Raw genomic sequence first — 56,596 nt, 5'->3', positions numbered from 1 at the left:
AGGCCGTAAGCATTCTTGCTTGCGGCCTTTCTTTTATTTATAGCCTAACATTAAAAATAGTAAAAGGAAGAAGAACCAGTTAACGGAAAAAACTACTGAATTAGACCTAAATAACTATCTGCTTTTATTGACGGGATTGTGTGGAGCCTGTATGATGGTAGAGTCGGTTTACGACCGCACCAAAAGGGGGAAAGAGAGTAGTGCGAGGAAAACAATTACAGCGCCTGTACTGAAGAAATCGGACGGACCAGTCATCTTTAGTAGACGAGGAGAAGGAGTATCGAGATTTCGGCGGATACCTTCCGGCCGTGAAGCCCGGTCGTTATGTCCATTCTTAAAACAGTCGAGTGATCGATTGGACAACAAGGTGGATGGGCTCAAGCAGAAGTGTTTGAAAACTTAGCAAACACTCTATTTGGATTTTAGAAAAACGGAGGAATTAGACTATGTGTGGAATTGTTGGATATATCGGAGAAAATGATTCAAAGGAAATTTTATTGAAAGGCTTGGAGCGCTTGGAATACCGCGGTTACGATTCAGCAGGAATTGCTGTCCGCAACGGCAACGGCGTAACGGTCTTTAAAGAAAAAGGACGCATTGCAGATTTGCGCGGCGTTGTGGAAGAAGAAGTAATGGGCACCACAGGAATCGGCCATACACGCTGGGCAACACACGGCAAGCCGAACCGCGCCAATGCTCACCCGCATCAGAATACATCGGACCGTTTCACGATCGTCCATAACGGCGTAATTGAAAACTACCACCACATCCAACGCGATTACTTGGCAGGAGTGGAAATGGAGTCGGATACGGATACAGAAATCATCGTTCAGCTGATCGGTAAATTTGTGGAAGAAGGCCAAACAACACAGGAAGCTTTCAGCAAAGCTCTTACCTTACTGAAGGGTTCATACGCGATCGCGTTATTGGATGCAGAAGAAGAGCAAACGATTTTTGTTGCGAAAAACAAAAGCCCGTTGCTAGTTGGACTTGGCGAAGATTTCAACGTCATCGCATCAGATGCAATGGCTATGCTTCAATTGACTGACCAGTTTGTTGAATTGATGGATAAGGAAATCGTCATCGTCCGCAAAGACAGCGTGGAAATTTTGACGTTGGAAGGCGAAACTGTAAGCCGTCTGCCTTTCACTGCTGAAATCGACATGAGCGATATCGAAAAAGGGACATACCCGCATTACATGCTGAAAGAAATCGACGAGCAGCCAGCGGTTGTCCGTAAAATTGTTCAAGCTTACCAGGACGAAAACGGCAAATTGACCATCCAACCGGAAATTCTGGAAGCGATGCAAGCTGCAGACCGCATCCACATCATTGCGGCTGGAACAAGCTATCATGCAGGATTGATCGGCAAAGAATACATCGAAAAACTAGCGGGAATTCCGGTTGAAGTGCATGTTTCAAGTGAATTTGGCTATAACATGCCATTGCTGTCGGAAAACCCATTGTTCATCTTTATCTCCCAATCAGGGGAAACAGCGGACAGCCGCCAAGTATTGGTGAAAATCAAAGAGATGGGCCATGCTTCATTGACAATCACGAACGTTGCAGGATCTACGTTGTCACGCGAGTCTGACCATACCTTATTGTTGTATGCAGGCCCTGAAATTGCAGTAGCTTCAACAAAAGCTTACACTGCACAATTGGCAGTATTGTCTATTTTGGGTGCAGTAACAGCAGAAGCACGCGGCATCGACATTGGCTTTGACCTGGTTCAGGAACTGGGAATCGTTGCGAATGCGATCCAGGCACAAGTGGATTCGAAAGAAGAAATGGAACAGATTGCTGCAGACTACTTGTCTACAACACGCAATTGCTTCTTTATCGGACGCGTTATGGATTATTTCGTTGGACTTGAAGGTTCATTGAAATTGAAAGAGATTTCATACATCCAGGCTGAAGGCTTTGCCGGAGGCGAGTTGAAGCACGGAACGATCGCTTTGATTGAAGAAGGCACACCGGTTATCGCGCTTGCGACACAAGAAGCGGTTAACTTGAACATCCGCGGAAACGTCAAAGAAGTAGCGGCACGCGGCGCACACACTTGCATCATTTCAATGGAAGGCTTGCAGGAAGAAGGCGACAGCCTGGTTCTTCCGAAAGTCAACGAATTGCTGTCACCGCTTGTATCGGTTATCCCGATGCAATTGATCAGCTATTACGCAGCGCTTCACCGCGATTGCGACGTGGATAAGCCACGTAACTTGGCGAAATCAGTAACAGTTGAATAAATAAAGTTTTAGATGAACTATGCAGCACCCCTTCAGATTTGGAGGGGTGCTTTGTTGTTTGCTTGGAATTCTTTTCTGCTGGAGCAGTCAATATGATTTCAATATACTGCTTTATATAAACGGACAAAGAATTTACAAAGAATAGGCTTGTATTTTCTAACCCAAACCCTGCCAAATGGTATAATTAATTCAACATAAAGAAAAAGGTGTGAAATAGATGTCGTCGTTTAATGATTTTTCCCAATACATAAGTGAAAACGCTGAAACGTTATCAGCGGAAGTGGTTGAATCAGTTGTCCAGGAGATGAAGCTGGACATTCCTGAGTGGGAAAAAGAACAGGCTACCCAGATGTACGTGGAGCTGCTTGGATTCTTTGGTAAATTCCTTCGAGAAGACCGTTTTGAAGTTCCAGAATCGTTGATCGAGTGGAGCAAAAAGAATGCCGAAATGCAGGTGGCTTCGGGAGGCAAGATCTCGGAAATCGTCGTTCGTTATCCGGCGACACGGCAGGTCTTTTCAGAGCTCTTCACGCGGCTTAGCCTGAAGTTCGGATTGACGGTCGTGGAAAATGCCAAGGCAACCAGAGACATCAATGCTATCTTGGATGTTAGTTTAAATGAAACCTTCTATGCTTTTGAGCGGCTTTCTGAACGCTATCAGGCGGAAACCCAGATGGAACTGCTTAATTTGTCTGCGCCCATCGTTCCGGTTCTTGAAGATGTAGTGGTGTTGCCGCTGATCGGTGTGATGGACAGCTACCGGATTGCTCATATTATGGACAATGTCATTCCAAGAATCGCGGAGAAGAATGTCCAACACGTCATTACGGACTTTTCGGGAGTCTTGACCATCGATGACCAAATTGCACAATCACTTCAGCAAATCGGCAGTACGCTGCAGTTGATGGGGATCCATGTCATCATTGCGGGATTGCGTCCGGACCTTGTCCAGACCATCGTCCACAGCGGAATCGATATGCTGGATACGGACGCCTATGCAACAGTCAAGCAGGCGCTGGAAAGTGTTAAATAACTGAATTGGACAAAGGCGCATCCCCCGTTTATCCGGTGGGATGCGCCTTTGTTTTCATTGGATGGATTTTGCAGCGGGCTGATAAAACTCTTTGATTTTTTCAGGCGGCAACGGCGGGTTAAAGTAATATCCTTGTGCCTGATTGCAGCCTTGTTGTTTTAGGAATTGCAGTTGTTCTGCAGATTCGACACCTTCAGCTATGACATTCAGCTGCAGGTTGTGCGCCATTTGGATGATGGTATCGACAAGTGCCGCGTCTTTTGGATCCGTAGTGAGGTTGCGGGTGAAACACTGGTCGATTTTAAGGGTATCAATCGGAAACAGCTTCAAATAGCGGAGCGATGAATAGCCGGTGCCGAAATCATCAATGGACAGATGAATGCCCATCGCCTTGAGTTTCCCCATTGTTGAGATAGCACTGGGGGAGTCTTGGATAATGCTTTCAGTCAGTTCGAGCTCCAGATACTGGGGAGCGAGTCCCGATTCCGACAGGGCGGCCTGAACGGTTTCGGTCAAGTTGCTTTGTGAGAACTGGCGGGAAGAGATATTGACAGCAACCCGAAACTGCGGCAATCCAGCCTTCTGCCAGGCCATGTTTTGCAGGCAAGCCTGCCGCAGAACAAATTCACCAATCTGGATGATGCTGCCGGTTTCTTCTGCGATGGGAATAAATTCAGCAGGCGAGACGTTCCCCCATTTGGGATGTGTCCAGCGAAGCAAAGCCTCCAGCCCCACGGTCTTTTCAGTTTTTAAATCGATTTGTGGCTGATAATGAAGAGAAAATTCACCGCGTTCCAAGCCTTTTTTCAAATCCATGGCCAGTTTGGATTTTCTGGAAACCAATTGATTGGTTTCTTCTGAGAAAAATTGAAAATTATTTTTGCCATGATCTTTTGCTGAGTATAATGCAATATCTGCATTTTTTATTAACGTCTCTACGTCGTTGCCATCAGAAGGGAATCTGCTGATGCCGATGGATGGCGTGATAAATAATTCTTCCTGCTGGAAATGGAAAGGTTCTTCAAATAACTCCAAGATCGCTTGTGCATGAGCAGCTGCTTCTGCACCATCGGTATTCGGCAATAATAGGATGAATTCATCTCCACCCAAACGGGAAATGGTGTCATTTTTTCGTGCGATGCTTTGGAAACGCTCAGATGTTTTAATCAATAATTGATCTCCAGCAGAATGGCCATAGGTGTCGTTGACTATTTTGAAATGGTCCAAATCAATATACAGGAGGGAGAAACTTTGCTTATTTCCATCCGCCTGGTCTAAAGCAGCTTGTATTTGGTCAATGAAAAGACGGCGATTTGCCAAGCCGGTCAAGGAATCCCGGTAAACGAGAGTGTTGATCTTGGCTTCCGTATCTTTCCGTTCGGTGATGTCGCGGATGATGCTGCTGAAAAATATACACTTATCTGTTTTCCAGGTTCCGAGAGACATTTCAATCGGAAACTCACTGCCGTCTTTGCGGCGGCCAATCAATTCAACCCGTGTGCCGATTACATGGGGGACAGCAGTGTCCAGGTAACGCTTTAATCCTTTCCGGTGTGCCTCCCGTAAAGGCTTGGGAATGATGATTTCTAAATTAGAACCCAACGCTTCGTCTTTGCTGTAATGGAATATCGCTTCGGCGCCTGAGTTCCACTGCAGAATAATGCCTTGGTGGTCCGCTACGATAATGGCGTCAGTAGTGGATTCGAAAATCGATTCGAACTTCTTTTCCGATTCAGCGGAATTCGCTTTCAGCTGGAGCTTTTGGCGCTTCCGTGAACAGAAGAAAAGCAAGGTCGCCAACAACAGGGAAACGGAAAGAATAATCGGCAGAAAAACAGGAGAAAGCTTATCTGTGATTGAAATAATGTCCATAGAGTATACATCACTCTCTTTTCTTTAAATGGATTGGGCTGGAATCATACGGCTTGCGTAGAAATGGCAATGCCTATCTGTATTGTTTACATATCATAGCACAAGAATTACTTCCAATAAACGTAAGTAAAATAAAACTTTGGAACGAGTTGAAGCCCGAAAGCCATTAATTTTTCAAATGTTATGTTAAAATAGGAAGTACGTAATTTTATTTCTTCCAACAGTTTTGTATGGGCGAATAAAATTCCGCTATTTTTTTGTCTTTTGTGAATCGAGTTTAAGCTTCCCCTTTTCCAACCTCAGAACGACTTCCTTATATCCACCCACGTACGCGAACGGGAATAGGCCAAGCCTAGACACATTCCCAAAGGACAATGAAAATTGAATAGGAAAGGAATTGATTAAATGAGATCTGAGATTACTGCAGATCAAGAGTTAGTTAAAAAGAAACAAAGCTACGGAGACGAATCAACAGGCGACTATACGTTTGACCGTGTACCGCGGGAAGAACGCAAAATGGGTTGGCTGAGCATCACCAACATCACATTCGGCATCGCGACCGCCATCTTCTACTTCCAGATGGGAAGCGTCATGGCGCTGCAATTTGGAGCCGCCAATGCCATCATTTCTGCCATCTACGCGATCCTCGTCGCAGGCATCCTCGGAACCATTATCGTTTACCTATCGGCCAAGTCCGGTATGAACGTCAATTTATTATCCCGCGGAGGGTTCGGTTACATCGGAGCCTCATTAACCTCCTTAATCTACGCATCGAACTTTATTATGTATTGCGCTTTTGAAGGCATGATCCTGGTCGCTGCAGTCCATGCTTATTTCCCCGCCGTCCCCATGTGGCTTCTAATTATCGGATTCGGTTCAGTGGTCATTCCATTAAACTGGTTCGGCATTAAACAATTGGACAAATTACAAAAATGGTCATTGCCGGTGTTTGCGATTTTCCTGGTTGCGGCAATTTATGTAGCTTTCAACACCACATCGAAATTTGACGGAAATTTCTGGACCTATATGCCTGAAGGCGTGCAAATCGGTGGAACCGCGTTGCTGTTGTGCATCGGGATGCAGCACGGCATCATGGGACTCACTGCGTTGATCGCTTCCGATTACGCACGTTTCCTGAAACCGAAAGATTTGAAAATCGGATCGGTCGCCATCGGCTTTATTCCGCAGATTTTCTGTTTTGGCGTTATGGGCGGACTCGGCATCTGGTTCGGTGTGACACTTGGCGAATCCAACCCGGGTGTCTATATCGTCGTCCTGCTTGGGCTTGGCGGTGTGCTGTTTACGATGCTGACGCAAATCCGCATCAACATCACCAATATCTACAGCAGCTCGCTGTCCCTGTCGAGCTTTTTTGAGAACATGTTCGGCTTTACACCGGGTCGCCGTTTCTGGGTCGTCGTGGCAGGCGTGATCGCAATCGTCTTGATGCTTGGCGGCATCGTCGATCACTTGGATGTCGCGATGACATTCCAAGGGGTAGCACTGATGAGTTGGGCATCGATTCTTGTGACGGACGCTTTGGTCGTCAAGAAATGGCTGAAAATCGGTCCGGGCTATTACGAATCCAGGCAGCGGAACCTGCATAAATGGAACCCGGTCGGCGTCGTGTCCTTGCTGGTGCCGACTGCACTTGGAACCATCGCAGCGCTCGGTTATATGGGCACATTCCTGCAAAGCACAGCTGCGTTTTTCGCGCTGATCCTGGCATCGATTTTGACTGTCGCTCTGGCAGTAGCTACAAAAGGGCGTTATTACGTGAAACGACAAGCGCACGATATTCCGAAAGAAGATTATATTGCCTGAGTAAAAATTCTGCGTTACACTGGTGGCAATAAAACGTATGGTTGTCTATTCCTATTCAGAAAGGATGATCGAGTTGACGACTTCTACTGTGGTGTTATCTATGGCACGCCGATTCAATGCCAGCGACAAAGCCGTATACGAAGCTTGGACGGATCCGCAACTGATGAAGAAATGGCTGTTTACGACAGAAGACACCAACCAGGTAACCCAAAATTCCTTGCGCGCGGGCGGAAGCTGGGAAATCGTCGACCGCCGGGAAGGCACCGATTACCGGGCGGTCGGCGAATACCTCGAACTGAAGCCGCCGCATAAGCTGATGTTCTCTTTCAAGATGCCGCAGTTCAACGACCTGGAAGACCGCATTACAGTATGGATTTCCATGGTGCAGGACAGTTGTGAAATGGCGTTCGTCCAGGAAATCACGGTGCTGCATGAAGAAGGCTGGACGGAAGAAGACATTAAAAAAGCCGGCGAAGACTATAGCAGTCAAAGCCAAGAAGGCTGGAGCCTGATGTTTGAGAATTTGAGGCAGCTGGTGGAAACACCTGAATAGGAAAAACCGCAATCTCCCGAAACCGGAGAGATTGCGGTTTTTTTGAATTCAAAATGAAGTAATAAAAATATGGGTAATATTGCATAATTGTATTTAAAAGGATATGATCGACAAGAAATAAAAAAACGTTAAAAAATAATGCAAGAGTGACAATGATAATGAGTTTATAGTAAGTTGAACCGCTGGAAAAGGCAAACCCACTTTAGCATATCGGAGGAAGTCCATGACCCAAATAACGGATTTGGAATTTAAAGTTCAAGAGCTGGTTACGTTGTTGGAAGCATCGAAGCAATTGAACTCGAATATTGAAATGGAAGAAGTGCTTGAAAACATCCTGCTGCAGATGGTACAGGTTGTGGGAGCAGAAGCAGGGACCTTGTGGGTGCTGGACAAGAAACGGCAACAGATCAAGGCGTCCGCGGCTTACGGACCGTCTGCGTCGGACATCCTCAACATCGAACTGGAACTGGATGAAGGCATTGTGGGAAAAGTAATCCGGACGGGTGAAGCCCAGCTGGTCGAACATGTAGCATCCAATCCCGACTGGACAGACCGTGTGGATCATTCAAGCGGATTCGTGACCAAGTCAATGATCACCGTTCCATTAACGGTCAAAGGAAATGTCCTTGGCGCTTTGCAGCTGCTGAATAAAAAAGACATCGCCTTTTTCTCTGAACAGGACATCCGCCTCGCCGTTGCACTCGCCAACCAATCTGCATTGGCACTCCACAACAGCCAGATGTACGACGAACTGCAGCGCATGCTGCTGAGCATGATCCGCACATTAGCGAAAGTGCTGGACGCGCGTGACCCGTATACCGCCGGACATTCGGAGCGCGTAGCAAAATACTCGCTGTGGATCGCTCAAAAGCTCGAGTTCGATGCGCATACGTGCGAAGAATTGTATAAAGCGGCGCTGCTTCACGACATCGGAAAGATTGGCATCGCAGACGACATCCTCCGGAAGCCCGACCGGCTGACGACTGAAGAGTATGAGGCAATTAAACAGCATACCGTAATCGGAGCGGACATCCTATCCAATATGGAGCCGAAAGAAGCGGTGGCACATGCCATGGAAACAGCGCTGTCCCATCATGAACGGCTGGACGGCACCGGTTACCCGCATGGCTTGGCAGGAGATGACATTCCCTTATTTGCGCGGATTGTCGGTGTGGCCGATGCCTTCGACGCTATGACGACGGCGCGTTCCTATAGTGAAGGCTTATCTTTCCGCTTGGGTGCAGAAGAACTGATCCGCTGCAGAGGCACGCTGTTCGACAGCGAAGCCGTAGATGCCTTTACGGCGATTCTTGCCGACTGTGATTATAAATTGGAACGTTATGAGAAATAGGAAAGAGGCTGTCGGCTATGAGCCAGTTTGATTACTTATTGATCGCCCATTTGATCGGCGATTTTCTGCTGCAGACCGGCTGGATGGCGAAACACAAAGCCAGCAAATGGCTGCCCCTATTAACACATGTCTCTATTTATACGACAGTCATTGCGCTGTTCGGCCATTTCTCAGGAGGCTTGTCCTTTATGGCGGTGGCCATCGTTTTTATCGGCCATATCATTCTGGACCGGAAAACCTTTGTCTTGTTTTGGGTGGAGCGGGTCCAGATGGCTAAAGGGCCGGAGAAGGTTTGGCTGTCGATTATGGCTGACCAGATTTTCCATATTATTTTGCTGGCTCTTGCCGTAGCGATTTCTTAGGAGTGAAGACCATGAAGCCCAAAACTTATGTGCTTGAAAAAGAATATGCAGTAGACCGGCAAACTGCTTGGCAGCTGCTCGCAGACAATAACCGCATGAACCTCTACATCGGTTTGTTTCCGGTAAGCTTCAGCCCGGCAAAACAAGACGGCGCGGAAGTGTTTTACCGGGAAGCCCATGCCAAAGTGCTGGGGCTTGTGCCAATTTCGTGGCAGGAGTTTCCCTTTCAGTGGCAGGAAAACGACAGCTATACCGTTGAACGCCGTTACCTCACTGGGCCTCTCAAGCATTACACGTTGAAAGTGGAGCTGTTCGACAATGGCAACAAAGGGACGCGGGTCAAGTTGACGGCTGATTTCGTACCGCTTAATCCTTTAGGTTACGCTGCCATTTGGGCGACCGGCCTGCCGGCTATCAAAAAGATCATGCGCTATTTGGATGATTATTTGGCGTCGGATGCAAAAAACGTTTTGGAAGCGCCGCAAAAACCGGCAACCGTCAAAATCAATCTGCTGGAACTCGATCGGCTGTCGGCTCTTCTCGCCAAGTCGCCTGTCGCTGGCAGCTATGTCGAACGGCTTCACCAGTATTTAGCCGGGAAAGGCGACCACGACGTCGCGCAAATCGAACCGATTCAACTGGCAAAGCTGTGGAACGCCGATTTGGATGATACCTTGCGCGTACTGCTCTATGCCACAAAAGCGGGCTTGCTGAACTTGAGCTGGAACGTCATCTGTCCGAATTGCCGGGTGTCGAAAGTCGAGCACAGTTCGCTGTCACAGCTGGAGCAGGAGTTTCATTGTGACTTGTGCGGCGTCAATTATGATGCCAATTTCGATCAATTTGTCGAGCTGAACTTCTCGGTTCATCCAAGCATCCGCCAGGCTTATGCCGAAGTGTATTGCATCGGAGGCCCGATGATCACGCCGCATGTTAAAGCGCAGCAGGTCATTCAACAAGGCAGAACGGCGCGGTTTGTGATTCCGGAAGGTAAAGATGCACTGCGTTTTCGGGTGCTGCAAGCGAATGACAGAGTAACTATAGATGAAAATGCGGAAACGGGTTCGCTGGATTATTCCGATGCGGGATGGTCGCAGGATTCGGTATCGGCTTCAGGTGAAGTCTCCATCACAAACTCAAGTTCACTGGATATTGTCGTCGCCTTGGAGCATGCCGATTGGAACAAACAAGCCGTGACAGCCGCCAAAGTGACGGCGATGCAGGAGTTCAGGGACCTGTTTTCTTCTGAAGTGCTGTCGCCCGGCCAAAAAATCGGCATCGACCATGTGACGATCCTCTTTACGGATCTAAAAGGCTCAACTTTGCTGTATGAAACGATGGGCGACTCGAACGCTTACGGCCAGGTACGCAATCATTTTGATTTTTTGACCGGGCACATCGTGCGAAATTCAGGCAGCGTCGTGAAAACAATCGGCGACGCGGTCATGGCGATATTCAATAAACCCGAAGACGGGTTGAAGGCAGCGTTGGCGATTCAGAAAAACCTGGCAGCGTTCAATGACACCGCCAATGAAGACCTAGTGCTGCGCATCGGCTTGTACAGCGGAGCGGCCATCGCTGTCAATTCCAACGACCGGCTCGATTATTTCGGCCGAACCGTCAACCTTGCTGCGCGTATTCAAGGGCAAGGTGAAGGCAATGACATCGTCATCAGCCGTGAAGTATTGGCGCAGCCGATGTCAGCGGAATTACTTGCGTCTGCTGAAGTGGAGCTGGAGGAGTTTTCGGCTGCCTTGAAAGGGATTGACGGGGCGGTGGAGTTGGTGAGAGTTCGATTAAGAGAAGAATTGTTGATTAAAGAGCAGGCGGGTTGATTGGTTGCCAATAGCTGGAGTTATTTAAAAATAGTTTGTTAATAAATGCCTGTTGAGATATCTTTATCTTAAGAGGCATTTTTTTGTTATGGAAAGGGAGTTGGACATGAAAGTTCAAACAGAACAATTCGGTGAAGTGGAACTGGCGGAAGAACGCGTCATCACGTTTGATAGAGGGATTCCAGGATTTGATGAATATAAGAAATATGTCTTGCTGCCGGCGGATGCAGAAGGCGAATCGCCATTCTTTTTCCTGCAGTCGGTGGATACGGTGGAAGTCAACTTCTTCCTGGTTGATCCGTTTACGTTTTTCCAGGATTACGATATCAAGTTGGAAGAGCAGATGGTGGAGCGGCTGCAGTTGGAAGACCCGTTAGACGCCATCGTGTTGACGACAGTGACAGTCAAAGGCGACATCAGCAGCGCGACGACGAACTTGAAAGCGCCGCTAGTCATTAATAATAAAAAACAAATGGGCATGCAGGTTGTCTTGAATAACAAAGACTACCAGATCAAGCAGGCTTTATTCCAGAGCGGCGACACTGCTGCAAGGCAGGTGTAGAGAGTGTTAGTACTGGGACGGAAAAAAGGCGAAACGATCATCATCAACGACGACATTGAAATCACGGTCACCTCTATAGAAGGCGACATGGTGCGCCTCGGCATCAACGCACCGAAGCAAGTAACTATCCACCGGAAAGAAGTGTACCTGGAGATTCAGGAAGAGAATAAGCAAGCAACTTCGAATGTCATCAACTTGAGTGATTTTTTGAGCATGAAAAAGAAATAGAGCGGAAGCCTGCAGATTTCGCAGGCTTTTTCTATACGCGTCGCGCCACGGTGGCAGACTCAATTGTTCCTCAAATTGTGGCTGCCGCGGGGGCGCAAAAAATATTCTAAAATCTTTTTCAAAAAACGCTAAACATTTATTAAACCCCTCCGATATAACTACTGTAAGGCAGTTCAAAAGGATTTGGGCGCTTGCAAAAAAACAAAAAAACATTACATGGAGGTAATACACAATGATTATCAATCACAATATCGCAGCACTTAACACTCACCGCCAAATGGGCTCGGCTCAAAGCGCACAAATGGAAAATATGGGGAAATTGTCTTCAGGACTTCGCATTAACAGCGCAAAAGATGATGCAGCTGGACTTTCGATTTCTGAAAAAATGCGCGGACAGATTCGTGGGTTAGAGCAAGGATCTCGTAACGCTCAAGATGCAATTTCAATGATCCAAACTGCAGAAGGTGCTTTAAGCGAAACACACGACATCCTTCAACGTATGCGTGAGCTTACTGTACAAGCCGGGAATGACTCTTATGACGCTGACGATCGTACTGTAATTCAAGTCGAAATTGACGATCTAGCTGGAGAAATCACTCGCATTTCTGAAACTACTCAATTTAATAGTCAAAACTTGTTAGATGCAAGCGGTGGAGCTGGCGAAAACGGTACATTCTCTTTCCAAATTGGGGCAAATAACGCTCAACAGTTAACTGTTGACTTTGCAGCGATGGATGCGACTACTTTAGTGGTAGATACTCTCGATGTCAGTACTTCAGCTCTTGCTACTGCATCTCTTGACACTCTTGATGCTGCAATCAAATCAGTTTCAGATGAACGTTCTCAATTAGGCTCTAAACAAAATCGTTTTGAACATACGATCAATAACTTGAACACATCAGCCGAAAACCTAACAGCTGCGGAATCAAGAATCCGCGACGTTGATTATGCCGAAGCCGCGTAAGCGAGCAGAGGTACAGTCGTCCTGGCCGGTAACAGCCAGAGATTACGACCGGGTGAATTGCTGGAAACCCCTTATAGCTTTTATTGCCACAACGCAGCTGGAAACGGCAAACGTGACGGTTCGAAAAAATAAAAGATTGGGCAATCAGCAGCCAAGCTCCTGTCTCGAAAGAGTGGAGAAGGTTCAACGACTAGGATAGACCATCTAAGGCGAAAGCTATGGTGATGAAATCCGTAGGTGACACAGTGGCCATCACCACTGAGCGATCCGAAGTGCCCGGCCCCTACTAACACTAGAGGGTGAAGATATAGTCTAGTCATTTATGAAAGTAAATGTTCGCACGATGGCGAAAGAAATGATGGAACAAACAAAGAACTCGATTCTTGCACAAGCATCACAAGCAATGCTAGCTCAATCCAATCAAATGACTCAATCAGTTTTACAACTGTTGAGATAATTGATTCTAGGGCGTCTAACCGGGTAACGGGTTAGAGTATAACTGGGTGAATTGCTGGAACTTCCTAAAGCCCCATCAACCACAACGTAACTGGAAACGGTCGGCGTGACGGTTTGAAAATGATGAGGATGGACCAATGGATAATCAGCAGCCAAGCTCCTGTGAGGAAACTCTGGGGAAGGTTCAACGACTAGGATAGACCGTCTAAGGCGAAAGCTATGGCGATGAAATCCGTAGGGTGGCAAGCGCCATTCGAAGTGCCCAGCCCCTCTAAATAGAGGGTGAAGATATAGTCTATTCTATGATCGAAAGACATAGCGGCAAAGCAGGCCAACCAAGCACCACAGCAAGTACTACAATTGCTGCGTTAATCTTAAAAATGAGAAGGAGCCTAATTTTAGGCTCCTTTTTTCATAAGGAGGCAATCTAATGGATATCGCCGCATTATCAATGGCATAAAGCCAGATGAACGTCCGGACTGAAGCGAACGTATCGATTATGAAGAAGACAATAGATCAGGCAGAAACAAACGGTCGAGATGTTGTGAAGATGCTGGAGCAGTCTGTTCAGCCTCATATTGGAAGTTCTCTTGATATAAAAATCTAAAAAGGAAAAAGATCTCATACTTTGAGATCTTTTTTTAATCCGGCAATATATACTCACTGTTATTCTTTCGCAGCTCAGCCCATTTATAGACAACGGACCAGTACGGCCGGTTCAAGTGAGCTGCAATTTCTTTATCGGTTCGGCCTTCTCTTTTCATTTTGCATAATACCTCGCATTCTTCCTCGGTATAATTTTTCTTTCGATCAGACGAACTGACAATTACTTCGTATCCTGGATAAGATTCTTGATATCTCTTAACTTCCTGCGAAAAACGGAATTCCCAATCTGTTTTGTGATACATAGAAGGGCAATCTCTAGATACTTCGCCAACTATTTTCAGGAACTTCATTGTTTCACAGACTTTTGTTGTTTTTAATATATAACCAAACCCATCTGATCTCTTACTGGTGTTAACTTCTACTGAAAATTGAGTGTGGATATGCAATTTTAGTTTGCATAGGTCTTCTAAAGAAAGACATTGCAAGTAAAGATGGATATGCGGCGTTAAATAAATAGTTTTTTTCAAGTGATTCTTACTAACCGATATAGACAGCGAACCGTCATCTAAAAATAAAGTTGTCAGAAACAATGGGGACTTGCACAGTTTCAGCATTTCTAGAGAAACAATTTTATCGCCGTTTGAATTATAAAAATGATTAAACATTTGTGTTAAAAGAGGCAAGGAGGGAGAGACTAGGAAAGAACAAGATTTATTAAAATAAAAAGTGGGCGGTAGTAGATTCAATTTCCAAATACGGTAATCTAATTGTTGGATACTGAAATGCTCCCTATAGCTATTATTTTTTCGACGAGATCCTGGATACCTCTTAGTGATTTCTCCATCTCCTAATATACTAGCGATTAAGACATTTTGTTCGTCTGATGTTAGAACATGTAAGTCCATAGTGACCCTCCTTTAATTAAGAACATATGTTCTTTTTTAATATACTATGAAGTAGTTGTAATTGTCTAATTACTGTCGCATTAATTTAATTCAAGTTTAAAAATAAACTTTCTCTCCCACAATTATCCTATTCTTTTTTCCTTCGTTATCTTGTAAACTAAACAAGATTAACTCAAGCAAGGGGTGTGAGAACCGATTGACCAGTCCGATTTCTAACAATTTTCTTTTATATAATACGATCGCTTCGATGGCGAAGTCGATGCCTGCTTTAGGCCAGACCGACAGTGGCGCTAGTTCTGTGGGCAGTTCGACAAGCCCAAGCACATTTTTCGCCATGCTGATGAGCGCGATGATGGAAAGCATGGAACAAGCGAATACTGGAACGACACCGCAAATGGGAATTCAGGCTGCTATGCCATCTTTAACTACGCCGTTAACGGCACCACTAACAAATTCCTATAATCCGGCGATCACGATTCCGCCGATCGATAAGAAAGAAGTGCCGACCGCTGCGACGGATACGAGCGATTTGAAGTTTAAGCCGACGCAATTTATCAAGCTGGACAATACATTAGAAGGTAAATTGAGCGGAACGGCTGCACACTTTATCAACGCCGGGAAAAAGTATGACCTGGATCCGAATTTATTGTCGGCCATCGCCATCCATGAAACCGGCAATGGTTCATCACGTGCGGTCAATGATAAGAATAATGTCGCCGGCATGATGGGCAAGAACGGCCTGCGGAGCTATGCTTCCGTGGAAGACAGCATTTTCGACATGGCCCGCAACCTGCGCCAGAATTATTTGAATGAAGGCAAAGACACCATCGCGAAGATCGGGGCGAAGTATGCGCCGGTTGGAGCCGCTAACGATCCAACCGGGTTAAATAACCACTGGACAAAAGGCGTCAGTAATCATTACTCCAAACTCACATAAGATGAGGCAGGCTCTTTACGGGCTTGTCTTATTTTTTTTGATTTATTGCTAAAAAAATCTGCTTTTCTGCCGATAACTAATATAGAGAACCATTTAGCGAGTTTAACCAATTAGGAGAGTGTCCATTATGGAAGTAACCAATACATCAATACCGCATTTTCCGAAAGTCACTGAGGCGGATCCGGTAGTCTCGAAGGAGACAGCTGCTGCTGGGAAAAACAACGGCGAAAATGCAGAAAAACCTATTACGAAGGAAGCACTCATAGATAAAGTGGACAGTATGAACAAATTTTTAGAGCCAACATCGACAAACGTGAAATTTCAGCTGCATGAAGAGCTGGAAGTTTATTACGTGCAAGTCATTGATTCCAAAACTGACGAAGTTTTAAGGGAGATTCCCAATAGGAAGTTTTTGGATATGTATGCTTCATTAGAGGATTTAGCAGGCTTGATGGTGGACGAGAAACGATAAGAAGGGAGGGAAAACCCAATGCGCGTTGGCGGATTAGCATCAGGCATGGATACCGACTCAATCGTCAAAGATATGATGAAGATCCAAAAGATGCCTTTAGATAAATTAATGCAGCAAAAAGTATTTACGGAATGGCAGCAAGAAGCGATCCGCGATACGAACCTGTCCATGACGAACCTGCGGACAAGCGCGAGTAACTTACGTCTGCAATCGTCATTCAACTCTTATAGCGCCACGTCGCCGACACCAAACAGCTTCACGGTTGCGACAACAGCGAATGCGATGAGCGGTTCTTACAAGGTGCAAGTGACAAGTGTCGCGAGTGCAGCGAAGTTGAACTCAGCTAACCCCGTTACAAATTCAGCAGGTACTGCGGCAAAATCAACAGATCAAATCGGTGTAGCCGGAAAAATCACCATAGGCACTATCAGTATTGACGTAGCGAGCACCGATACATTTGCGGACGTAGCAAAAAATCTACAGGACAAGACAGCAGCTTCAGTTCCAGCGTTACGGGCAAGCTTTGACAACACGACATCCCGATTTTTCATAGCGACAAAAGGGATGGGCAGTGAACAGGCTTTTACAATGGAGTTCAAGAATGCAGACGGAACAGCAGCAAGTGCCGAATTGGCTAACAAGATAATGAATAACAGCGGTGCTACTTCAGCAACGGCAATCGGCGCAGCAGACGGCGAAATCATGTTTGATAATATCAAAATCGAAGGATTAAAAACCAATCAGACAACAGTTAATGGAGTAACAGTCAACCTCCTGCAGGCAGGCGCTGAAGCAACCATCAACGTCCAGTCCAACCCGGAAAAGCCACTGGCCATGATCAAGGACTTCGTCGACAAATACAACGAAACCATCGAGAACCTGCAGAAGCAGCTGGTCGAAAAGCGCTACCCGGATTTCCAACCTTTGTCTGACGAACAGAAAAAGGACATGACGGAAAAGGAAATCGAGTTATGGGAAGACAAAGCACGGAGTGGTTTATTGCGCAATGACCCAGTATTGAAATCCGCCATGCAGGACTTGCGGAGAGCTTTTATGGACAGTGTAACCGGTCTTGCGGAAGGCAATATCAATCATTTATCGCAAATTGGCATCAACACCGGATCGTATACAGAAGGTGGTAAATTATTCATTGATGAAAAGAAATTGAGCGAAGCGCTTACCAATAAACCCGATGAAGTAATGGCGCTTTTCACCACACGTGATGCAGCGGGGAATGGTGTCGGTGCAAGAGTCTATGACACATTGAACAACATCGTCAAAAATCTCAGCGAAAAAGCCGGCAGTTCTTCAAGCTCGGTCGATAACAGTACATTGTCCAAAAAGATCAAACAGATGAACGATGAAATCAGCCGCTGGCAGGACCGTCTGACACGTGTTGAGGACCGCTACTGGAAGCAGTTCACTGCAATGGAGAAGGCGTTAAGCCAAATGAACTCACAAAGCGCCTGGATGCAGCAGAACCTGTTTGGAGGTGCGTAATGAACAGCGCGAAATCGATCATGCATGCATTTCTGAAACAGACACAGGAACTTTATGAAAGAGCGCAAACTATCCATTCCCGCATGGAAGCCAATGAAGAAGGAACAGTCGAAGCTCTTGAAACCTTATTCTTCCGGCGGCAGGAAACCATTAAGCAATTGGAGACGTTTATGAGGCAAAAGAACTTTCGGTGGACCACAGAAGAACACTTTATCATCGAGCAAGTAAAAGAAAGCGACCACCAGCTTCAACAACTGCTCAATGACCTTCATTTTGCCTTTCTGACCCAGATCAAACGCATTGCCCAAACAAAAGAAGTATCGAAAAAATACAACGGTGCCTATCAGACGATGGCGACCGGCGGTTCATTCATAGACAAGCGGAATTAGAAGCAAGGGGGAATTATTTACATGGCAACGATCAATCCTTACCAGACTTACCAGCAAAACTCAGTACTGACAGCATCACCGCAGGAACTGACGTTAATGCTTTATAACGGCAGCCTGAAATTCATGAAGCTTGCAAAGCGCGCGATGGCAGAAAAGAAATTCGAAGAAAAAAACACCAACATCATCAAAGCGCAAAACATTGTCCAAGAACTCCGCATCACTTTGGATTTGGAGATCGAAATGTCGGCCGCTCTTGCTCAAATGTACGAATACATGTACACCCGCTTGATGGATGCCAATATGAAAAACGACATAACAGCTTTGGAAGAAGTGGAAACACTCATGACAGACATGCGCAACACCTGGAAACAGGCGATGGCATTGGCGAAGAAAAATTAATTATAAATATAAAGTGATACAAATAAACTTTTTTCGTTAAAGATATGGAGCAAAACAGCTGAGAAGAGCGTACTGCTCCTGCATCGCTTCGCTGCTTCGTCGCAAAGACGTAGCCTCGCAAGCTTCGACTACTGTCTTTCCTGCGGCTTAGCGACTCGACCGATACACCGCAGGGAGCGAAGCGGACGAGGAGGATTGGGCGGGAGCCCGCTGGCAGACGGCACCGCGCCGTCCTGTCGCGCCGGCTGCATGACCCACATCCTGTGGGCCCGAAAGCAAAGCTGTTTTGCGGAATGTCATTCAAAACAATAAAACAACACAGGTAAATGAAATGAGGTATGAACGTGGATAAGACATCATGGATAGGGGTCATCATGGGATTTGCTGTGCTGATTGGCGGAATGATCCTGAAGGGGTCAAGCCCAATCGCATTATATAATCCAGCGGCGCTGGTAATCATTTTTGCTGGAACCATCGCCTGTATCCTCGTTGCCTTCCCGATGGACGAAGTGAAGAAAATCCCCAGTTTGTTCAAAGTGATTTTCAGAAACGAGAAAACGGTCTCCATCAAAGAAATGATTCCCATGTTCACGGGATGGGCGATGTTGGCGAGAAAACAAGGTTTGCTGGCATTGGAAGAAAAAGCGGAAGAAGTGGAAGATCCGTTTTTGCAGCGTGGACTGAAAATGGTCGTCGATGGCCAATCACAGGAACATATTCGTGATTTGATGGAAGAAGAAATTGCCGCCATGGAAGATCGCCATGAATTGGGTGCGAAAATCTTTGCGCAAGCTGGAACCTATGCACCGACGCTCGGTGTACTGGGTGCCGTGATTGGACTCGTTGCCGCACTGGGCCACTTGGACGACGTGGCGCTGCTCGGAAAATCGATTTCCGCAGCCTTTATCGCTACCTTGTTCGGGATTTTCTCGGGCTATGTATTATGGCATCCATTTGCCAACAAGCTGAAGCGGAAATCGGAACAGGAAGCCAAAATGAAAATGATTATGCTCGAAGGCTTACTGGCTGTCCAAGAAGGTTTGCCTGTCCGGACAGTGGAAGAAAAGTTATTGACTTATTTGCCGGCGAAAGACCGTGTGCTCGACTCTGAAGAAGGAAGCGGTGTTCCACTTGAAGCGCAAAAAGAAGCATGAAGAACACGTTGATGAAGCCTGGCTATTGCCTTATGCGGATATCTTAACGTTATTGTTGGCGTTATTTATCGTCCTCTTTGCAGCGAGCGAAGTAGATTCAAAGAAATTCCAGGCGATTTCCAGTTCGTTCAATAGCGAATTGCAGGGCGGCACCGGAATCCTGGATCAGGAAGCGCCGGTCGAAAGCTTAGATCCATCGACGACCGCTAAGTTGAACGAGGATCTGCCATCGGGTGAAAGCGAAGAAGAAATTCTGGCTGCTAAAGACCAGCAGGAATTAGAGGATTTTCAAACAAAGATTGAAGCATATATCGATGAAAAAGGGCTATCCCCTCGTCTGCAAACCGAAATGACTGTAAAAGGCTTGATGATCACCATCAGAGAAGGGGTTTTATTCGAATCGGGCAGTGCTGACATCATCGGCGGTTCACAGACCATTGCGGATGAAATTTCGAATCTATTGGTTTCCGATCCGCCCCGGATGATTTTCATTGAAGGGCATACCGACAATATTCCGGCAGGAACAAAAGAATATCCAACGAATTGGGAATTGAGTTCTGCACGCGCTATTAATTTCATGAAAATCCTGTTGGAGAACGACAAGTTAGATCCGGAAAAATTCAGTGCGACAGGTTACAGTGAATACCATCCGATTGCCACAAACGATACACCAGAAGGGCGTACGGAAAACCGCCGTGTCGAAGTGTTGATCTCACCTTACGAAAAAGAAACCGAAGAATAAGAGGTGCACCATGGGGAAATTGGGGAAATTAGAGAAAATAATCGCCATTGTCATTATCGCGACTATTGTCGGCGGAGGCGCCGCATTTTATGTGGGGCAAAAAGATGCTGAAGCGGAAGTGGACAAGCCGCTCAGCGCTGAAGAAGTGGAAAAATTGAGCGTTGCCACCGATATCATTACAACCAACTTGGCATCTCCCGGAAGTTATGGTGTGGTCCAATTCAATATTTTGTTAAGTGATAAAGACACAAAAAAAGAAGCGGAAAAACGGACCGCTGAAGTGCGTGCTGCGGTTATCGCAACAGTTGCAAGCTTCGAGAAAGACGAACTGATCGGTGAAAATGGGATTGAAACGCTCGAAACCGCGGTTGCCGCCCGTTTAGCTGAAGTTATTCAAAAAGGCACCGTCGACAGGGTTTTGGTGACAGAATTTAAAGTACAATAATTATGAAAGAAAATAAATTAAAATTAGCGCTAAACTTTTCGACCAACCTGCCGATATAAATCTATAAGAGAAGATCAGGTGAATGATATGGGAGCAAATCAGCTGGATAATTGCCGGATTTGCGGTACATTATACCTTAAAGACCACACGGATTACTGTTTGGACTGCTACAAGGATATCGAGCAGGAATTCAAGACAGTGAACGAATTTTTAAAGATCGAAAGCAATCGCTTTGCGAATATTCGAGAAACCAGCCAATCCACAACTGTATCTGTTAAGCGGATTACCGATTTTATTCGCGATGGACGCATCTACGCGGATGACTTCCCGAATTTAGGTTATCCGTGCAAACATTGTGGTACAGAGATTAAGAAACAGATTCTATGCGATGACTGTTACACTGAGTTTGCGGCGGAGATCGATGCGACATTGAAAAACGATGAGTTTTTGCAAGCTACCGGCAGAAAACGGGAAAGACCGAAGATCAATGCGCAATACTGGCAAGCACGTAAATAAAAAACTTAAACTAAAGGGCGGTGAAGGAATGAATATTGATAAAACGAATGCTTCTTCCTTTATTCAATCTTATCAAAAAATGCAGGTGACTCCGGCAGCTAAGACGAAGCCGCTGCAAAAAGAGGACGAATTGCAGATTTCAAACCAGGCTAAGGCTATGTTTGAAAAAAACGCCAGCGTCGATATTGAAAGACAGGAAAAAATCAAGCTGCTAAAAGCGCAAGTCCAATCCGGTGAATACGAAGTCAACAGCGACAAAGTAGCCGAACAAGTTTTTAAATTCTGGTTTGATAAGTAAGTGAAAAGGGAGGGTATCGGATGCTGAATTTAGTAGTAAATACGCTGGATGAATTGATCAGTCTACAAAAGCAGCTTATCCGTTATGCCGAGCGCAAGCAGACGGTGTTGATCGAACGAAAAGTCGATGAACTGACCGAGCTTGTGAAAGAAGAAGCGAAGCTGGTCAAACAGCTTAGCCAATTGGAAGACGAACGGCAACTGCTTGTGGCCGACGTATTGGAAGAGCATCCGGGTCTGACATTCAGCCAGTTTGCAGAACAGATTCCAGATGAACATGTAAGACAAGAGCTGCATTTACAATTGAAAACTTTACAAATGCTTTTAACAGAGCTTCAGGCGAAAAACAGAAGTAATGAAAAAATCCTGGAAGACTCGATGAGCTTTGTTCAACATATGATTACCCAAGTAACAAAATCGAAGCAACAGCAATTCAACTACCAATCGCCGGCAGGGCAGCAAAAACCACAAACAACCAATCAAGGCTTTTTCGATACAAGAGCCTGAAGGTTGCAGGAAAGCAGGGAAAACAATGGTTTCATCATTTCACGGTTTGGAATTAGGGAAACGCGGATTGTCCGTTGGGCAGGCAAGCATTTCGACGACTGGCCAGAACATCGCCAACGTCAATACGAAAGGCTACTCACGCCAGCAGGTGAATTCAAGCGCTTCGCCATCTTTGGATGTTTGGACCAGCCAAGGTGCGAATACTGGCCAACTTGGAACCGGCGTCAACCTCGATTCGATCACCCGTGTAAGAGACCGTTTTTTGGACCAGCAGTCCCGGGATCATTCAGAAACTCTCGGCCAGTGGCAGGCAAAGCAGACGACATTGGACCGGTTGGAAACCATCGTCAACGAACCGAGCGACAGCGGTTTGAATAACGCGATGGACGGACTGAAAAATGCGTGGCAGGATTTGGCCAATGAGCCGGACAGCCTGTCTGCACAGGCAGTAGTGAAAGAACGTACGCAAGGCTTTATCGAAGTGGCCCAGTCGATGAACAAGTCGATGGACAATTTGAACAGTGAACTGGTGCAGCAGTCACAGCAGACTGTTGAAGAAGCGAATGCCTATTTAAAACAGATAGCAGATTTAAATAAAAGCATCGTCCGCGACGGCAACCAGTCAAATGACTTAAAGGACAAACGGGATGCGCTGGTGGAAGAACTTTCGACTTTGATGTCCATCAAAGTGGATGAAAAATCGAACGGCAGCTATTCCATCAGCCTTGCTTCCAACAATCAGTCCTTGGTCAATGGTGAAGAAGTTTCTGAAATCGACTACAAAACCGGCGCTGGGGAAAACGAAATATATGGCGGTAAACTAGCAGGTCTAAGCGAGTCGATGGCCATCGCGAAAAACTACCAAACAGACCTGAACAACGTGGTTGCTGATTTTGCGTCAGCCAACAGCATGTCCGCAACAGGCGGGAAGGATCAGGCTTTATTCATCGGCAATGCGGCAGAATTCAAGCTCTCGGAGTTGAAAGTCAATTACGCAGCTGATCCTTTAAAGCAGCCGGCGGTAACAGAAAAAACATCCGAAGGAGCGCAAAGTAATTTCCGCAAACTGGTCAGCCAGCTTGGTGCGCAAAGCCAGGCGGCGGTCAACTCCGTAAGCAATCACGGAGCAGCCCTTCAAGCGACAGAAAACCGCAGGCAGTCTGTGACCGGCGTTTCCCTTGATGAGGAAATGGCCAATTTGATCAAATTTCAGCATTCGTACAATGCGGCAGCACGGTTAGTATCAATGACAGATCAGATGCTGGATACCATCATCAACCGTATGGCCGCTCGTTAAGCAGAGGGGGAAGCAAAATGAGAGTGACACAGCAGATGCTCAACCAAAATTCGATTCGCAACATGAATCAGAACTTGAGCCGCTTTGAAAAAATCAATAATCAGGTGTCGACAGGAAAATTGCTTCACCGGCCATCGGATGATCCAAATGGAGTCAGCCAGGCAATGAACTTGAAAAGTTCACTTGCTGCCAATGCACAATTTGAACGCAATAGCAGCGAAGCGAAATTGTGGATGGATGAAACCGACCAGAATATCGGTTCCATGGTGGATGTTGTGCAACGGGTTCGCGAGCTCGCTGTACAAGGCAATAACGGCACTTTATCTGAACATGACCGTACAGTGATTTCTAAAGAAGTGGAAGAATTGACCGAGCAGATGCGCCATTTGGCGAATGCCAAGGTCAACGGAAAGTCGTTGTTCAACGGACAGAAAACAAGCGAAATTCCTTTCCCTGAAAAAGGAAACTTTACTTTTGACAGCAACGGACTTGCTGCAAAAATGGTTAACATTGGGGAGGGCATCAGCATCCAATCAAGTTTCTTGCCAGATGATTTGTTTGGAACAGCAACAGACGGCAATAACCTCTTTAAAACATTGGAAAGCATGAATGCTTCTTTAGAGGCTGGAACTTCCATTGATTTGGAGAAAATCGATAAAGGAATGGAGCGGTTGTTGACAGCCGCTGCTGAAAACGGCGCTCGCCAAAATCGTGTGGAAGCCGTGGGAAATCGGATGCTCGACAGCAACCTGCAATTGAAAACAATGCTGTCAAATGTTGAAGACATCGACTACGCGGAAGCAATCATTAAGTTGACCAGCGAAGAAAGCGTCTACCAGGCGAGTCTTGCTGCTACTTCGAAAATAATTCAACCGAGCTTGATGGATTTCTTAAGATAACTTAAAAACGATAAAAAGAGCAGGCACCCCGCGGGGTGCCTGCTCTTTTTGCATTATCCTTTAATCGAATTGACCAAGCCCATCATATCATCTGCGTAGGAAATGGCTCTTCCTTGTGATTGAAACAATCGCTGCGTTGCAATCAATTCGGTCATTTCATCGCTGAGTTCCACATTGGATGCTTCGAGCGCACCTTGCTTAATACGGATGGAACTGTCATTTTGTTGGGACAAGTTGATCAGCTGCAAATTGCCGTTAGCGATTTGCTCAGCTTCGGTGCCGGCCAGGCGGTAAAGATTGCCGCCTACTTTTTCAAGTGAATTCGTCCGGTTTACTTGGGCGATGCCCATTTGGATTTCTACCGGTTGTTTGGGATCGTTATAGAAAATTTCCAAAGCACCATTTCCATTCAACTGAAGGGTTTCGTAATCGGCATCAAAAACAATTGGCTGGTTGTTGGCCCCAAGAACAGCTTCTCCGTTGGCAGTGACCAAACTTACTTGATTGGAATTTAAAATCGGTTGAACTTGGAAAGAACCGTCTTTTGTATAAGATACTCCATCTTCGGAAGAAACCCGGAAATAAGCGTTTTCTCCTTGGATCATGAAATCAAGCGGCCGGTCGGTTTGACGGACAGAACCTTGTTCGTTGCGTACGGCTGTTTGTGAAAGAATCGCACCTGCCCCGATGCGCAAACCATAAGGTGTATTCCGTCCGACTTCATGTTGCTGGCCGACTTGTTTTTCGATGGATTGCACCAGTGCGTCTGAAAAACTGGCTTCCTGGCGCTTATAGCCATTGGTGTTGACGTTGGCAATATTATTGCCGATCAAATCGATTTTCTTTTGCAGCTCACTCATTGTATTGCTGGCTGTGTTCATTTGGATATTCAACTTGATAATTTCCTCCTTACACGCGTCCTATTTCATTGACGGCTTTTTCCATGCTTCGGTCATATGCTTGAATCACTTTCTGATTGGATTCGAATCCTCGGTAAGTCGTCATCATATCCGTCATCGTTCGAGTCAGATCGACATTCGACTGTTCAATAAACCCTTGTTTGACGAAGGACTCTGTATTGTTAAGAAGAGCAACATCCTCAACATTTTGAGGAGCTTGGTCCGCATCTCCCTGCCAGCGCAATAAATTCTGGCCTTCTTTTACAAATTGATCAGGATTTTCAGTATGGCCAATCCATAGACGGTCCAGTTGTGTACCATCAGCCAAAATGACTTGGCCGTTATCGGCTACAGTAAAGTCAGTGGAACCGACTTGAATCGGCTGAAGATTTTCGCCTAATACCGGAAATCCCTCACTAGTTGTTAATATGCCTTCGGGATTTACAGCGAAGGTCCCATTTTTTGTGTAACGTACTTCACCGCTCTCAGATGTTGCTGCGAAAACCAGCGCACCTTTTTGTTGAGTTTCTGGATTTGCAGGAAGAAGTTCATCCAAAAGCGCAAAATCCGTCGAATTTCCGGTTTCTTTTAACGGACCTTGCAAAAAAGAAGGAATTCCTTCTTGAGCATATACTCCTGTAGTTAAAGTCCCGATATTTTGTGAGGCTATTGTACCTTTTTTACCGGTTTCCATCGCTTTAATCAACTGATCAGGAAAAGCGCGAAGGACCGTTTGATCTTCTTTAAATCCAGGAGTATTGGCATTCGATAGGTTATTTGTCAATATTTGTTGTTGCCTGTTATTGGCCATCATCCCTGATGTAGCAGTATATAATCCACGAAACATGGTCTTTTCTCCTTCTTGAACAACAGTTAGTATTTCTCGCGTAGCATACCATTAAAAAGTCGATAAAAATAGAGACTTTTATATTAAAATGGAAAAAATATGATAAATTTTTTTATTAAATAAAAATATACAAAAATGTTGAAACATGATACCATCACTTTGCTATTATTTTTTGAAAATAGTGCGAAATAACGAGTTTGAAAATCAAATACTTGAAATCATTGTGACAATGGCAAACTTATTCGAAAGATAAAGACGCAAAGCCACGGGCCTAAATACACAATGTACAGGGCAGCCGGGTTATCAAAATGGTAGATTTGAAACAAATCCACCTTTTTTAAAGGTGGATTTTTATATACTAAATAAATGTTAAAAAAAGGAGTTTATTAATGAATATATTCCCTAAATCTCTAGAAGCAATGGAACAAGCTTTATCGGCTTCAACTTTACGGCAGCGGGTTCACTCGGCAAACATCGCCAATGTGGATACGGCCAACTACAAAAGCAAACAAGTCGATTTTCAAGCGGCCTTGGATACTGCAATGAATAAGCAAAGTTTAACAAGTTATAAAACAAATGATCAACATCTTTCATTCAGTAATGAAGTTTCCAAAACCAAGACAGAAATTACTACAAATAATTCCACTCAATACAACAATAATGGCAATAATGTCGACATGGATGTCGAAATGGCCGAGCTGGCAAAAAACCAATTATGGTACAACGCGGTAACCGAGCGGGTCAACGGCAAGCTTAACAGTCTCAGTTCCGTAATTAGTGGAGGGAGATAAAAAAGATGAGTTTATTTAATGGATTTAACATCAGTGCTTCAGGGCTGACGGCGAACCGGTTGCGCATGGACGTTGTCTCTGCCAATATTGCCAACGCGAATACCAACCGCGCTGAGCTGGTAGATGGAGAATGGATGCCTTATCGCCGGAAAACAGTGGAGTTGTCGCAAAGCGAGACATCACCTTTTGCGAATCAACTGCAGTCGGTGATTAATAGAGGGAATACGCCTGTTTCGGGTGTCAAAGCATCAGAAATCAGAGAAGATCAGACACCTTTCACCATGAACTATGACCCGGAACATCCGGATGCGGGAGAAGACGGTTATGTGCGGTCATCCAATGTCGATCCACTGAAAGAAATGGTTGACCTGATGTCTGCAACCCGTTCATATGAAGCGAACGTCACCGCCATAAACGTTTCAAAAAGCATGTTCATGAAAGCGTTGGAGATTGGGAAATAAGCTTTTTAATTCAAATCATAAAGCTCAATAAGGAGGCACCATGGAAAAAATTAGCCAAGTTCAGACGCCTTTCATTCAAAATCAATTGCTGGATAAAGTAAAACCTGAAAACAAAGTTGAAGGGTTTGGAGAAATATTCAAAGATGCGTTGAAAGAAGTCAGCAAAGCACAAAATGAATCAGATAAATTGACCAATCAATTGGTGACAGGAGAAGTACAGGATGTACACGAAGTCATGATCGCTTCCCAAAAAGCCAGCTTATCGCTGCAGATGACCATGCAAGTAAGAAATAAGGTTGTCGAAGCTTACCAAGAAGTTATGAGAATGCAAGTATGATACGAACTGGCGGGATGATGACTAAATGAAAGAAAAGTTTGCGACATATAAATCAAAATTGAGTGAATCATGGGCCAGTTTTTCTCCTGTAACAAAATGGTCTGTCATTGGCTCATTTTTAATCACTTTGTTAATTTTGATTGTCTTTGTTTTTCTAAGCAACCGCTCCGATTTTTCGGTATTGTACTCGAACTTAACAGCGGCGGAAGCAGGAGAAATTAAAGCGGCAATTGAGGCACAGACTATTCCGGTGGAAGTATCAGCCGACGGCAAGACCATCAGTGTGCCCAGGGAACATCTGGCGAATTTGAAAGTCAGTTTGGCTGCAGAAGGCATACCGAAAAACGGCAATGTCAATTACGGCATATTCAGCGAAAACATGGGTCTCGGCATGACCGACCGCCATTTTGATGTGGTCGAGCGTGACGCGATGCAGAACGAGTTGGCGTATTTGATCCAACAGATTGATGGTGTGACGGAAGCGAATGTCATGATTACACTGCCGAAAGAAAACGTCTGGATTACGGATGAAGAGCAGACATCTACAGCTTCCATCGTCGTTAAAGGCGATCCGACATTCCAATTGGACCAAAAACAGGTTAATGGCCTGTATCATTTGATCAGCAAATCGGTGCCAAGTTTGCCGCCTGAGCAAATTGTCATCATGGATCAGAACGGCCAAGTGTTTGAAGTGCAGGATGCCAGCCAAGCCGATACGAATTTGACAGCGTACCAGCAGCACCGCGAAATCCAAAAAGGGATTGAGCAGGACATTCAGCGTGAATTGCAGCAAATGCTCGGCTTGCTTTTAGGGCAGGATAAAGTCGTCGTTTCTGTTATGACGAATATTGATTTTACGAAAGAAAAGCGGGAAGAACAATTGGTTGAACCCGTCGATATTGAAAACAACGAAGGTTTGGATATCAGTGTGGAACGGATTGTGGAAACCTACTCGAGTGAAGGTACTGTAGCGGAAGATGCAGCGGGAACCGGAGACACCGAAGTCGCGAATTATCCGGCTGGAGATGCAGCTGGAAACAGCGAATCCGAACGGACAGAAGAACGCATCAACAGTGAAGTCAACCGCATCAATCGCCAAATTGAAATGAGCCCGTACGTCATCGATGACATTACAATCAACGTCGGTGTGGAACCGCCAGTGCCAGAAAATCCAGCGAGTTTATCGCAGGAAAACATCACCGACATCAGCAACTTGCTGAAAAATGCAGTGAGTACTTCATTGAGCATGAATGAATTCCCAGTAACGGAAGCGGAACTGGAAGACAAGATTTCGGTGTTTGCAACAGAATTCCAGGGCCGTCCGGCAGTTGAAGAAGAAGAACCGGAAACCACGTTCCTGTCAGGCATACCGAATAATCTGCTGCTCGTTATTGGTGCAGCCGTGGTGTTGCTGATCATCATCATTATTGCGGTCATCTTGCTTCGCAGAAAGAAAAAAGAAGAACTATTTGAAGAAGACTATGATTTTGGAGGATTTGAACAGGCATTAGCCAAGTCCAATCAAGTAAATCTGGAAGCAGAAGAAGAAGAAATGGACTTGTCCGAGTTCAGTGCCAAAGCAAATCCAAAACGAAAAACTATTGAAAAGCTTGCCAAAGGACGACCTGAAGACTTTGCTAAATTGTTGCGGTCATGGATGGCAGATGACTAGGAGAGTGGCAAATGGTTAGACGCATGAGAGAGTTCACAGGGGTACAAAAAGTAGCCATTTTGTTGGTCGGCTTAGGGCCGGATGTCTCCATTGAAATATTCAAGCAGTTGACAGAACCGGAAATCGATCAATTGACTATGGAGATTTCCAACGTTCGCCAATTGAAAAAAAGCCAGACGGAAGACGTCATCAATGAATTCTATGAAATGATTTTAGCTCAGGACTATATGAATGAAGGCGGATTAAGCTATGCCCGCAACATTTTGGAACAGGCATTGGGGAAAGAAAAAGCGATAGATACCATCAACCGCCTCTCGAACAGGCTGCAAGTAAAGCCATTCAGTTTCGCTCGAAAAGCCGATCCCAACCAGATTTTAAATGTTTTGCAGCACGAGCAGGCTCAAACGATTGCGTTGGTGCTGTCGTATTTGGATCCCAAGCAATCTTCACAGATTTTGTCTCAGCTTCCTGCTGAAAAACAAGCGGAAGTGGCAAGAAGAGTTGCGTTGATGGAAAGCACATCACCTGATGTCATCCATCAAGTGGAACAGATTTTGGAACGTAAGCTGACTGCCACAGGAACACATGATTATACAGCTACCGGCGGAGTCGAAACCATTGTCCGTGTATTGAGCAATGTTGACCGAGGAACAGAAAAATCCATTTTGACGAACCTTGAAAACGGCAGTCCAGAATTAGTAGCCGAAATTAAGAAGCGGATGTTTGTCTTTGAAGATATTGTCAATCTTGAAATTCGTTCGGTACAACGGATTGTCCGTGAAGTGAGCGATGCTGATTTGATGTTCGCTCTGAAAGTAGCGAGTGAAGAAGTCAAAGACAGCATTTACAGCAATATGTCGACTCGCAGAGCGGAAGCCATCCGTGAGGAAATTGACGTGATGGGCCCTGTGAAACTGAAAGATGTAGAAAACGCACAAACAAATATTGTCGGGTTGATTCGAAACCTTGAAGAAAAAGGAGAAATTAGCGTTTCCCGTGGAGAAGGGGATGAAATGATTGTCTAATATCATTCGCCTTTCTCAGACATCATCAAGTGAAAAGAAAATCATCCATACCCGAAAGATTGAAATGAAAAAAACTGTGTTCAATGATTCCGAAACGGATCCGAGGGAACAGCGGCAACAATTATTGCAGGAAATCATGGATTTGGAAACACGCCGTGAGCAATTGCGGATCCAGATTTCAGAAGAGCAGCAAAATGCTCAACAGGAAATCAGTGAATGGTGGCAAGTCAAACAGCTGGAAGCCCGACAACAAGCTGAAAAGCTGGAGCAGGAAGCTGAACAACAAGGGTTTCAAGCTGGATTTACGCAAGGTCTCCAACAAGCAGAACAGGACAGTGTTGAAAAGCGCTCGGAGATGAACCGTTTATTGGAAATTGCTTATGAAGAAAAAGTGAACATCATTCAACAGGCAGAACCGTTTTTATTGTCGTTAAGTGTCAAGATTGCAGAAAAAGTGATTCACAACGAATTACACCAAGATGAACAACAAGTGCTGCACATTATTCAACAGGCATTAAAGCAGGTGGAAGAATCGGAAGACGTGACAATGCAGGTTTCTCCTGAAGATTACCCGTTGATTATTCCCTTTTTGGAAGAGCTCAAGACCTATGTTAAAGCGGATTCGGAATTGAAGCTGATTCCGGTTGCCAGCCTGACGTCAGGGGGCTGCAGAATCCATACAGCAAGCGGTTCTTATGACGCGATGGTCGATAATCAGCTGGAAGAAATCAAGAACCAATTGCTTTCTTACTGTGAGGAGAAAACAAACGATGAATCTGTGGGCAGATGAATATTTAGAATTGATGAATGACATTGAACCGATCAAAAAGCATGGGAAAGTGATCCAGGTCATTGGTTTGACGATTGAATCAAGAGGGCCGAATGCAAAAATCGGTGAGCTTTGTCTCCTATACCCGAATCGCAATGAACCGCCCATTGAGGCGGAAGTTGTCGGCTTTAAAGAAAACCGGATCATGTTGATGCCTTTGCAGGATCTTTCGCAGGTCGGTCCGGGATGCCTGGTGGTTGCGACCGGAGGACCGCTTCAAATCAAAGTGGGTCCGTCCATTCTAGGGAAAGTCCTCGATGGAACAGGTATGCCGTTAGATGAGAGTTTGTTGCCGCGTGGCCTGAAAAAGTATTCGACCAACAACGCTCCGCCGAATCCTTTGAAACGTCCGCGGATCGACAAATCGCTGGAAGTCGGCGTCCGTGCAATCGACGGCTTGCTGACAGTCGGACAAGGCCAGCGGGTTGGCGTTTTTGCGGGAAGCGGTGTCGGAAAAAGTACGTTGATGGGCATGATCGCCCGCAATACAGAAGCCGATATCAACGTGATTGCGTTGGTCGGTGAACGTGGCCGGGAAGTCCGTGATTTCATTGAACGGGATCTCGGTCCAGAAGGATTGAAGAAATCGGTGGTCGTCGCAGCGACTTCCGACCAGACCCCGATGCAGCGCATTAAAGCTGCATTGACCGCAACAGCGATTGCGGAGTATTTCCGTGACCAAGGAAAAAACGTCATGCTGATGATGGATTCGGTTACCCGTTTCGCCATGGCCCAGCGTGAAGTCGGGTTGGCGGTGGGTGAACCGCCGACCAGTAAAGGCTATACGCCGAGTGTCTTCGCACTGCTGCCTAAATTACTGGAACGATCAGGCACTTCAAGCAAAGGCTCCATCACCGCTTTCTACACGGTTTTAGTGGATGGCGACGATATGAATGAACCGATTGCCGATGCGGTGCGCGGAATTTTGGATGGCCATATTGTGTTGGACCGAAAAATTGCCCAAAAAGGCCAATTCCCAGCGATCAATGTCATGGCCAGCGTCAGCCGGGTTATGCATGAAGTCGTATCGGCGGAACATCAGCTGGCCGCGCGGGAATTCAAGCGGCTTTTGGCGGCTTATGAAACATCGGAAGACCTCATCAACATCGGTGCTTACAAAAGCGGCGCCAATAAAGAGATCGATGATGCCATCCGGTCGCATCCGCTGATTAAAGAGTATCTGCAGCAGGACATTTACGAAAAAGCCAAGCTGGAACAAAGTGTAGAACGGTTAACAGCACAATTTGGAGGCGTTTAAACTGACAGGATTCAACTTTCGATTTCAAAAGATATTGGACTTAAAAGAAAATGAAAAAGGCGTTGCGCAGCTCCAAATGGCTGAAGCCATTAAACAGCATGAAGTAGGACATCAACGCAACAGAGCCATTGAAAATAAAATCAATGATATAGAACAATTGAAAAATGCCAAGCAACAAAGCGGCGTCAATATATCGGAACTGAGAATGCTGGAAGAATACATCCATCAGCTTCAAGACCAATCGCTTTCCTCCAAAAGAGAGCTTGAATATTTACAAAAAAACGTTTCGGCGTCTCAAGGTTTATTGCAAAAGAAAGCGCAGGAAGAAAAAACCTGGGAAAACCTGAAACAGCAGAAACTGAATCATTTTCAGGAAGAAAGCAAAGCGGCTGAGCAAAGCTTTTTTGATGAAATGGCCAGTACGCGCTTTTATCGCTTATCCAAAGCGAATAGCTTAGCGGAAGGAAGTTAATCGGATGGAAGCCATAAAAATAGCGGTTCCCCAAACGGTTACTCTACCTGCAAAACCAATCGTTGCAACGGCTCAAGATCAAGCAATGTTTGCTTCTCTGCTGGAATCGTTAAGTGGAGAAGCGGAACTTCCGGCAGAAGAACAGGCACCTGAAAAAGAGTTGTTGGAAAGTCTGGAAAGCCTGCTGGCATTGTTACAGGAACTGCCGACTGGCAAACAACTGCCCGAAGCGCAGGATTTTCAATACGCTGTCTATCAGTTGGCGAATCTTCAAATTGAAAATGGAGAGATTCGCATCCCTTCAACCAGCAAGTCGGGTGAAACTAGTGAACCTATAACTGATGGCACGGGAAAGCTGATTGGGTTGCTTGAAAAAATCCAGCAGAACCTGCAGATTCTCTCCGCCGAATTTACTACAGAATTCGCAGGCTCGGTTGTCTTTACGGGGGCAGATGGAAAAAAGAATGCGATAAATGCCAATACCTTAGAAAAAATTTCAACCCAACTCGATAATGTGATTTCGATTCTCGAAAAGCAACAGCAGCTAATGTCGGTTCAGCAATCTAAGATAGATGGACAAGAATTAGCAGTGTTGCCACCGATTGAAGGAATGAAACCTGTCAGAGAGGCTTTGAAGTATTCAAATGAAATCACCAAACCGGTAGAGGATGTGTCAACAAAGCCTGTTGACATCCAGCAGATTCCGCAGAAAAACGAAGCGAAGGAAGTACAGCCGGCCATCAAGCAACAACCCACTGACGAACTTCAAACGAAAGTGCCGGCCGAAAACAAAGCGCCTCAAGAGCCGGCTGTTCAACCGACTGCGGCTGTTGAATCTGGAAAGACTGCAGGTGCTGTGGTCCGGACGGAAACCAATCCCCCGACTCCTTTTGTCCGGTTAGCCAACCTTTTGGAAGACTTGGGCGGCATGTTGAAAAGCTCCATGCGTTTGGTGGAAAGCCAGGAAGGCATGAAGATGCGCGTTAATATTTTCCCTGAGCATCTAGGCCATCTGGAAATCTTGCTGACGTCAACAAATGGCAAGCTGGCCGCACAAATACTGGCGAGCACCCCAATGGCGAAAGAAGCCATTGAACTTCAGCTGAATCAATTGCGGGCTTCGCTGGTTCAGCAAGGGGTGGCGGTGGAGAAAATTGAAGTGCTGCAGCAAAGTTCGCAGCAGCCATTCAACCAACAGCACTCCCAAAACAACCAACGGTTTACACAGTCTCAGCAAGGCCAAAACTCTTCTGTGAATAACAAAAATGGTTATTTGAAAGAAGACGGCAACGTCGTTGCTGAACAGAGACAGTCGTTAGGTGAGGGTTTGATGAAAGTGGATTACACCGTATAGAAGAAAGGGTGTTTAGATGAACGTTACAAATGCAACGGCAGGAACGACTAACACTCCGGCTGCTGGTACAGCAAGCAAAACAGATCCTCAAAATTCTTTGGGACAGGATGCTTTCCTTAAAATCCTGGTGACACAAATGCAGCATCAAGATCCGATGGAACCGATGAAAGATACCGAATTTATTGGGCAAATGGCTCAGTTCACCAGCTTGGAGCAACTGACTAATTTAAATAAAACAATGACGCAATTCGTCAGCAACCAGGGAGCATCTTCCCTTGCAGACTACGCACACCTAATCGGTACTTCAGTTAAATGGGAATCAGAAACGGATTCAGGTGAAGGAATCGTCAAAGCTTTGTCCAGCAAGAACGGCGAATTGATGGCTGAACTTGAAGGGTCCGATATCAAAGTGCCGATCGAGTCCATTCAACGAATCGAGAAACAAACAGCAAGCACAAATGAACAGGAAATCATCTAATCCATAACGGACAAGAGGTGATTCTTGAAAGGGGAAAATTAAATGTTACGTTCAATGTACTCAGGTGTGTCAGGTATGAAAAATTTCCAAACGAAGTTGGATGTTATCGGTAACAACATTTCCAACGTCAATACAATCGGCTATAAGAAAAGCACGATTAACTTCCAGGACTTGATGAGCCAGAACATGTCCAATAGTGGAAGCAACCCGATGCAGGTTGGATTGGGATCATCAACTTCTTCAATCAATGTGGTCCATACACCAGGTTCTTCAATGTCTACTGGAGTAGGTACGGATTTGACTGTCAGTGGAGACGGATTTTTTGTGGTTGGTTCAGAGGATAATCCTCGTCTAACTCGTTCTGGAAGTTTTACTGTCGATGATGAAGGGTTTTTAAAAACGACTCAAGGACTGAGTGTTTTAGACTCTGAAGGAAAAGAAATTAAAATTGATGAAGACTATCGGAGTTCTTTTGTTATTAATAGCCAAGGGGAAATTAAAGTACCTGGTGAAGATACTGCGACTTTCCCTAAATTAGGTATTGTTACTGTTGACAATCCAAGCAGTCTTAGAAAATTGGGAGGTTCTATGTATGGAAAACCGACTGATGCGCCAATTCGAAATGCAGAAGATGCAAAAGTAGCCATCGGTTCTGGACAACTTGAAATGTCCAATGTTGACTTAACGGAAGAGTTTACAGAAATGATCATCGCACAGCGAGGATTCCAAGCAAACTCACGGACAATCACTACTTCAGATGAAATTCTGCAGGAAGTCGTCAACTTGAAACGTTAATAGAGGAGGCTTAGGCTGAGCAAAGATTTGCTTTGCTCAGCAATCGATATGATTCAATTAACCAGGTTAAACCGATCAGCGATCGTATTGAATGCAATCTATATTGAACGGCTGGAATCGACACCGGATACGGTGGTGACATTGACGACCGGCAAGAAAGTCCATGTGTTGGAAACCGTTGAGGAAGTTATGGATAAAGTGACGGTGTATTACCGGAAACTGAACATTTTGCCTCGTTTGCATGAGCCGAACCTGGACGAATGAGGGGGCAATCAATTTGACAGATGTTTTATCAGAAGAGAATATCGAAACCATTCTTTCGGCAATGGGGCAACAAGAACCGAAAGCTGTTGAGAAGGAAAGAAATGTCCAGGTTTACGATTTTAAAAAAGCGTTACGCTTTTCGCAGGATCAAATCCGGACTTTGTCCCGAATCCATGAAAATTTTGCACGTTTGTTGACTTCTTATTTTTCTGCCCAGCTGCGGACTTATGTTCAGATCCACGTAGATGCAGTTGAGCAGGTTTCTTATCACGAATATATCCGGAATGTCCGGAAAAAATCGATTTTAGGTGTGTTTGAAGCAATGCCGCTGCAGGGCAGCATGGTCATGGATTTTTCCCCGAATGTGGCATATGTCATGTTCGACCGGCTTCTGGGAGGCCAAGGCACTGTTCTGGAAAAGGACAATGAGTTGACTGAAATTGAAATCAGCGTTATTGAGCGGGTATTCTCGAAGTCATTGGAAAGTTTCCAGGAGGCTTGGTCTTCAGTTTTGAAGCTAACTCCGGAACTGAAAGAGATTGAAGTGAATCCTCAATTTTTAACAATGTCCCCACCAAACGAAACGGTCATTCTGGTCAAGCTTAGCGCGAGAATAGGGGAAGTCGAAGGCTTCGTCAATATCTGTTTGCCCCATGTGGTGCTAGAGCATATTCTGCCGAAGTTATCGGCGAAACACTGGCTGGCAAATCAGAAAAAAGCAGTTGAGACACATGAGCTGGAAGCACTGGAAGAAAAGCTCCAAGGCACCAAAATGGAAATAAAAGCTGTTTTAGGAAAATCAACGATTGAACTTGGAGATTTTCTGAACTTGAAGAATGGCGATGTGATTCGTTTGAATGAATCCTACGATGCACCTGTCACACTTCTAGTAGACAACAAAACGAAGTTCCATGCACAGCCTGGAGTCTCGAAAGGCAGAATGGCAGTACAGATAACGGAAGTGAACGTTGCGGGAGACTTGTCTGATGAGGATTAATCAGCTAATTTCTGAAGAATTATCACGAATGCTAAAGCATAAAAAGACAGGGGGAAAAGGCGATGCCTGAAAGTTCATTGTCCAAAACTGAAACAGAAGCAGTCAGCGAATTGCTGAATGCATCATTGAGCGGATCGGCTGCCGTGTTGTCTTCTCTGCTTTCTGAACAGGTTTTTGTGACTGCGCCCGTTTTGAGCGTGACCCATAGAGATGAAGTGTTGGCATCAGCCGCTGCACCATTTTATGTGGTTTTGGGGGAATACAGTGGAGCAGCCAATGGAATGCAAATTCTGTCCATATCGAAAAAAGATGTTGATGCTGCGGCTGGAATAACTGGCTTAGCTGATGTGGAAGAAGAAAAGCAATTTCAGCGTGTACAGAAAATAATCGGAACCATGTTTGAATCGGTGGCGGAATCGATGTCGGCGCTGCTGGAAGCGGAAATTTCCCATTCTTTGTCCGGTATGGATACTGTAGAACAATTGGAAGATTTTCCGTTAGCTAATTTCACTAAAGAGCAATGGTTTGTGGAAGCTAAATTTGAACTCAATATTGGCGGCAAACAGAATGTTCGTTTCCATTTATGTATTTCAGTGGCGTTGGCAACACAACTGGCAGCGATACTGACCGAACCGTTTAATGATGAAGAAATAGAGGAGATACGCGAAATGCCAATGCAATCAGATAAGCAGCCGAACGAAACAATCCAAGAAACACCGACTGTGCAAAATGTCCAGTTTTCAAGTTTCGACAATACGGAAACAGCACAAACCGAACCAAATAACCTGAATATGCTGTTGGATATACCGCTTCAAGTGACGGTGGAACTGGGGCGCACAAAGCGCATGGTTAAAGACATACTGGAAATCTCCCAAGGGTCCATCATTGAACTGGATAAATTAGCTGGAGAACCGGTTGATATCCTCATCAATAACAAGTTGATCGCAGTGGGAGAAGTAGTGGTCATCGACGAGAATTTCGGTGTCCGTGTAACGGATGTGCTGAGCACAGCTGAACGCATCTCGAAATTGCGTTAATGCCTGAAAGAAGGAGTTTGTCCAGATTGAACAAATCATTGTTTTTAGTCATACCGCTAATTATGGCGATACTAATGCTGTCTGTACTGTCCGTGCCATTGTCTGCTCAAGCCAGCCCGAATGTGGTGGAATGGCTGAACAATGAAGAACCGGCAGAAGAAACACCGGTAGATGATGCGGCGCCAATAGAAGAAAAAAGCCTGGCCGGCATCATTGTCCAATTGGTGCTTTATACGCTATTGATCGTGGCGATGATTTACGGCTTGATCAAGTTTTTAGCAGCACGCCAGAAAAACTTTCAGCCGAATCAAGCGGTCAAGCTCATGGGCGGTACGCCTCTTGGCAACAACAAATCGCTGCAGTTGGTGAAAGTCGGCGGACAGATGTATTTGATCGGTGTGGGCAATGAAGTAACGCTGATCAAGGAGTTCTCGGATGCAGCGGAAATCAGCGGCATTGAAAAGGATTTTGAGCAGCAATCGCCGCCGCTTTCCAAAAATCTGTTCGACTTTACAAAAAAGAAAATCGGCAGTTTTTCAAAAAACCCACAAAAAAGTGGTTTTGATCAACTGTTCAAGCAAAGCCTGAACAAGCAGAAGGCCCAGCAACAGGAACTTGAAGCAAGGCTTGGGCAAGAACAGAAAGATAAGGAAGGACGTCCGCTATGATTCCGGAAATTTTATCATCCATCAATATTCCGGGCATCGATTTTGGCGGAGAGTCACCTGAAGATGTCTCGACGACGCTCCAGTTGTTCTTCCTGCTGACTGTTTTGTCTCTGGCTCCAGGCATCCTCATTTTGATGACCAGTTTCACGCGGATCATCATCGTCCTGTCGTTTGTCCGCACGGGTCTTGGTACGCAGTCCATGCCGCCGAACCAGGTATTGGTCGGATTGGCCTTATTCCTGACGTTCTTCATCATGTCGCCGATTGCGGTGGAGATGAATGAAACAGCCCTGCAGCCTTATCTGGACGGAGAATTGGAGCAGCAGGAAGCGCTCGACACAGCCATTGTTCCATTAAAGCAATTCATGGCACAGAACACTCGGGAAAAAGATTTAGCTTTGTTTTTCAAATACGCCGAGCTGGAAAAGCCTGATAGCATTGAAGAAATTCCGTTGACATCATTGATTCCGGCATTTGCCATCAGTGAGCTGAAAACGGCATTCCAAATAGGCTTTGTTATTTTCATTCCTTTTTTGATCATCGATATGGTCGTAGCCAGCACGTTAATGGCAATGGGGATGATGATGCTGCCTCCGGTCATGATTTCATTGCCGTTTAAAATTTTGCTGTTCGTCTTGGTGGATGGCTGGTACTTAATAATCGAATCGCTGCTTGTCAGCTTTTGACGAAGGGAAGAAAACGATGACTCCAGATATGGTGATCAAACTAGCCGAACAATCGATATTTACCATTATCCTTATATCTGCTCCGATGCTGTTGATTGCGTTGGCGGTCGGATTATTGGTCAGTGTTTTTCAGGCGATGACGCAAATTCAGGAACAGACATTGTCGTTCATCCCCAAAATATTGGCGGTCTTCATCTCGCTTGTAGTTTTTGGGCCTTGGATGCTGACGCTGTTATTGGATTACACGAGAGACCTGTTTCAGCAACTGCCAAGAATCATCGGGTAAAGGGATATGGAAATGATTTTTGACATACTGCCTTACTTTCTATTGATGCTTGTCCGCTTGACCAGCTTCTTTCTGATCGCTCCGCTGTTCTCGATGCGGGGTGTACCCACTCAGTTCAAAATCGGCATTGCCGCTTTTCTGGCATATGTAGCTGTTTCGACTCTTCCGATGAACGAATCGATTTTACTGGACTCTTCTTATATTTTATTGATCCTCAAAGAACTTGGAACCGGTTTGGCACTCGGCTTCACAGCGGCGTTGGTGCTATATGTAGTGCAGATTGCTGGAGCGTTCATCGATTTCCAAATGGGTTTTTCCATGGCCAACGTATTGGATCCGCAAACAGGTGCCCAGGTGCCGATCATTGGCCATTTCAAGTACATGCTGGCGCTCTTATTCTTACTGACAGTCAACGGCCATCACTTGATGCTGGATGGCGTCATGCAGAGCCTACGCGTGTTTCCGGTGGAGCGTTTGGCGATTTCAGTGAAGGCTGAAGACATCGCCCAGTTTATGACCGGCTTGTTTACGGAAATGTTCCTGATTGCGTTGCAGATCGCGTTGCCGATTGTGGGTGCTTTGTTTTTAGTGGACATCGCCCTCGGTATTTTGGCTAAGACGGTGCCGCAGCTGAATATATTTGCGGTTGGTCTGCCGTTGAAGATTTTTGTCGGCTTTATCATGCTGTTTCTGACCATGCCCGTGTTCTTCTACATCCTGCAGATTCTTTTCGAGAAACTGTTGGTGAGCATGGCTCAGCTGATCAGTTTATTAGGAGGAACATAAGTGGTGAAAAGGTATCCCTTGGACCTGCAATTTTTTGCCGGTGAAAAAACTGAAAAAGCGACACCGCAAAAACGTCAGGAATCCAAGCGGAAAGGCCAAGTCGCCAAAAGTCCGGAAGTGGCGGCTGCCATGATTATATTAGGAGGCATCATGCTGCTGAATTCGATGGGCGGCTGGATGTTGGACCGGATATTGGCTATTTACCGCATTCATTTCACTGAATATATTTCCTGGGAAATAACACCGGCGACGATCCGTACATTATTTGAGCAAATGGCGATGAATGCATTTTTATTGATGCTGCCCATCATGCTGGTTGGGGTAATCTTCGGTTTTCTGGGAAACTTTATCCAAGTAGGGGCCATCTTTACGACCGATCCCATCATGGCGAAGCTCGAACGCCTGGATCCGGTCAAAGGGGCGAAGCGGATTTTCTCTCTTCGTGCCCTGGTGGAATTAGGCAAATCTCTGCTGAAAATCGCCATCATCGGCGGTGCCGCTTTTGGTGTGCTGTGGACCAGTAAAGCAGAACTGTTTACACTGTCCCAAAAAAGCATCAGCTTTTCTTTATCATTTATCGGCTCATTGGTCTTTAAAATGGGTCTGACTGCTGGCATCATCCTGCTGTGTTTATCGATCATGGATTATATGTACCAAAAATACGAATTTGAAAAAGGCATACGGATGTCGAAACAGGACATCAAAGATGAATACAAAAAAGCGGAAGGCGATCCGCTGATCAAAGGAAAAATAAAAGACAAGCAACGGCAAATGAGCATGAATCGCATGATTCAGGATTTGCCTGGTGCGGATGTATTAATCACCAATCCAACGCATTACGCGATCGCCATCAAATACGATGCCGAAACGATGGCGGCTCCGGTCATCATCGCAATGGGCAAAGATCATCTGGCGTTAAAGATTAAAGCAAAAGCAAAAGAATTTGGAATTGTGACGATGGAAAATAAACCTCTTGCGCGCGCACTGTATGCCCAGGCTGAAGTCGGAGATACCGTTCCGGAAGAGTTGTTCCTGGCTGTGGCAGAGGTTTTAGCATATATTTACCGATTAAAAGGAAAAATCCGATGAACAGGAAAGAGGAGGGATACGCGTGAAATTTAGAGATTATGCCATCATGGTAGCCGTCATCATGATTGTGGTGATGATGGTCATCCCTCTTCCGCCGCTCTTATTAGATGTCTTAATCATGATCAATATCAGTCTTGCCTTAACGATTTTGTTAGTGGCAATGAATACAAAAGAACCGCTGCAATTTTCTATTTTTCCTACTTTATTATTATTAACGACTTTATTTCGTTTAGGCTTGAACGTCTCGACGACACGTTCGATCCTCACTAACCAAACCGGTGGACAAGTCATTGAAACATTCGGCTCATTTGTGGTCGGTGGCAGTGCCATTATCGGGATTCTGGTATTCCTGATCCTCGTCATCATCCAGTTCCTGGTCATCACAAAAGGATCGGAACGCGTAGCGGAAGTGGCTGCACGTTTCACACTCGATTCCATGCCCGGCAAACAGATGAGCATCGACGCTGATCTTGGCGCTGGCATGATTTCGGATCAGGAAGCCAAGAACCGCCGCGAGAAAGTCAGCTCAGAAGCGGATTTCTATGGTGCCATGGACGGTGCCAGCAAATTCGTCAAAGGAGATGCAATTGCCGGCATCATCATTACGCTCATTAATATTCTCGGGGGTTTGCTGATTGGTGTGATGGTCCACAAGCTGCCATTCGGTGAAGCGGCCCAGCTGTTCACCCTGCTGTCGATCGGAGACGGTTTGGTTTCTCAAATTCCAGCCCTACTGATCTCGACTGCAATGGGTATTGTTGTAACGCGTGCGGTATCGGATGGCAATTTAGGTTCGGATATCACCAAGCAGCTTTTTGCTTATCCGAAAATGCTGTACATCGTAGCTGGAACCTTGGTCATGTTTGCAGTGTTTACACCGATCAGCCCTTTGTTGGTGGTGCCGATTGCAGGTGTCATCGCTTATGGCGCGTTCAGTATGCAAAAGACCTTGAAATCTGAAGAAAAACAGGACGTCGACTTAAGCAAAGATGAAAAAGAAATCGAAGGGATGAAAAGCCCGGAAAGCGTCATCGACTTATTGCATGTCGACGCCATCGAGTTTGAATTCGGCTATGGCCTGATCCCGATTGCCGATAAAAACCAAGGCGGCGATTTGCTGGACCGTGTCATCATGATTCGCCGGCAATGTGCAATGGAACTGGGCATTGTGGTTCCAGTTATTCGGATCCGTGATAATATCCAGCTTCAGCCCAATGAATATGTCATCAAGATCAAAGGGAACCGGGTAGCTTCGGGTGAAATCATGCTCGACCATTACCTGGCCATGAGTCCGGGCATTGACGACGAAGCGGTGGAAGGCATCGAAACAGTTGAACCCGCCTTCGGCATGCCGGCTCTATGGGTCAATGAAGACATGAAAGAAGAAGCCGAAATGGCAGGCTATGCCATCGTCGATCCGCCTTCTGTCGTTTCCACTCATTTGACGGAAGTTATCAAGCGCCATGCCCATGAATTGATCGGGAGGCAGGAAGTGAAATCATTGATTGAAAATGTACGGGAAACCGCACCTGCAGTGGTGGAAGAATTGGTGCCGCAGCTGATGACAATTGGTGAAGTACAGAAAGTGCTGATGAAGTTGCTGAAAGAGAAAGTGTCGATCCGCAATTTATTGGTCATCTTGGAAACGCTGGCCGATTATGCTTCGCAAACAAAGGATACGGACCTGTTGACGGAATACGTACGCCAGTCCTTGTCGCGCCAGATTACGCTGCAATATGCGACACAGAGAGAACCGCTGCAAGTGATTACAGCTGGAGCAAGTCTTGAGAAGAAGTTCGCGGATTCGGTTCACCGGACGGAACAAGGCAATTACTTGTCCATCGATCCGGAGTCTTCCCAGACAATTTTCCAGAAGATTACGGAACAAGCCGCACAGCTTCAGCAAACCGGCGTCCAGCCGATTCTGCTGACGTCTCCGGCCATCCGGATTTACATGAGGCAGTTCGTGGAGCGTTTTGCCCCAGATCTGCCGGTACTGTCCTATAACGAACTGGAACCTGAAATTGAAATCCAAAGTGTTGGAGTGGTTAACATCTCATGATGCTGAAAACCTATATCGTCGGCACAATGACCGAAGCGATCCCCCTGATCAAGCAGGATTTGGGTGCTGATGCTTTGATCTTGAATACCAAAAAAATCAAAACCGGCGGATTTCTTGGGTTTTTCCAGAAAGACAAACTGGAAGTCACTGCTGCCATTGACCCCGAAGTGAAGCAGGAGATGCAGGTCCAGCAAGTTGAATTTCCAAAAGCTGCGACCAGTGTAACACTGGAAATCGAATCCACTGCTGAACTGCTTCAGGGAATAAAAAGACTATTGGCGGCACAGGAAGTGGCAGTGGATGTCCAAGGGGAATTGCTTTCAAAACTGCTTTCAAGACTAAAGGACAAAACTGACCATACGTTAGAGATTGTGCATCAGATGGCTCGCGAAGAATTGATGGAGATGGTTGAAAATAATCAAAGCCCAAGCATTGTTACAGAACCGGAAATCATTTGTTTTATGGGTCCGACGGGTGTCGGAAAAACAACGTCCATCGCTAAAATTGCTGCTGATTATATGCTGAACAAAGATAAAAAAGTGGGATTAGTTACTGCAGATAAGTATCGCATTGCCGCAGTAGAGCAATTGAAGACTTATGGCAGCATCTTGAATATTCCGGTCAGAGCGGTTGAAACGGCAGGAGAGGTGTTGGTTGCACTGGAGGATTTTCAGGACTGCGACATCATTTTAATGGATACGGCAGGACGCAATTATCAACAGTCCCAGTATATCGAAGAGCTGAAACGATTATTGCCGCTTGCCAGCAAGATTCAAATTCATTTGGTGTTGAGCTTAACCGCAAAGTACGAGGATATGAAAAAAATCATTGATAATTTTCAATCGCTTTCCGTGGATGAATTGTTGTTAACCAAAAAAGATGAAACCAGTTCTGTGGGAGCTATCCTCAACTTAATTCATCATTATGATATCCCTATTCGCCAGATTGCCAATGGGCAAAATGTTCCCAACGACATACTGAAAGTCACTCCAAGTGTAGTGGCGGATTTTATATTGGAGGAAGACAATCATGCTTGATCAGGCAAATGGACTAAGAGAAAAGATGAAGAATCAGCAATCCGAAAATCCTGGCAAAAAAGCTGGTAAAAAAACCCGTGTGCTGGCAGTCACCAGCGGCAAGGGCGGGGGAGGAAAGTCCAACTTCGCTTTGAACTTTGCATTAAGCCTGATTGAGCAAAATAAGAAAGTGTTGATTTTTGATGTTGATCTTGGCTTTGCCAATATTGAGGTGCTTCTTGGCCTTATGCCGCGGGAAACCATCGCAACGATGATCGAAAAAGATCTGGCTGTACAGGACATAATCGAAGAAGGACCGAATGGCTTGTTGTTCATTTCAGGCGGCAACGGTTTTAATGAATTATTTCAGAAGAATGATTTGAAATTGGAAAAATTCTTTAAGGAATTGGGCACCCTGCAAGGCAAGGTGGATTACATCATCTTGGATACTGGATCTGGCTTATCCTATGAAAATCTGCGGTTTGTCCTGGCTGCAGATGACGTCATTTTGGTGGCGACTCCAGAGCCAACTTCGATTACGGATGCTTACTCGGTCGTAAAAATGGTTCATGGCATAGACCCTAATGTTCACTTGAAATTGGTAGTCAACCAATGCATCAGCGAAAAAGAGGGGCAGCAAACAGCAGACAATTTCAAGCAGGCAACTGAGCAATTCTTGGGAAAAGAAATCGGTACACTGGGGTCTATTCCAAGCGATGTACGCGTTCCGGAAGCTGTGAAAAAGCAGCAGCCGCTTCTGTTGGCCTATCCGAACAGCGAATCGGCAACAGCCATACGCCAGATAGCAAGTGGATTTCTGCAGTTGCCGTTGCCATACAAGCTCGGCCTTAAAGGCTTTATAATGAAAATCTTGTTTAAATAAAGGCGGTTTTTTCGCTTGGAAATGGTGGTGAAAATTATGCTGAACCAGAAACTATCAAAAGAAGAACTTAATTATTGGGGTGACTGGCAACAGCACCGGGATCCGCAGGCTGGTGAGTATCTGGTTGAACAGTATCTTCCGCTAGTGGATTACGTCATTCAACGCTTTATGATCAGTTTGCCCAAAACTGTAGAGAAAGACGATGTCCGCAGCTACGCCTATGAAGGATTGCTTGATGCATTGAGCAAATTCAACATCGAGCGGGATCTGAAGTTTGAAACCTACGCTTCCTGGCGCATTAAAGGAGCCATTATTGACGGTCTTCGGAACAGCGATTGGCTTCCGCGTTCTGTCCGGGACAAAGTGAAAAAAATCGAAAAAGCTTATCTATTGCTGGAACAGCAAAATAACGAATCGGTCTCTGATGACCAAGTCAGCGCCTACCTCGGCATCACCAAAGCGGAGCTTAATAAGACGGTTTCCGAAGCCGCTTTATCGACAATGATTTCAATGGATGATGAACATTTCCAAGAGCAAGGAAGCATGGGAAGCTACCATGTCGATTCCCCTGAACGTCATCTGTCTGAACAAATGACCAAGGAATCTCTGGTCCGTGCGATTGACAAATTGCCGGAAAAAGAAAAAATCACCGTTTCGCTATGTTATTTTGAAGAAATGAAATTAACTGAGATTGCGGAAATCCTCAATGTCAGCGTTTCAAGAGTCTCACAGCTTCACTCGAAAGCCATGCTGCGTTTGCATGCTTCGATTTTATCCGTACATGATGGTTATTAAGGTGCAATCAAAACAGAAGGTGCGGGGATGACAATGGAATGGCTATCGGTCGCAATAATCTTCTTATTGCTGGCAATGAATATAAAGTTGATGCTATCTGTTAAAAAGCAGCAGGCGGAACAAGCCCCAGCTGGAATCCATGAAGATATGGCGGAATTCATAGCCCAACTTGAAAAAGAAAATAAGGAACTTTACGATAAATTACTTTCCCATCTGAAAGGCAGCGAGTCGGATTTAGTGGAGCGAATTGAACGTTTGGAAGAAAAACTTGCCTCTGAGTTTGAAGAGGTGCCGGAAATCGATTCTATAGAAACTGAAAAGATCATGCAGCTTTCCAGACAAGGATTTTCTTTCGAACAAATTGCCAAAGTGCTCCAAACGGAGTATGGAAAAGTGGAACTCGTCGTTAATAGAAACAATCAGCATCATGAGAATACGAAAGAAGACGAGGTGCTGTGAATGCGCATTGACAGTCAAAACAATATTCAAAACGAACGGCTCTCGGTACAGGGCTCGGGAAATAAGAGCGGTGATCTTTTTTTGACAGCCATGAAAAAATCCCAATCTAAGCTTCACAATGATTCCCTGAACCAATTGATGGGGCGTGTAGATGCACAAGGCCAGAAGCTTTCCAACCAGCGGACACTCGAAAACCTATTGAATTACAAGCAGGCAGTCAAGCAATTCGTCGGCGAATCCACACGGCATGGTTTACGTTTATCGGATGAACAAAGCCATGCGCCAGGCGGAGGAATGAAATCTCATCAGGTCATCAAAGTGATTGATCAAAAACTGATTGAAATTCAGGACGAATTATTGAATAATGAAGAAGCTGGCATCGGTACTTTAGATCTAGTTGGGGAAATTAAAGGCTTGCTCGTTAATTTGTATATGTAACCAGGGGTGGAGAGGGCGAAATGGGAGAAAATCGTCGCGAATTTTTTAGGGTAGTTTTTAATCAGGCCGTAACTGGTAAAGTATCGGTTTACGGAGGCAGATTCTTGCCGATTGAGATTTACAATGTCAGTGTAGGGGGACTGACATTTTCTTCAGCGCTTAATATTCCTTTGCAGGAAAGTGTAAATTGCAGCTTTCAAATACTGGACAGCGCTTTTCTGTTGCCAGGGGCGATTGTTCGAAAATCAACAAGAGTGGACACCATAGAATACGGAGTTGAGTTCTCAGTAAATCAGGGAACTTCTTCGGAATTATTCAAGCAACTGAATTACTACCAGATTCGTCAGCGCAAAGGTTTATTGGCAGAGTGATGCCACAAGCTGCGCTTACAAAGAACAAACCCTCGGGCTTGTTCTTTTTTTGATTACTGTAAATGTCTGTAGTTCGTCTGAGCTTAGAAGGACTTTCTAGAGGGAAAAGAGAAGTAATAGCCATACGAAAAAAGAGAAGGTGGAAAAAATGGAAGCACCAGCAGAAATTCTTTCCGTTTGGCGGCAATTCGATGATTTTCCAATGGAGACCTTGACCAAAGCTTGGTATTCTCAGCGTTCAGGCGAACAGAAACAGCGCAGCGTAGAGTTGATGAAGGAACAGCGGGAGCAGTATGGAATCACCGGCAATTGTTTTGATTTGGCCATTTGGCTGCTTGCAGCTTTTGATGAAGCGGGTGTGAAAGCTTATCCGGTAGGCAGTGAGCTTGGAACGGAACAGGCACATGGCGCTATTATGGCCGAAGACCGGGATGGGCGCAGATTCCTGTGTGATTTAGGGGATCAATGGATACAGCCAATCTTGATGGATGTCGATAGACCGGAGTTTACAGGTGAAAGGCTGGCAGGATTCTTTCCGGGAGCGGAAGTGCAAGTACAGAAAACCGAAGAAGGAATAAAAGTCATTTATTATCGGCCGAACGGCAAACAGTCTCAGCAGATCTATACGATAGAGCCGGTGGATCGCGCAGACTTTATGGAAGCGGCTGAGTATTCCCAGCGCCATATCCATCCAGAGCCGCTCGTTGAAGTCCGGTTGCCGGGAGAAGGCGAAACCGTTCATTGGGAGTTCGACAACTGGACAAGCTTTTTAAGCACCAGTACGGGTCTTTATCCGGACGAACCGATTGAAAGGCTGGAAGATTGGGTAGAAAGAATACATGACAAAACGCATTACGATAAAGAGTTTCTGGCAGAAGCCTTAGGATTTTACCGCCGGCTGAATTTGGGTGGGCATGAATAGATAGAGTGTATGGGGAGAAAAGGGCAGGTGATGAATGGCATGGAACTTAAAACACAATTACAATTTGAACTTACCGAATTCATAGACGGTGATGGAGTCGAAAGAATACCTGCTATCGGAAATTATGATTATTGGCTTTTGCTGATGGAATATTTTCTGGCTAAATCCGATACATTTGAAATTCATTGCTTTAATGAAGAAGCAGGAGTGATTGAAGAGCTTACAACCAGTTTGCCTGGATTGTTCGATATTGATGACAAGCAGGGTATGACCATTTTCTCGGGGTTGTTGACATTGGAAATTGCTGAATACCTGATGAGCTGCCATGTCAGTGAAAAGAAAAAGCTCAAGTGGTTCTCCATTTTCTTGAGCAGAGGAGAACAGCATATTTTCTCTTCCGAACATTGGGGCACTGAATTTTTCGTTCCGGATATCACCGAAAAAGACCTGCTGTTCATCAAGCATGTAGCGCCGGATGATACACATTTTAATGAATACTCATGAATGCATTTGAAGAGCTTAAGACCAGAGAAGAATTTTATGATCGGAAGAAGGACCGGCCAGGTATACGGCCGGTTTTTTTGCTATGCTAAAAAGAAAAAAGGGGCAGGGCGATGGAAACGGAGAAATTGCGTGTGTACGATGAACATGGAAATCCGCAAGGGATAGAAACTCGGCAAGCTGTCCATGAACAAGGGCTTTGGCATGAAACGTTTCATTGTTGGATGGTGGGGCGTAGGAACAACAGAGATACGGTTTATCTCCAGTTGCGCAGTGAAGCCAAGAAAGATTTCCCCGGTTTGTTCGACATCACTGCGGCCGGCCATTTGCTGGCGGATGAAACTGTAGAAGACGGCGTGCGGGAAGTTAAAGAGGAACTTGGCTTGGAAGTGGATTTTGATAAGCTCATTCTTCTCGGTATGGTCAAAGATCAAATGGAGATTCCGGGTTTTATTGACAACGAACGCTGCCATTGCTTCTTATATCCTATGCCGAATAACAATGACCTTAGGTTTGAGTTGCAGCTGGAGGAAGTGTCCGGCATGGGGGAAGTTGATTTTGAGGCATTGGCGGATTTGTTTGCGGGTAAGGAAGAAGAAGTGGAGATTGATGGGTTTATCGCAACGCTTGATGGCCATAGTCCTTTCAAAAAAAGGATTGGCCTGAAGGAGATAGTGCCGCATAGCTCCTCTTACTTGGAAAAAATCATCTATCTTATCAGACAGGAGTTGAACAAATGAAATCATCCATTCAAGCCTTGATATTCGATGTTTATGGCACATTGTTCGATGTCTACTCGGTCAAAGAGAAGTGCAGGGATCTATACGGTGACAAAGGAGAGGAAATCAGCATCGTCTGGCGCCAGAAGCAGCTCCAGTACTCATTCTTGCGGCAATTGATGGGGCAATATGAACCCTTTTCCAAAATCACGAGAGATGCCCTGGATTATACGTTGACGAAATTGGAACTTCCATATGATGAGGAAAAAGTGGAGACCTTGCTTGAGGCTTACAGAAATCTCGAAGCACATCCCGAATCCGCAGAAATTTTAGAGCAGATGCGCGACAAGAAAATTGCCGTTTTTTCAAATGGCTCACGGGATATGCTGGAGCCGCTTATCAAAAACTCGGTTCTTTCTGAACTGATCGATGAGATCATCAGCGTCGACGACATCAAGCAATATAAACCGACGCCGGCGTCGTACAGCTATGCCTTGAAGGTCCTTGGAGTGGAACGCCACGAAGTCCTGTTCATGTCTTCGAACGAATGGGATATTGCAGGAGCAAAGAGCTTTGGCTTTCAGACCGCCTGGATCAACCGGGACGGGATGCCGTTGGATAAACTGGGTATGGAGCCCGACAGCATCTATCGGGACCTTACCGGTATTTTGGAATGGCAATGAACAGCATTTTCATCAAACAAAACGGCAGTGCCTTTTACAGGCCTGCCGTTTTTTTATTGGTTAATCCAAATAATACAAAGCAACAGAAATCACCAGGCTGCTGATGGAAAAAAGAAGGCCGATCTGAAGAAACGAATTTCGGTTTGGGAATTCTTTGCGGTAATCCACTCGATCAACCGAACGTTTTTCGCTTTCCCGAATGAGCTGATCCTTTTTATTTACTTTTGCAAAAAAGTTTCGGGTGCTTTTTAAAAATGCCGTAAAAAATTGGCCTTCGATCAATACCATGATGAAATAGACCATCAGCAGCAAGAGGCCCACTAAAAACAAAGCATCAAACCATCTAGCGATTGACCATTCCGTATATAGGAAGAAAGGCAACGTTAACGAACTGCCCAGTGAAATCAGAAACAAAACTCTTTTAAAATTCATACAAGTCGACCCTTTCCTTACATAAATAGAGATTACCATGTAATTTATAAATTTGAAAATTAAAACATCTTGTTGCCTATTTCCGCAATAACAATTATGATTATAAAGAATTACCAAAATAAAGAATTATCAAAAAATGGGGGTAGGGAAAATGGAGAGAAAGAGAAAAACGCAGATTTTCATGATTTTGATCGCATTCGTTTTAATCTTATCGGGGTGTAATTTCAATTCTTCGGAGAGTTCAAACGAAGAAAGCGCAGCGGAAGGGGAAGCTGGACAAGTATTGAACATTTCGACCACAGCAGATATCCCTACTTTGGATTCTACCAAAGCACATGACGGCATCGCGTTCACTGTGTTGAATAACGTCAATGAAGGGCTTTACCGCCAGGATGAAAACCATGAACCGATTGAAGCTTTAGTAACGGACCATACAGAAAATGAAGACAAGAGCGTTCACACGTTCACATTGCGCGACTCGAACTGGAGCAATGGGGAACCGGTTACTGCGCAGGATTTCGAATATGCTTGGAAACGTGTTATGAAAGACGCAAGCCCTTATAACTTCATGTTCGTAACAGCAGGGATCAAAAACGCTGAAGCGATCATGAACGAAGAAATGGACGCAGAAGAATTGGGCGTTAAAGCAATCGACGAGAAAACACTGGAAGTTACGTTGGAAGCAGCGAACCCATTGTTCCAGTCATTGATGACGTTCCCGACTTTCTTGCCACAGAACCAGAAATTTGTAGAAGAGCAGGGTGACCAATACGCACTGGAAGCGGAAAATATCCTGTTCAACGGACCATTCACATTGGTGGATTGGACACATGAGCAAGGATGGAAATACGAAAAGAACGAAGATTACTGGGATGCAGACACAGTTAAACTTGATGCTGTGAATGCTTACGTTGTGAAAGATCCGGCAGCAGGCGTCAATTTATACGAAACAAATAAAGTGGACCGCATCGTATTGAGCTCAGAAGCTGTCGACCAGAACAAGGACGACGAAAACTTCGATACGATTTTAGAGCCGGAAGTCATCTTCCTTCGTTTCAACCATAACCATCCGGTACTGGGCAATAAAAACATTCGCCAAGCAGTTAATATGGCAATCGACAAAGCAAGCTTAACGGATGTTATTTTGAAAAATGGATCGACTGCCTTGAACGGCATCGTGCCGAAAGGATTCTTCAAATCGCCAACAGGTGAAGATTTCCGTGACTTGAACGGAGACTTCAATACAGGCACGGTTGAAGAAGCCCAGAAGCTTTGGGAAACAGGGCTGAAAGAGACAGGGGCAACAGATGTAACAGTCTCCATCAACATTGCCGATTCTGAAGACCATAAAAAAGTAGCTGAGTACATTCAAGCACAATTGGAAGACAATCTTCCAGGATTCAAATTGGACATCAAAGCGGTTCCTTTCGCACAACGTCTGGAAATCGAAAAAGCGGTCGAGTATGATTTGTCTCTATCTTCATGGGGACCGGATTACAGCGACCCGATGACTTACTTGGATATGTGGTTGGAAGGTGGATCAGCTAACCGCATGGATTACAAAAATGCCGAATTGGAAGAATTGGTGGCTTCAGCAAGAACGGAAACGGATCTAGAAAAACGTTACCAGATGCTGTTGGATATCGAGAAAATCCTATTGGAAGAAGATGCAGCAATCGTGCCGCTTTACCAGGAAGGTGCTGCTGTCTTAATGAGAAGCAAAATCAAAAATCTTTTGGTGCATCCGACAGGGGCTTCATTCTCCTACAAATGGGTGACGATCGAAGAATAAAACAGGTTTACAGCTTATAGATACGAGGGTGTAGCCGATTTATGGGCGCCCTCGTATTTTTTCATCACTGAACCATCACATGGGCGCTTCCACTTTTCGTCTTGGCCAGACTCCAGCACCCAGCTCTTCGGGTCATAAGCCAACCCGGCTGTGCGGCTGAAAATACGCCGCTTTGCCGGTCTGTCTTATGTCCGTCAGAGCTACCCGGGTGCTTCCGCTTTTCGCATCAAGAAGTTAAATTCACCCTATAGAACTGAGGTGTTCGCATGAAACGTTATTTACTGCAGCGGATCGGCTTTATGCTCATTACGCTTTTCATTATTGTGACAGCTACCTTTTTCCTGATGCAGCTGTTGCCGGGTACACCGTTCACCAACCCGGAGAAATTGACCGATAGCCAATTGGCGATATTGAATGCTAAATATGGACTGGATCAGCCAGTCGCTATCCAATACATTCAGTATATCGGCAACCTGGTACAGGGCGATCTAGGTTATTCATTCCAACATGAAGGCCGGACCGTCACCAGCATGATCAGTGACCGCATCGGGCCATCAGCTTTTATCGGCTTGCAGGCATTGGTGATTGGCGCCATTATCGGACTTGTTCTAGGCATTGTTTCGGCTTTGAAGCACAACTCCCTTTTGGATTACGGGTCGGTGACATTAGCCGTTTTGGGAATGTCGATTCCATCTTTCGTTTTTGCGGCGTTGCTGCAGTATTACGTAGGCGTTAAATTGGAATGGCTGCCCGTCGCGTTATGGGAAGGGTATTCCAGTACGCTGCTGCCGTCCATCGCTTTGTCGGTGACGGTGACGGCCACGGTCGCGCGGTTTATCCGCAGTGAAATGCTCGAAGTGATCGGCCAGGATTACATCATTACGGCCAGAGCCAAGGGCTTAAAAGAAAACCAGGTCATCGTCAAGCACGTCATCCGCAATGCGCTGATTCCGGTTGTCACCATGCTTGGGCCGCTTGCTGTCTCGATCATGACGGGAACCTTGGTCATCGAAAAGATTTTCGCAGTGCCGGGGCTTGGCGAGCAGTTCACTTTATCGATCCTGGTATTGGATTACAGCGTCATCATGGGCATTACCATTTTCTACAGCGCTTTGTTCATTTTCGTTGTCTTTGTCGTGGATATCATTTACAGCTTCCTGGATCCACGCATCAACTATAAGGGGGAATCAGCATGACGAAAAACATACCACACCTTCCCCCGCATCAAGATTTGCAGGCGCAAAACCAATATGCTTACGACGAAATCCCATCGGATCTGTTTGTAAAAGCGCCGCTGGACCAACGGAAAAGCGAGGAAATTGGTACGCCGTCCGTGTCTTTCTGGAAAGAAGCATTTCAGCGTCTCATCAAAAACAAAGGCGCCATGATTTCACTCGTCATGCTCGTCTTGTTGATTGCTTTGGCGTTGATCGGTCCGAGCCTGAATGAATTCTCTTACCGGGAACAAAATTTGGCGCATTCCAATATGCCGCCGAAAGTCGAAGGGTTGGAGTGGCTCGGATTCAACGGACAGAACTCGGCAGGCGTGGATCAATATGCGGAACGGGATGTTCAGATCAATTACTGGTTCGGTACCGATGAATTCGGCCGCGATCTGTGGACCCGTGTTTGGAAAGGGACGCAGATTTCCTTGTTCATCGCTTTAGTGGCGGCTTTCCTCGATTTGGTGATCGGCGTCATTTACGGTGGCATCTCCTCATTTTATGGAGGGCGCATCGACAACGTCATGCAGCGGATCATCGAGATCCTTATGGGGATTCCGAACTTGATTGTCATCATTTTGTTTATCCTTGTGCTGGAGCCGGGCATCACATCGATTATTCTGGCGATGGTCATCACCGGCTGGGTTGGCATGGCGCGTGTGGTACGCGGCCAAGTGCTGCAGCTGAAGGGCCAGGAATTTGTTTTGGCTTCCCGTACCCTTGGCGCATCAAATCCACGGCTGATTTCGAAGCATCTTTTGCCGAATGTCATGGGACCGATCATCGTCACAGTCATGTTTACGATTCCGACCGCTATTTTCTTCGAAGCGTTCCTGAGCTTTATCGGCCTTGGATTGCAGGCGCCTCTTGCGTCGCTTGGTGTTTTGATTGAAGACGGCTATAAATCAATGCGGTATTTCCCGTATAAATTGATTTTTCCGGCCTTGGTTATCAGTATCATCATGATCTCATTCAATTTGCTTGGCGATGGTTTACGTGATGCATTAGATCCGAAAATGAGAAAATAGGGGAGGGTTCAACATGAGCGAGACCATTTTGACAGTCGACAACCTGCATGTAGCGTTTAAAACCCAAACCGGCAAATTGACGGCGGTGCGGGGTGTAAGTTTTGATTTGAAAAAAGGGGAGACGTTGGCGATTGTCGGCGAATCCGGTTCGGGCAAGTCAGTCACCGCCAAATCCATCATGCAATTGCTGCCGGCAGCCACCACAGAAGTGACTAAAGGCGATATTGTCTATAACGGCAAAAGTTTATTGAAGATGTCCAAGCGCCAAGTTACGGATTTGCGCGGATCGGAAATCTCGATGGTGTTCCAGGATCCGATGACTTCACTGAATCCGACGATGAAAGTCGGCAAACAGATCATGGAAGGCGTCCAGCGGCATGAGCAGCTGACAAAAGCGCAGGCGCGCAGCCGGGCGCTGGAAATGCTCAAGCTGGTCGGGATTCCGCAAGCGGAAAAACGGCTGGATAATTATCCTCATCAATTTTCAGGCGGCATGAGGCAGCGTGTGGTCATCGCGCTGGCGCTTGCCTGCAACCCGAAAGTGCTGATTGCGGATGAACCGACCACGGCACTCGATGTTACCATCCAGGCGCAAATTCTGGATTTGATGAAGGACCTGCAAAAGAAGACCGAGACAGCCATTATTTTGATCACGCACGATTTGGGCGTGGTCGCCAATATGGCTGACCGTGTCGCTGTCATGTATGGCGGCAAAATTGTGGAACAGGGCACACTGGATGAAATCTTCTACAATCCGCAGCATCCGTATACATTGGGCCTGCTTCAATCGATGCCCAAACTGAATGAAGACCGCTCGCAACCGCTCTTGCCGATTGCGGGTTCACCGCCTAACTTGGCGACGCTTGGAGAAGGCTGCGCATTTGCGGCCAGGTGCCCGCATACGATGGCGGTATGCCATACGTATACACCGCGTGATACAGTGACGGAAACAGGGCATTCTGTGGCTTGCTGGCTGCAGGACGATCGGGTAGCGGCATCACGTGATCTTGTGGAGACCGGAAGCCCATCATAAAAACACATTAAAAAACCAGTAAGGCCCAAATCGGCTTACTGGTTTTTAGTGTTTATATGACACTGATTTCTTCAGTTTTCAAATCGGTAATGAACATATGTCCGGGGGCATGGGTGATCATGATTTCGGGTTTGACGTGCATGGCAATCGCCTGTGGCGTCACACCGCAAGCCCAAAATACAGGAACTTCACCTTCTTTGACAGTCACGCGGTCCCCAAAATCAGGCTGGCTTAAATCACGGATGCCGATGCCTTCAGGATTGCCGATATGCACGGGAGCTCCGTGGACGCTCGGAAAACGGCTCGTCACCTGGACGGCCCGGATAACGTCTTTTTCCGGCATGGGGCGCATGCTGACTACCGTCGGCCCTTCAAAGCGTCCCGCTTTCACTGCGGGAATGGAGGTCCTGTACATCGGTACATTGCAGTTTTCTTCGTTATGGCGAATCGGAATGCCATTGTTGATCAGGGCTTCTTCAAAAGTGAAACTGCAGCCGATTAAAAACCCAACCATGTCATCTGTCCACAAGTCGGTGATCTGGTCTGTTTCTTCCGTCAGTATGCCGTCTCTGTAAATCCGGTATTTCGGAAGATCTGTCCGCAAATCAGCGGTTGGCGCTGACAACTCCGGAATAAATGAACCCGGTTCTGTTACATCGATTAACGGACAGGATTTCGGATTGCGCTGACAGAAAAGCAGGAACTCAAAAGCCATTTCTTTTGGCAGCACCGCCAGGTTGGCCTGGATAAAGCCATTAGCCAAACTGGATGTGGGCTTTTGCCATTCACCATTGCGGATCAGCTGCCGAATTTCACGAGGGGACTGTTGATTGATGATGTTCATCTCATTCCAC

At 45.7% G+C, this 56,596-nt stretch carries 64 protein-coding genes, 1 pseudogene and 1 riboswitch; of the genes and pseudogenes, 59 read left to right on the top strand and 6 right to left on the bottom strand.

Annotation, left to right across the window (positions count from 1 at the left end):
- The first annotated feature begins 446 nt into the window (after positions 1 to 446).
- Positions 447 to 2,249 (top strand): glutamine--fructose-6-phosphate transaminase (isomerizing), encoded by a 1,803-nt coding sequence (glmS, locus tag QMA04_RS13840; RefSeq protein ID WP_191715112.1) that lies wholly within the window; start codon positions 447 to 449, stop codon positions 2,247 to 2,249.
- Between the two features lie 217 nt (positions 2,250 to 2,466).
- Positions 2,467 to 3,282 carry an STAS domain-containing protein gene (locus QMA04_RS13835; protein ID WP_290186468.1) on the top strand — a complete coding sequence of 272 codons (816 nt, stop codon included), beginning with the start codon at positions 2,467 to 2,469 and terminating at the stop codon, positions 3,280 to 3,282.
- A 54-nt stretch (positions 3,283 to 3,336) separates the two neighbouring features.
- Here QMA04_RS13835 and QMA04_RS13830 read toward each other — a convergent pair whose 3' ends face one another.
- A complete protein-coding gene (locus QMA04_RS13830; protein WP_290186466.1) occupies positions 3,337 to 5,154 on the bottom strand; it encodes a putative bifunctional diguanylate cyclase/phosphodiesterase in 1,818 nt (605 codons plus the stop codon).
- A gap of 405 nt (positions 5,155 to 5,559) precedes the next feature.
- Here QMA04_RS13830 and QMA04_RS13825 point away from each other — a divergent pair, with 405 nt between their 5' ends.
- From QMA04_RS13825 to QMA04_RS13780, 10 genes are all read left to right on the top strand, one after another.
- Entirely contained in the window at positions 5,560 to 6,978 is a 1,419-nt protein-coding gene (locus QMA04_RS13825) for a purine-cytosine permease family protein (RefSeq protein ID WP_290186464.1), read from the top strand.
- Positions 6,979 to 7,051: 73 nt separating this feature from the next.
- Positions 7,052 to 7,531 (top strand): SRPBCC family protein, encoded by a 480-nt coding sequence (locus QMA04_RS13820; protein WP_290186462.1) that lies wholly within the window; start codon positions 7,052 to 7,054, stop codon positions 7,529 to 7,531.
- 223 nt (positions 7,532 to 7,754) lie between these two features.
- Positions 7,755 to 8,882, top strand: coding sequence for an HD-GYP domain-containing protein (locus QMA04_RS13815; protein WP_290186460.1), 1,128 nt, complete (start codon positions 7,755 to 7,757; stop codon positions 8,880 to 8,882).
- Positions 8,883 to 8,899: 17 nt separating this feature from the next.
- Positions 8,900 to 9,244 carry a DUF3307 domain-containing protein gene (locus QMA04_RS13810; protein WP_290186458.1) on the top strand — a complete coding sequence of 115 codons (345 nt, stop codon included), beginning with the start codon at positions 8,900 to 8,902 and terminating at the stop codon, positions 9,242 to 9,244.
- Between the two features lie 11 nt (positions 9,245 to 9,255).
- The gene (locus tag QMA04_RS13805; RefSeq protein ID WP_290186456.1) at positions 9,256 to 11,079 is read left to right on the top strand and encodes an adenylate/guanylate cyclase domain-containing protein; all 1,824 of its coding nucleotides are present in this window, start codon (positions 9,256 to 9,258) and stop codon (positions 11,077 to 11,079) included.
- Positions 11,080 to 11,185: 106 nt separating this feature from the next.
- Positions 11,186 to 11,641 (top strand): flagellar assembly protein FliW, encoded by a 456-nt coding sequence (gene fliW / locus QMA04_RS13800; RefSeq protein ID WP_290186455.1) that lies wholly within the window; start codon positions 11,186 to 11,188, stop codon positions 11,639 to 11,641.
- Positions 11,642 to 11,644: 3 nt separating this feature from the next.
- Positions 11,645 to 11,869, top strand: a complete 225-nt coding sequence (gene csrA / locus QMA04_RS13795; protein WP_146558802.1) for a carbon storage regulator CsrA — start codon at positions 11,645 to 11,647, stop codon at positions 11,867 to 11,869.
- 232 nt (positions 11,870 to 12,101) lie between these two features.
- Positions 12,102 to 12,833 (top strand): flagellin N-terminal helical domain-containing protein, encoded by a 732-nt coding sequence (locus tag QMA04_RS13790; protein WP_290186453.1) that lies wholly within the window; start codon positions 12,102 to 12,104, stop codon positions 12,831 to 12,833.
- Positions 12,834 to 13,155: 322 nt separating this feature from the next.
- Positions 13,156 to 13,290 (top strand): flagellin, encoded by a 135-nt coding sequence (locus QMA04_RS13785; RefSeq protein WP_038702006.1) that lies wholly within the window; start codon positions 13,156 to 13,158, stop codon positions 13,288 to 13,290.
- 465 nt (positions 13,291 to 13,755) lie between these two features.
- Positions 13,756 to 13,896 (top strand): YjfB family protein, encoded by a 141-nt coding sequence (locus QMA04_RS13780; RefSeq protein WP_290186452.1) that lies wholly within the window; start codon positions 13,756 to 13,758, stop codon positions 13,894 to 13,896.
- A 34-nt stretch (positions 13,897 to 13,930) separates the two neighbouring features.
- Here QMA04_RS13780 and QMA04_RS13775 read toward each other — a convergent pair whose 3' ends face one another.
- A complete protein-coding gene (locus tag QMA04_RS13775; RefSeq protein ID WP_290186450.1) occupies positions 13,931 to 14,800 on the bottom strand; it encodes a DNA endonuclease in 870 nt (289 codons plus the stop codon).
- A gap of 196 nt (positions 14,801 to 14,996) precedes the next feature.
- On the opposite strand from QMA04_RS13775, the gene QMA04_RS13770 reads away from it, so the two are divergent.
- The 13 genes from QMA04_RS13770 to flgL all read left to right on the top strand — a co-directional run bounded on the left by QMA04_RS13770 (position 14,997) and on the right by flgL (position 24,354).
- On the top strand, positions 14,997 to 15,737 hold the full coding sequence (locus tag QMA04_RS13770; RefSeq protein WP_290186449.1) for a glucosaminidase domain-containing protein: 741 nt from the start codon (positions 14,997 to 14,999) through the stop codon (positions 15,735 to 15,737).
- Positions 15,738 to 15,864: 127 nt separating this feature from the next.
- Entirely contained in the window at positions 15,865 to 16,209 is a 345-nt protein-coding gene (gene flaG / locus QMA04_RS13765) for a flagellar protein FlaG (RefSeq protein WP_290186447.1), read from the top strand.
- A gap of 18 nt (positions 16,210 to 16,227) precedes the next feature.
- Positions 16,228 to 17,709 carry a flagellar filament capping protein FliD gene (gene fliD, locus QMA04_RS13760; RefSeq protein ID WP_290186445.1) on the top strand — a complete coding sequence of 494 codons (1,482 nt, stop codon included), beginning with the start codon at positions 16,228 to 16,230 and terminating at the stop codon, positions 17,707 to 17,709.
- On the top strand, positions 17,709 to 18,098 hold the full coding sequence (locus QMA04_RS13755; RefSeq protein ID WP_290186443.1) for a flagellar protein FliT: 390 nt from the start codon (positions 17,709 to 17,711) through the stop codon (positions 18,096 to 18,098). The genes fliD and QMA04_RS13755 overlap by 1 nt, the downstream gene beginning before the upstream one ends.
- Positions 18,099 to 18,119: 21 nt before the next feature.
- Positions 18,120 to 18,497 (top strand): flagellar export chaperone FliS, encoded by a 378-nt coding sequence (fliS, locus tag QMA04_RS13750; protein ID WP_290186441.1) that lies wholly within the window; start codon positions 18,120 to 18,122, stop codon positions 18,495 to 18,497.
- Between the two features lie 344 nt (positions 18,498 to 18,841).
- A complete protein-coding gene (motA, locus tag QMA04_RS13745) occupies positions 18,842 to 19,651 on the top strand; it encodes a flagellar motor stator protein MotA (protein WP_290186439.1) in 810 nt (269 codons plus the stop codon).
- A complete protein-coding gene (motB, locus tag QMA04_RS13740; protein ID WP_290186437.1) occupies positions 19,629 to 20,393 on the top strand; it encodes a flagellar motor protein MotB in 765 nt (254 codons plus the stop codon). The genes motA and motB overlap by 23 nt, the downstream gene beginning before the upstream one ends.
- A 10-nt stretch (positions 20,394 to 20,403) precedes the next feature.
- Positions 20,404 to 20,838: a flagellar basal body-associated FliL family protein gene (locus tag QMA04_RS13735; RefSeq protein ID WP_290186435.1), complete on the top strand. Its 435-nt coding sequence runs from the start codon at positions 20,404 to 20,406 to the stop codon at positions 20,836 to 20,838.
- A gap of 87 nt (positions 20,839 to 20,925) precedes the next feature.
- The gene (locus tag QMA04_RS13730) at positions 20,926 to 21,354 is read left to right on the top strand and encodes a flagellar protein (RefSeq protein WP_290186491.1); all 429 of its coding nucleotides are present in this window, start codon (positions 20,926 to 20,928) and stop codon (positions 21,352 to 21,354) included.
- A gap of 28 nt (positions 21,355 to 21,382) precedes the next feature.
- Positions 21,383 to 21,652 (top strand): flagellar biosynthesis anti-sigma factor FlgM, encoded by a 270-nt coding sequence (gene flgM / locus QMA04_RS13725; protein ID WP_290186433.1) that lies wholly within the window; start codon positions 21,383 to 21,385, stop codon positions 21,650 to 21,652.
- A gap of 20 nt (positions 21,653 to 21,672) precedes the next feature.
- Entirely contained in the window at positions 21,673 to 22,158 is a 486-nt protein-coding gene (locus QMA04_RS13720; protein ID WP_290186432.1) for a flagellar protein FlgN, read from the top strand.
- A gap of 25 nt (positions 22,159 to 22,183) precedes the next feature.
- A complete protein-coding gene (gene flgK, locus QMA04_RS13715) occupies positions 22,184 to 23,455 on the top strand; it encodes a flagellar hook-associated protein FlgK (protein ID WP_290186430.1) in 1,272 nt (423 codons plus the stop codon).
- 17 nt (positions 23,456 to 23,472) lie between these two features.
- The gene (flgL, locus tag QMA04_RS13710; protein WP_290186428.1) at positions 23,473 to 24,354 is read left to right on the top strand and encodes a flagellar hook-associated protein FlgL; all 882 of its coding nucleotides are present in this window, start codon (positions 23,473 to 23,475) and stop codon (positions 24,352 to 24,354) included.
- Between the two features lie 53 nt (positions 24,355 to 24,407).
- Here the strand turns inward: flgL and QMA04_RS13705 are convergent, their stop codons facing one another.
- Complete coding sequence (locus QMA04_RS13705; RefSeq protein ID WP_290186426.1) at positions 24,408 to 25,247, bottom strand: flagellar hook-basal body protein; 840 nt, start codon at positions 25,245 to 25,247, stop codon at positions 24,408 to 24,410.
- A gap of 16 nt (positions 25,248 to 25,263) precedes the next feature.
- On the bottom strand, positions 25,264 to 26,100 hold the full coding sequence (locus QMA04_RS13700) for a flagellar hook-basal body protein (RefSeq protein WP_290186424.1): 837 nt from the start codon (positions 26,098 to 26,100) through the stop codon (positions 25,264 to 25,266).
- Positions 26,101 to 26,321: 221 nt separating this feature from the next.
- Positions 26,322 to 26,408, top strand: a riboswitch (cyclic di-GMP riboswitch).
- Positions 26,409 to 26,489: 81 nt separating this feature from the next.
- Here QMA04_RS13700 and flgB point away from each other — a divergent pair.
- The 30 genes and pseudogenes from flgB to QMA04_RS13550 all read left to right on the top strand — a co-directional run bounded on the left by flgB (position 26,490) and on the right by QMA04_RS13550 (position 50,234).
- Positions 26,490 to 26,891: a flagellar basal body rod protein FlgB gene (gene flgB, locus QMA04_RS13695; RefSeq protein WP_290186422.1), complete on the top strand. Its 402-nt coding sequence runs from the start codon at positions 26,490 to 26,492 to the stop codon at positions 26,889 to 26,891.
- Between the two features lie 5 nt (positions 26,892 to 26,896).
- Positions 26,897 to 27,352, top strand: a complete 456-nt coding sequence (gene flgC, locus QMA04_RS13690; protein ID WP_290186420.1) for a flagellar basal body rod protein FlgC — start codon at positions 26,897 to 26,899, stop codon at positions 27,350 to 27,352.
- Between the two features lie 40 nt (positions 27,353 to 27,392).
- Complete coding sequence (gene fliE / locus QMA04_RS13685) at positions 27,393 to 27,689, top strand: flagellar hook-basal body complex protein FliE (RefSeq protein WP_191715140.1); 297 nt, start codon at positions 27,393 to 27,395, stop codon at positions 27,687 to 27,689.
- A 25-nt stretch (positions 27,690 to 27,714) separates the two neighbouring features.
- A complete protein-coding gene (gene fliF / locus QMA04_RS13680; RefSeq protein ID WP_290186417.1) occupies positions 27,715 to 29,361 on the top strand; it encodes a flagellar basal-body MS-ring/collar protein FliF in 1,647 nt (548 codons plus the stop codon).
- A gap of 11 nt (positions 29,362 to 29,372) precedes the next feature.
- Positions 29,373 to 30,386, top strand: coding sequence for a flagellar motor switch protein FliG (fliG, locus tag QMA04_RS13675; RefSeq protein ID WP_203340700.1), 1,014 nt, complete (start codon positions 29,373 to 29,375; stop codon positions 30,384 to 30,386).
- Positions 30,379 to 31,176, top strand: coding sequence for a FliH/SctL family protein (locus QMA04_RS13670; RefSeq protein WP_290186414.1), 798 nt, complete (start codon positions 30,379 to 30,381; stop codon positions 31,174 to 31,176). Before fliG ends, QMA04_RS13670 begins: the two co-directional genes overlap by 8 nt.
- Entirely contained in the window at positions 31,157 to 32,473 is a 1,317-nt protein-coding gene (gene fliI, locus QMA04_RS13665; protein ID WP_191715144.1) for a flagellar protein export ATPase FliI, read from the top strand. Before QMA04_RS13670 ends, fliI begins: the two co-directional genes overlap by 20 nt.
- On the top strand, positions 32,460 to 32,945 hold the full coding sequence (fliJ, locus tag QMA04_RS13660; protein WP_203340698.1) for a flagellar export protein FliJ: 486 nt from the start codon (positions 32,460 to 32,462) through the stop codon (positions 32,943 to 32,945). Before fliI ends, fliJ begins: the two co-directional genes overlap by 14 nt.
- A 4-nt stretch (positions 32,946 to 32,949) precedes the next feature.
- A complete protein-coding gene (locus QMA04_RS13655; RefSeq protein WP_290186411.1) occupies positions 32,950 to 34,299 on the top strand; it encodes a flagellar hook-length control protein FliK in 1,350 nt (449 codons plus the stop codon).
- Between the two features lie 16 nt (positions 34,300 to 34,315).
- Positions 34,316 to 34,777 (top strand): flagellar hook assembly protein FlgD, encoded by a 462-nt coding sequence (gene flgD / locus QMA04_RS13650; protein WP_290186409.1) that lies wholly within the window; start codon positions 34,316 to 34,318, stop codon positions 34,775 to 34,777.
- A gap of 42 nt (positions 34,778 to 34,819) precedes the next feature.
- Positions 34,820 to 35,572 (top strand): flagellar hook-basal body complex protein, encoded by a 753-nt coding sequence (locus QMA04_RS13645; RefSeq protein ID WP_290186407.1) that lies wholly within the window; start codon positions 34,820 to 34,822, stop codon positions 35,570 to 35,572.
- A gap of 27 nt (positions 35,573 to 35,599) precedes the next feature.
- Positions 35,600 to 35,836, top strand: coding sequence for a flagellar FlbD family protein (locus QMA04_RS13640; RefSeq protein WP_301610584.1), 237 nt, complete (start codon positions 35,600 to 35,602; stop codon positions 35,834 to 35,836).
- A gap of 13 nt (positions 35,837 to 35,849) precedes the next feature.
- Positions 35,850 to 36,833 carry a flagellar motor switch protein FliM gene (gene fliM / locus QMA04_RS13635; protein WP_290186405.1) on the top strand — a complete coding sequence of 328 codons (984 nt, stop codon included), beginning with the start codon at positions 35,850 to 35,852 and terminating at the stop codon, positions 36,831 to 36,833.
- Positions 36,823 to 37,870: pseudogene (gene fliN, locus QMA04_RS13630) on the top strand (flagellar motor switch protein FliN). The gene fliM and the pseudogene fliN overlap by 11 nt, the downstream one beginning before the upstream one ends.
- A 26-nt stretch (positions 37,871 to 37,896) precedes the next feature.
- Positions 37,897 to 38,538 carry a flagellar biosynthetic protein FliO gene (locus QMA04_RS13625; protein WP_225218470.1) on the top strand — a complete coding sequence of 214 codons (642 nt, stop codon included), beginning with the start codon at positions 37,897 to 37,899 and terminating at the stop codon, positions 38,536 to 38,538.
- Positions 38,535 to 39,224 carry a flagellar type III secretion system pore protein FliP gene (gene fliP, locus QMA04_RS13620; protein ID WP_203340693.1) on the top strand — a complete coding sequence of 230 codons (690 nt, stop codon included), beginning with the start codon at positions 38,535 to 38,537 and terminating at the stop codon, positions 39,222 to 39,224. Before QMA04_RS13625 ends, fliP begins: the two co-directional genes overlap by 4 nt.
- Before the next feature lie 16 nt (positions 39,225 to 39,240).
- A complete protein-coding gene (gene fliQ / locus QMA04_RS13615; RefSeq protein ID WP_191715152.1) occupies positions 39,241 to 39,510 on the top strand; it encodes a flagellar biosynthesis protein FliQ in 270 nt (89 codons plus the stop codon).
- Between the two features lie 6 nt (positions 39,511 to 39,516).
- Entirely contained in the window at positions 39,517 to 40,296 is a 780-nt protein-coding gene (fliR, locus tag QMA04_RS13610) for a flagellar biosynthetic protein FliR (protein ID WP_290186398.1), read from the top strand.
- Positions 40,297 to 41,385 carry a flagellar biosynthesis protein FlhB gene (flhB, locus tag QMA04_RS13605; RefSeq protein ID WP_191715154.1) on the top strand — a complete coding sequence of 363 codons (1,089 nt, stop codon included), beginning with the start codon at positions 40,297 to 40,299 and terminating at the stop codon, positions 41,383 to 41,385.
- Positions 41,386 to 41,407: 22 nt separating this feature from the next.
- Entirely contained in the window at positions 41,408 to 43,447 is a 2,040-nt protein-coding gene (gene flhA, locus QMA04_RS13600; protein ID WP_290186395.1) for a flagellar biosynthesis protein FlhA, read from the top strand.
- Positions 43,444 to 44,484 (top strand): flagellar biosynthesis protein FlhF, encoded by a 1,041-nt coding sequence (locus QMA04_RS13595; protein ID WP_290186393.1) that lies wholly within the window; start codon positions 43,444 to 43,446, stop codon positions 44,482 to 44,484. The genes flhA and QMA04_RS13595 overlap by 4 nt, the downstream gene beginning before the upstream one ends.
- Positions 44,477 to 45,346: a MinD/ParA family ATP-binding protein gene (locus QMA04_RS13590; RefSeq protein WP_290186391.1), complete on the top strand. Its 870-nt coding sequence runs from the start codon at positions 44,477 to 44,479 to the stop codon at positions 45,344 to 45,346. Before QMA04_RS13595 ends, QMA04_RS13590 begins: the two co-directional genes overlap by 8 nt.
- Before the next feature lie 36 nt (positions 45,347 to 45,382).
- A complete protein-coding gene (locus QMA04_RS13585; protein ID WP_290186388.1) occupies positions 45,383 to 46,141 on the top strand; it encodes a FliA/WhiG family RNA polymerase sigma factor in 759 nt (252 codons plus the stop codon).
- Positions 46,142 to 46,168: 27 nt separating this feature from the next.
- The gene (locus tag QMA04_RS13580; RefSeq protein WP_225218471.1) at positions 46,169 to 46,600 is read left to right on the top strand and encodes a DUF6115 domain-containing protein; all 432 of its coding nucleotides are present in this window, start codon (positions 46,169 to 46,171) and stop codon (positions 46,598 to 46,600) included.
- On the top strand, positions 46,601 to 47,038 hold the full coding sequence (locus QMA04_RS13575) for a YaaR family protein (RefSeq protein ID WP_290186385.1): 438 nt from the start codon (positions 46,601 to 46,603) through the stop codon (positions 47,036 to 47,038).
- Between the two features lie 20 nt (positions 47,039 to 47,058).
- Positions 47,059 to 47,409 carry a PilZ domain-containing protein gene (locus QMA04_RS13570; RefSeq protein ID WP_191715160.1) on the top strand — a complete coding sequence of 117 codons (351 nt, stop codon included), beginning with the start codon at positions 47,059 to 47,061 and terminating at the stop codon, positions 47,407 to 47,409.
- A 148-nt stretch (positions 47,410 to 47,557) separates the two neighbouring features.
- A complete protein-coding gene (locus QMA04_RS13565) occupies positions 47,558 to 48,331 on the top strand; it encodes a hypothetical protein (RefSeq protein ID WP_191715161.1) in 774 nt (257 codons plus the stop codon).
- Positions 48,332 to 48,370: 39 nt separating this feature from the next.
- Entirely contained in the window at positions 48,371 to 48,835 is a 465-nt protein-coding gene (locus QMA04_RS13560; protein WP_191715162.1) for a hypothetical protein, read from the top strand.
- A 110-nt stretch (positions 48,836 to 48,945) separates the two neighbouring features.
- Positions 48,946 to 49,572, top strand: a complete 627-nt coding sequence (locus QMA04_RS13555; RefSeq protein WP_191715163.1) for an NUDIX hydrolase — start codon at positions 48,946 to 48,948, stop codon at positions 49,570 to 49,572.
- Positions 49,569 to 50,234: a haloacid dehalogenase type II gene (locus QMA04_RS13550; RefSeq protein ID WP_191715164.1), complete on the top strand. Its 666-nt coding sequence runs from the start codon at positions 49,569 to 49,571 to the stop codon at positions 50,232 to 50,234. The genes QMA04_RS13555 and QMA04_RS13550 overlap by 4 nt, the downstream gene beginning before the upstream one ends.
- A gap of 60 nt (positions 50,235 to 50,294) precedes the next feature.
- On the opposite strand, the gene QMA04_RS13545 is transcribed toward QMA04_RS13550, so the two are convergent.
- Positions 50,295 to 50,666, bottom strand: coding sequence for a DUF3899 domain-containing protein (locus QMA04_RS13545; RefSeq protein ID WP_191715165.1), 372 nt, complete (start codon positions 50,664 to 50,666; stop codon positions 50,295 to 50,297).
- A 151-nt stretch (positions 50,667 to 50,817) separates the two neighbouring features.
- Here QMA04_RS13545 and QMA04_RS13540 point away from each other — a divergent pair, with 151 nt between their 5' ends.
- The 4 genes from QMA04_RS13540 (at position 50,818) to QMA04_RS13525 (ending at position 55,742) form a co-directional block, all read left to right on the top strand.
- Positions 50,818 to 52,458, top strand: coding sequence for a peptide ABC transporter substrate-binding protein (locus tag QMA04_RS13540; protein ID WP_191715166.1), 1,641 nt, complete (start codon positions 50,818 to 50,820; stop codon positions 52,456 to 52,458).
- A 266-nt stretch (positions 52,459 to 52,724) separates the two neighbouring features.
- A complete protein-coding gene (locus QMA04_RS13535) occupies positions 52,725 to 53,654 on the top strand; it encodes an ABC transporter permease (RefSeq protein ID WP_191715167.1) in 930 nt (309 codons plus the stop codon).
- Positions 53,651 to 54,709, top strand: coding sequence for an oligopeptide ABC transporter permease (opp3C, locus tag QMA04_RS13530; RefSeq protein ID WP_238943203.1), 1,059 nt, complete (start codon positions 53,651 to 53,653; stop codon positions 54,707 to 54,709). Before QMA04_RS13535 ends, opp3C begins: the two co-directional genes overlap by 4 nt.
- Before the next feature lie 13 nt (positions 54,710 to 54,722).
- The gene (locus tag QMA04_RS13525) at positions 54,723 to 55,742 is read left to right on the top strand and encodes an ABC transporter ATP-binding protein (protein ID WP_290186380.1); all 1,020 of its coding nucleotides are present in this window, start codon (positions 54,723 to 54,725) and stop codon (positions 55,740 to 55,742) included.
- 52 nt (positions 55,743 to 55,794) lie between these two features.
- On the opposite strand, the gene QMA04_RS13520 is transcribed toward QMA04_RS13525, so the two are convergent.
- Entirely contained in the window at positions 55,795 to 56,586 is a 792-nt protein-coding gene (locus QMA04_RS13520) for a putative hydro-lyase (protein ID WP_290186378.1), read from the bottom strand.
- Positions 56,587 to 56,596 lie beyond the last annotated feature (10 nt).

Source organism: Planococcus sp. APC 3900, assembly GCF_030407735.1.
GTDB lineage: Bacteria > Bacillota > Bacilli > Bacillales_A > Planococcaceae > Planococcus > Planococcus notacanthi.
This window is presented reverse-complemented; position numbering and strand designations above follow the sequence as displayed.

What these genes read in the sequence shown, in the direction of transcription:
- QMA04_RS13790 (WP_290186453.1), top strand. Translation starts at nt 12,102, where the DNA reads ATGATTATCAATCACAATATCGCAGCACTTAACACTCACCGCCAAATG.
- flgM (WP_290186433.1), top strand. Translation starts at nt 21,383, where the DNA reads ATGAATATTGATAAAACGAATGCTTCTTCCTTTATTCAATCTTATCAA.
- QMA04_RS13575 (WP_290186385.1), top strand. Translation starts at nt 46,601, where the DNA reads ATGCGCATTGACAGTCAAAACAATATTCAAAACGAACGGCTCTCGGTA.
- flgC (WP_290186420.1), top strand. Translation starts at nt 26,897, where the DNA reads ATGAGTTTATTTAATGGATTTAACATCAGTGCTTCAGGGCTGACGGCG.
- QMA04_RS13560 (WP_191715162.1), top strand. Translation starts at nt 48,371, where the DNA reads ATGGAACTTAAAACACAATTACAATTTGAACTTACCGAATTCATAGAC.
- opp3C (WP_238943203.1), top strand. Translation starts at nt 53,651, where the DNA reads ATGACGAAAAACATACCACACCTTCCCCCGCATCAAGATTTGCAGGCG.
- QMA04_RS13535 (WP_191715167.1), top strand. Translation starts at nt 52,725, where the DNA reads ATGAAACGTTATTTACTGCAGCGGATCGGCTTTATGCTCATTACGCTT.
- QMA04_RS13835 (WP_290186468.1), top strand. Translation starts at nt 2,467, where the DNA reads ATGTCGTCGTTTAATGATTTTTCCCAATACATAAGTGAAAACGCTGAA.
- flgK (WP_290186430.1), top strand. Translation starts at nt 22,184, where the DNA reads ATGGTTTCATCATTTCACGGTTTGGAATTAGGGAAACGCGGATTGTCC.
- QMA04_RS13805 (WP_290186456.1), top strand. Translation starts at nt 9,256, where the DNA reads ATGAAGCCCAAAACTTATGTGCTTGAAAAAGAATATGCAGTAGACCGG.
- QMA04_RS13830 (WP_290186466.1), bottom strand. Translation starts at nt 5,154, where the DNA reads ATGGACATTATTTCAATCACAGATAAGCTTTCTCCTGTTTTTCTGCCG.
- QMA04_RS13720 (WP_290186432.1), top strand. Translation starts at nt 21,673, where the DNA reads ATGCTGAATTTAGTAGTAAATACGCTGGATGAATTGATCAGTCTACAA.
- QMA04_RS13730 (WP_290186491.1), top strand. Translation starts at nt 20,926, where the DNA reads ATGGGAGCAAATCAGCTGGATAATTGCCGGATTTGCGGTACATTATAC.
- QMA04_RS13545 (WP_191715165.1), bottom strand. Translation starts at nt 50,666, where the DNA reads ATGAATTTTAAAAGAGTTTTGTTTCTGATTTCACTGGGCAGTTCGTTA.
- QMA04_RS13775 (WP_290186450.1), bottom strand. Translation starts at nt 14,800, where the DNA reads ATGGACTTACATGTTCTAACATCAGACGAACAAAATGTCTTAATCGCT.
- QMA04_RS13655 (WP_290186411.1), top strand. Translation starts at nt 32,950, where the DNA reads ATGGAAGCCATAAAAATAGCGGTTCCCCAAACGGTTACTCTACCTGCA.
- fliP (WP_203340693.1), top strand. Translation starts at nt 38,535, where the DNA reads ATGATTCCGGAAATTTTATCATCCATCAATATTCCGGGCATCGATTTT.
- QMA04_RS13755 (WP_290186443.1), top strand. Translation starts at nt 17,709, where the DNA reads ATGAACAGCGCGAAATCGATCATGCATGCATTTCTGAAACAGACACAG.
- fliI (WP_191715144.1), top strand. Translation starts at nt 31,157, where the DNA reads ATGAATCTGTGGGCAGATGAATATTTAGAATTGATGAATGACATTGAA.
- glmS (WP_191715112.1), top strand. Translation starts at nt 447, where the DNA reads ATGTGTGGAATTGTTGGATATATCGGAGAAAATGATTCAAAGGAAATT.
- flgL (WP_290186428.1), top strand. Translation starts at nt 23,473, where the DNA reads ATGAGAGTGACACAGCAGATGCTCAACCAAAATTCGATTCGCAACATG.
- QMA04_RS13595 (WP_290186393.1), top strand. Translation starts at nt 43,444, where the DNA reads ATGATGCTGAAAACCTATATCGTCGGCACAATGACCGAAGCGATCCCC.
- QMA04_RS13645 (WP_290186407.1), top strand. Translation starts at nt 34,820, where the DNA reads ATGTTACGTTCAATGTACTCAGGTGTGTCAGGTATGAAAAATTTCCAA.
- QMA04_RS13565 (WP_191715161.1), top strand. Translation starts at nt 47,558, where the DNA reads ATGGAAGCACCAGCAGAAATTCTTTCCGTTTGGCGGCAATTCGATGAT.
- QMA04_RS13550 (WP_191715164.1), top strand. Translation starts at nt 49,569, where the DNA reads ATGAAATCATCCATTCAAGCCTTGATATTCGATGTTTATGGCACATTG.
- fliS (WP_290186441.1), top strand. Translation starts at nt 18,120, where the DNA reads ATGGCAACGATCAATCCTTACCAGACTTACCAGCAAAACTCAGTACTG.
- fliG (WP_203340700.1), top strand. Translation starts at nt 29,373, where the DNA reads ATGGTTAGACGCATGAGAGAGTTCACAGGGGTACAAAAAGTAGCCATT.
- QMA04_RS13520 (WP_290186378.1), bottom strand. Translation starts at nt 56,586, where the DNA reads ATGAACATCATCAATCAACAGTCCCCTCGTGAAATTCGGCAGCTGATC.
- QMA04_RS13525 (WP_290186380.1), top strand. Translation starts at nt 54,723, where the DNA reads ATGAGCGAGACCATTTTGACAGTCGACAACCTGCATGTAGCGTTTAAA.
- fliE (WP_191715140.1), top strand. Translation starts at nt 27,393, where the DNA reads ATGGAAAAAATTAGCCAAGTTCAGACGCCTTTCATTCAAAATCAATTG.
- fliW (WP_290186455.1), top strand. Translation starts at nt 11,186, where the DNA reads ATGAAAGTTCAAACAGAACAATTCGGTGAAGTGGAACTGGCGGAAGAA.
- fliQ (WP_191715152.1), top strand. Translation starts at nt 39,241, where the DNA reads ATGACTCCAGATATGGTGATCAAACTAGCCGAACAATCGATATTTACC.
- QMA04_RS13590 (WP_290186391.1), top strand. Translation starts at nt 44,477, where the DNA reads ATGCTTGATCAGGCAAATGGACTAAGAGAAAAGATGAAGAATCAGCAA.
- fliR (WP_290186398.1), top strand. Translation starts at nt 39,517, where the DNA reads ATGGAAATGATTTTTGACATACTGCCTTACTTTCTATTGATGCTTGTC.
- QMA04_RS13570 (WP_191715160.1), top strand. Translation starts at nt 47,059, where the DNA reads ATGGGAGAAAATCGTCGCGAATTTTTTAGGGTAGTTTTTAATCAGGCC.
- flgD (WP_290186409.1), top strand. Translation starts at nt 34,316, where the DNA reads ATGAACGTTACAAATGCAACGGCAGGAACGACTAACACTCCGGCTGCT.
- QMA04_RS13735 (WP_290186435.1), top strand. Translation starts at nt 20,404, where the DNA reads ATGGGGAAATTGGGGAAATTAGAGAAAATAATCGCCATTGTCATTATC.
- QMA04_RS13815 (WP_290186460.1), top strand. Translation starts at nt 7,755, where the DNA reads ATGACCCAAATAACGGATTTGGAATTTAAAGTTCAAGAGCTGGTTACG.
- flaG (WP_290186447.1), top strand. Translation starts at nt 15,865, where the DNA reads ATGGAAGTAACCAATACATCAATACCGCATTTTCCGAAAGTCACTGAG.
- QMA04_RS13810 (WP_290186458.1), top strand. Translation starts at nt 8,900, where the DNA reads ATGAGCCAGTTTGATTACTTATTGATCGCCCATTTGATCGGCGATTTT.
- QMA04_RS13825 (WP_290186464.1), top strand. Translation starts at nt 5,560, where the DNA reads ATGAGATCTGAGATTACTGCAGATCAAGAGTTAGTTAAAAAGAAACAA.
- QMA04_RS13700 (WP_290186424.1), bottom strand. Translation starts at nt 26,100, where the DNA reads ATGTTTCGTGGATTATATACTGCTACATCAGGGATGATGGCCAATAAC.
- flgB (WP_290186422.1), top strand. Translation starts at nt 26,490, where the DNA reads ATGAATATATTCCCTAAATCTCTAGAAGCAATGGAACAAGCTTTATCG.
- QMA04_RS13555 (WP_191715163.1), top strand. Translation starts at nt 48,946, where the DNA reads ATGGAAACGGAGAAATTGCGTGTGTACGATGAACATGGAAATCCGCAA.
- fliD (WP_290186445.1), top strand. Translation starts at nt 16,228, where the DNA reads ATGCGCGTTGGCGGATTAGCATCAGGCATGGATACCGACTCAATCGTC.
- QMA04_RS13785 (WP_038702006.1), top strand. Translation starts at nt 13,156, where the DNA reads ATGAAAGTAAATGTTCGCACGATGGCGAAAGAAATGATGGAACAAACA.
- QMA04_RS13580 (WP_225218471.1), top strand. Translation starts at nt 46,169, where the DNA reads ATGACAATGGAATGGCTATCGGTCGCAATAATCTTCTTATTGCTGGCA.
- QMA04_RS13780 (WP_290186452.1), top strand. Translation starts at nt 13,756, where the DNA reads ATGAACGTCCGGACTGAAGCGAACGTATCGATTATGAAGAAGACAATA.
- fliF (WP_290186417.1), top strand. Translation starts at nt 27,715, where the DNA reads ATGAAAGAAAAGTTTGCGACATATAAATCAAAATTGAGTGAATCATGG.
- QMA04_RS13540 (WP_191715166.1), top strand. Translation starts at nt 50,818, where the DNA reads ATGGAGAGAAAGAGAAAAACGCAGATTTTCATGATTTTGATCGCATTC.
- QMA04_RS13585 (WP_290186388.1), top strand. Translation starts at nt 45,383, where the DNA reads ATGCTGAACCAGAAACTATCAAAAGAAGAACTTAATTATTGGGGTGAC.